We start from the raw sequence: 56838 nt of genomic DNA on the forward strand, positions 1-56838 counted from the left end.
GCGGGGGACACCCTCCGGCCCGTTCCCTTCCCGCCGTTGTCGGCCGCGGGGGACACCCTCCGGTCCGTCCCCTTCCCGCCGTTGTCGGCCGCGGGGGACACCCTTCGGCCCGTGCCCATTCCGCCGTTGTCGGCTGCGGGGCGGGGGTTCGGCTGTTGCGGTCCCTTTGGCCTGCTGGTGGTGGGGCGGTGGTCAGGTGGTGCGGACCCTGGTGTCGAGCTGCTTCATGCGGTCCAGGACCGTGTCCGCGGTGGGGCTGAGCAGCTCGTCCACCACTCGGCCGTCGGCCAGGAAGACCACGCGGTCCGCGTACGCGGCGGCCACCGGGTCGTGGGTGACCATGACTACGGTCTGGCCCAGTTCGCGTACGGAGTTGCGCAGGAAGCCGAGCACTTCGGCGCCCGAGCGGGAGTCCAGGTTTCCGGTGGGCTCGTCGCCGAAGATGATGTCCGGGCGGGAGGCCAGGGCGCGGGCCACGGCGACGCGCTGCTGCTGGCCGCCGGAGAGCTGGGAGGGCCGGTGCTTGAGGCGGTCGGCCAGGCCCACCATCGCGATCACGGTGTCCAGCCACTCCTTGTCGGGCTTGCGGCCCGCGATGTCCATCGGGAGGGTGATGTTCTCCAGGGCCGTGAGCGTGGGCAGCAGGTTGAACGCCTGGAAGATGAAGCCGATCTTGTCCCGGCGCAGCTTGGTGAGCTGCTTGTCCTTGAGGGAGCCGAGTTCGGTCTCGCCGATGCGGACCGAGCCGGAGGAGAAGGTGTCCAGGCCCGCTACGCAGTGCATCAGGGTGGACTTGCCGGAGCCTGAGGGGCCCATGATCGCGGTGAACTCGGCCTGCCGGAAGTCGACGGAGACCCGGTCCAGGGCGACCACCTGGGTCTCGCCCTGCCCGTAGACCTTCGACAGTTCCGTGGCGCGTGCGGCCACCGTGGTGGTCCGGTCGGCGAGGGGAGTGGTGGTCACGGGAGGGTGCTCCTTGTCGGTGCGGCGGCGCTCGGGGATCGTTGTTCCATCCTCGGCGCCCGCCGGCCGCCTGTAGTCACCCGCTGTTCCGGTTCCGGGGGCAGTCTCGGGTCGGACCGCGTGCGCTCGTGTCATACCTGGGGATGACGGTCGCCCCTGAGGGGGAATCGTCGACGGTTCGTCAGGTTCCGCTCGTTCGGGCGGTGAAATCACGTCATTCCCTGGGCGCCGCCCGGCTCCGCTCAAAGGGCATTTGGCAAGTGCGGATGGCGCGTACCGTGGGCTGATGCACCCTCAGACGTCAATAAAATAAGACAACATCGGTCCACCCTTCCGCTGTTCGGGGGATGTGTCCCGATAGGCTCGGAACACTCGATGCGGAGCCGATGGCCTGCCCGGATGGTGGAATGCAGACACGGCGAGCTTAAACCTCGCTGCCCCTCGCGGGCGTACCGGTTCAAGTCCGGTTCCGGGCACCTCCGACACTTCCGCTTTTCCGGGTCTTTCGCGATAAAGCGTGCCTCCTGCATTGAAGACTTCACCTCTCGACCGTTGACAGTGGCTCCGGCCCGTCGGAGACTCGCGGACGTGAGGGTGAATAAAACTTCACCCTGCGAACACAGTGCAGCGCGAAGGGGCGTGTCGATGCGTACCACCGTCGGGATCGTCGGGGCCGGGCCGGCCGGCCTGCTGCTGGCGCGGCTGCTGGACAACGAGGGCGTCGACTCCGTGGTGCTGGAGAGCCGCGACCGGGCGTACGTCGAGCAGCGGCAGCGGGCCGGAATCCTGGAGCAGGGCACGGTGGACGTGCTGCGGGACGCGGGCGCCGGCGACCGCATGGACCGCGAGGGGCTGCGGCACGACGGCATCGAGCTGCGCTTCGGGCGCAGGCGCCACAGGATCGACCTCCCCGCCCTGACCGGCGGGCGGTCCGTGACCGTCTACGCCCAGACCGAGGTGTGCAAGGACCTCATCGCGCTCAGGCTGGAGGGCGGCGGCCCGCTGCTCTTCGGGGCCCGGGCGCTGGCCGTGGAGGGCGCGGAGACCGACCGCCCGCGGGTGCGCTACCTGCACGAGGGGCGCGAGGAGCTCCTGGAGTGCGACTACGTCGTCGGCTGCGACGGCTTCCGGGGCGTCTCCCGCGAGGTGTTCCCGCCAGGTGCCGGGCGGGTCTTCGAGCGGACGTACCCCTTCGCCTGGCTGGGCATCCTCGCCGACGTGCCGCCCTCGCACGACGAACTCGTCTACGCCCGCCACGACCGCGGCTTCGCCCTGCTGTCCATGCGGTCCCCGACCGTCTCGCGGCTCTACCTCCAGGTGCCCGGGGGGACGGACGTGCGGGCCTGGAGCGACGGGCGGATCTGGGACGAGCTGGAGCGCCGCCTGGAGACGGACGACGACTGGAGGCTGCGCCGGGGCCCGGTCACCGCGAAGTCCGTCACACCGATGCGCAGCCATGTGCACGAGCCGATGCGGCACGGACGGCTCTTCCTGGCCGGGGACGCCGCCCACATCGTGCCGCCGACCGGGGCCAAGGGGCTGAACCTCGCCGTCGGCGACGTCGTCACCTTCGCCCGCGCGCTGGCGCACCTGCGCGGGACCGGGTCCGCCGAGCGGCTCGACGCGTACTCCGCGACCTGCCTGCGGCGGGTGTGGCAGGCCGAGCGGTTCTCGTACGAGATGACGGCGCTGCTCCACCGCGACCCCGGCGCGACGCCGTTCGAGGACCGGATCCAGCTGGCCCGGCTGGAGCGGATCACCGGTTCGCGCCCCGCCGAGCAGGATCTCGCCGAGGGTTACGCAGGGTTCCCCCTCGAATGACGCAGAGTCCCGGCGGGGCGTCGCACGGACGGGGGAACCGGAGCGGTGCGTACCGGCGTTGTAACGGTGCGGGGAATGCCGGGTCGAACGCTGGTGTTCCCGGGCACAAGGGGGGAAAGATCCTCCCCAGGCACTAGAGGCATTCTTTTGCCTACCCATTACTCTTGAGCCAAGGCCACGCAGGGTGGCCATGGAGGAGTGAAATGAGGAGCAGCAACCCGGTCTTCTCGCGACGGGGGTTCAGCCGCGACAACGGCTACGCGGGCTTCAACGCGGCGCCGCAGGCCGGGGGCCCCGCTGTCGGTACGCAGGGGAACCCGTACGCACAGGGCTCTCCGAACGCCCCGCAGGGCGGCAACCCGTACGCGCAGAATCCTTACGCTCAGAACCCGTACGCCCAGCAGGACCTGCAGAACGGCGCTCCGCCGCAGGCCCCGCCCACCACCGACCGCATGACGATGGACGACGTCGTCGCGCGTTCGGCCATGACGCTCGGCACCGTCGTCGTCGGCGCCGTCCTCGCGTGGGTGGCGCTGCCCGTCTCGTCGAGCAGCTTCGGCCTGGCCATCGGCGCGGCGATCATCGCGCTGGTCTTCGCGCTGATCCAGTCGTTCAAGCGCAAGGCCTCGCCCGCGCTGATCCTGTCGTACGCCGCCTTCGAGGGCGTCTTCCTCGGCGTGATCAGCGAGATGTACAACAGCCAGTGGTCGGGCGCGCCCTTCCAGGCGGTGCTCGGCACGATGGCGGTCTCGGGCGCCACACTGCTGATCTACCGCGCCGGCTGGATCCGCGTCACCGCCCGGTACGCGCGCATCGGTCTCGCCATCGCGATCGCCTTCGTGGTGGTCCTGGCGGTCAACCTGCTGCTCGTCGCCTTCGGTGTGGCCGAGGACGGCGGACTGCGCAGCATGGGCCCGCTCGGCGCGATCGTCGGCATCATCGCGATCATCCTGGGCGCGTTCTTCCTGACCCTCGACTTCAAGCAGATCGAGGACGGCATCGCCTACGGCGCGCCGCGGGAAGAGTCCTGGCTGGCCGCGTTCGGCCTGACCATGACCCTGGTGTGGATCTACATCGAGATGCTGCGCCTGGTGGCCATCTTCAGCGGCGACGACTAGTCGCGCCGCCGGTGACCACCGGCGCGTGAGCAGGAGTCCGAAGGGCCCGCGAACCCCAGGTTCGCGGGCCCTTCGCCGTCCGGTGCGACATGCCGCACCGGTCGGGCGGGGTCGTGCTCAGCGCAGTTTGCGCGCGGCCCTCCTGAGGTCGTACTCATGGATGATCGCCTTGGCGTGGCCGTACGCGAGGTCGTGCTCGGAGCGGAGCCAGCTGACCTTCTCTTCGAACCGGAAGAGAGCGGGGCCGTCGTCGACGGTGCGCAGCCAGTCGGAGATCTCACGACCGGTGCAATGGGGGATGCGGGCGAGCAGATTGCGATGGGTCTCCTCGGAGAAGACTTGGGACATCGGCGCCTCCGGACGCAAAGGGGATGTAAGCCGGTCCTTAAGGCCACCGTGCCTGAGCGTTCGGCCGTTGGCAACAGTCCCTGTGCGGCGCGTAGTCTCGCCGCGTGCTTGATACGACGCCGTTGACCCGTGCCGTGGACCATTTCGCCGACCGGCTGCGGGCCGCTCCGCAGAGCAGGCTCCAGCGGGGCGCCGCCGCCGAGGCACTGGGGCTGGCCAGGGAGTTGGCGCTGCGCGCCCAGCGGCTGGAGGACCCGTCCGGCGAGCCGCGCGAGATGCCGGACGCGGGGATGTTCGCGGCCGCCGACCAGATCACGGTCGCCGTGCACGACCTCGCCGTCGTACTGACGACCGAGGAGGAGGTCGTGGACGCGGTACGACTGGTGGAGGAGGCGCAGCAGCGGGCGGGGGTCTGACCGGCGGGCGGCGGGAAAGGGGCGTGGGGCGCCGCGGGGAGGCCGCCGGAGGCCCGGGGCGGCCGGGTGCCGGGCGTGGACCGGGAGGGGCGCTCAGGAGGGGGAGCGGGGCGTCGGCCGCGCTCCCGCGGCGGCGCGGCCGTCAGAGGGACGCGATGACCCGGTCGGCCAGTACGTACACGTTGTCGTCGCCGCACTCGAAGGTCAGCGCGTAGGCGCCGGAGACGCCCGAGCCGCCCAGCAGTACGGGGGGCCGGCCGGCGCTCAGCGCCGTCGCCAGCCGTTCCGCGGTCTCGCGGTGGCCCGGCGTCATGCAGAGGGTGGTGCCGTCGGTGAAGACGTAGACGTCGAGCGTGCCGAGCGGGCCGGGGCGGACGTCGGCGAGTTCCGTACGGGAATCGGCGAGGTCCTCAAGACACGCCACCGTGCGCTCGTGGTCGTTCGCGACCGGTGACTGGACCGGCACGAAGTCGGGGTGCGAGGGGTGCCGGCGGCGGGCCGCGGCCAGTTCGGGGGACTCCCCGGAGAACTCGTCGGCGTCGGCGGCGGGCTCGGTCACCGGCTCCAGGTGCTCCAGGCCCGCGAAGTCGGACTGGCGCGGCAGGTACAGCTCACTGTCCGGCAGCCCGAGCAGGGTGGGCGCGTCCGAGGAGTCACGCAGCTCCTGGGCGGCCCAGAACGCCCGGGCCTCGGCGAGCTCCCGCTCCCGCTCCTCGGCGAGCGCCTCGGCCACCGCGGCGCGTATCTCGTCGGTGTCCGCCGCCGAGCGGGCGGCCGGCACCAGGCCGAGGGCCGACGGTGTGCGGCTCTCGGCGAGTTCGGTGTGCAGGTCCGCGACCTGTCGTCGCAGTGCCTGCAGGGTGCGCAGAACGGCGACGCCCACGGCCGTGGTGCTGGCTGTGGCGAGCAGCAGAGCAAGAGAAGTGGTGCTCACTGACGTACTCCCGGTTCAAAGTCGACCCCCGACTTCCTACATCAGCTTGATGGGCGGACTAAACATCTGTCAGTGCGTAACGTCACGAAAGGGACGGGACTTTAGACCCGGTGTCGAGCGGCGGAAGGGTGCTGACCTGCATGAATCTCCCCAGCGAGCGAGCCAGGTCACATCCTGGGGCAGATTCGATCACAAAACGGCCCGGAGTCCCGGTGGTCGCCGGGCTCCGGGCCGCCTCGCTCACGCTGCGTTCAACTGCGGTGACGGGGACGGTGCTTCAGCTCAGGCGCTCGATGACCATCGCCATGCCCTGGCCGCCGCCGACGCACATCGTCTCCAGGCCGAACTGCTTGTCGTGGAACTGGAGGGAGTTGATGAGCGTGCCGGTGATGCGGGCGCCGGTCATGCCGAAGGGGTGGCCGACGGCGATGGCGCCGCCGTTGACGTTCAGCTTGTCCAGCGGGATGTCGAGGTCGCGGTAGGAGGGGATCACCTGGGCGGCGAACGCCTCGTTGATCTCGAACAGGTCGATGTCGCCGACGGTCAGACCGGCGCGGGAGAGGGCCTGCTTCGACGCCTCCACCGGGCCGAGGCCCATGATCTCGGGGGAGAGGCCGGTGACGCCGGTCGAGACGATCCGGGCCAGCGGGGTCAGGCCGAGCTCGCGGGCCTTGGTGTCGGACATGATCACGAGGGCGGCGGCACCGTCGTTCAGCGGGCAGCAGTTGGCGGCCGTGACCATGCCGTCGGGGCGGAAGACGGGCTTGAGGCCCTCGACGCCCTCCAGCGTGACGCCGGCGCGCGGGCCGTCGTCCTTGCTGACGACCGTGCCGTCCGGGGTGGTCACCGGGGTGATCTCGCGCTCCCAGAAGCCGTTCTTGACGGCTTCCTCGGCGAGGTTCTGCGAGCGGACGCCGAACTCGTCCATGTCCTTGCGGGTGACGCCCTTGATCCGGGCCAGGTTCTCGGCGGTCTGCCCCATCGCGATGTACGCGTCCGGGACGGCGCCGTCCTCGCGCGGGTCGTGCCACGAGGCGCCCTCGCTCGCGGCGACCTCGGCGGTGCGGGCCTCGGCCTCGGCGAAGAGCGGGTTGTGGGTGTCCGGCAGGCTGTCGGAGTTGCCCTTGGTGAAGCGGGAGACCAGCTCGACACCGGCCGAGATGAAGACGTCGCCCTCTCCGGCCTTGATGGCGTGCAGGGCCATGCGGCTCGTCTGGAGCGACGAGGAGCAGTAGCGGGTGATCGTGCAGCCGGGGAGGTGGTCCATCCCCATCTGGACGGCGACGATGCGGCCGAGGTTGTTGCCCTGCTCGCCGCCGGGGAGACCGCAGCCGAGCATGAGGTCGTCGATGTCCCTGGGGTCGAGCTCCGGGACCTTGGCCAGTGCCGCCTGGATGATCGTGGCGGTGAGGTCGTCGGGCCGCAGGTCCTTGAGGGAGCCCTTGAAAGCGCGGCCGATGGGGGAGCGGGCAGTCGAGACGATCACGGCTTCGGGCATCTACGGCTCCATTGGCGTACGGGGGTGGGCGGACCTGATGGGGAAGCTACCCGTAGGTATGGGCGAGGTCACGGGTGTGGGCGTGTGACACGGGCCGCACTTTCCAAGCGCTTGCTTTTCTCCTGGACGGTCCCGGGGCCGTGGGCGGGTCGGGCGACCGGAGCCCTTGGTGCGCCGGACGGCCCGCTTCCGGAAGCGTCGGTCCGCGTGCTTGGGGGTGGGTGGCTAGGGCTTTCGTGGGGGGCGGAGGCCGGGGCCGGGCGGTGCCGGTCCGCCGGCGGGGGCGGGGGCGGGGCGGGGACGTGCGGGTGGCCTTCGGGCCGTCGCGCGCGGCGTGCGGGGGCGGTTCGTCCCGTGCGGGGGACAGCGGTGACCCCGGGCCGCCGAGGCCCGCGTGTGCGAGTGGGGGCGGGCGTGCCCGCGGGCCCGATCCCGTGGGGAGCGGGAGGGTCCGGGGGCTCGGGCGGCCCCCGGACCTGTGCTCACGCCGACGGTTCCGGCGCGGGGGCCGGAGTCGGGTCCGTGGCCGGGACGCGCCGGCGCCGCCGGCGCTTGAGGAGTGCCCAGGGGCCCCGCGGACCCGTCGGCATGGCGGCCGTGACCTCCGTACCCGCCTCCGACGCGGCCTCCGCGGCGGCCCGGGCCACGGGCAGGAAGCCCTCGCGGCGGAACACGTCGGGCTGCTCCTCCTCGGCGGGCCACAGGCCCAGCGCGGCGCAGACCGTGGGGAGCATGGCCATCGCCGCGGTCGCGTACCCCTCCGCCGAGGGGTGGTAGTTGTCCGGGCCGAACAGCTCGCGCGGATTCGCCTCGAACTCGGGCCCCAGCAGATCGCCCAGGGACACCGTCCGGCCGCCCTGCTCGACCGTGCCGATCGTCTGGGCGGCCGCGAGCTGGCGCGAGGCCCGGCGGGCCAGCCAGCGCAGCGGCTGCTGGACGGGCTCGATGGTCCCCAGGTCGGGACAGGTGCCGACGATCACCTCGGCGCCCGCGGTCCGCAGCCTGCGCACCGCGGCCGAGAGATGGCGAACCGAGCGGGTCGCGGGCATCCGGTGCGTCACGTCGTTCGCGCCGACCATGATCACGCACACGTCCGGGACTCCGGCGGGGTCCCCGACGGCCAGCAGGACCTGGCGGTCCAGGTCGTCCGACTGGGCGCCCGGCAGCGCCACGTTCCGCAGCCGCACCGGCCGCTCGGCCACCGCGGCGAGCCCCGACGCGAGCAGGGCCCCCGGCGTCTGGCGGACCCGGTGGACGCCCTGCCCGGCGGCCGTGGAGTCACCGAGCATCGTCAGGCGCAGCGGTTCCTCCGCGCCGGCGTACACATATCCGTACAGTCCGTCGGCGCTCGGCGGATGAGGGCTGTGCCCGTTGCCCACCTGCCGCTTCGCCAGCTGCACCTCGGCCAGCACCACTCCGACGGTCGCCGCGCCCAGCAGCCCGATCCCACCGCCGCCGTACGCCGCGCCCGCGGCGATCCGCCGGGCCACCCTCGCCCTCGACATGCTCGACATGCGAAGCCGCCACCTCCTTCAATCCGTACAACCACTCCTTGCCCCGTACAGGCCGTCGGCCAATCTCAACGGCCGTGAACGCCCATCCCGGGGCTTAGGCTGACGGAACCACCCCGACCACTTCTTTCTCAGCTCCGGAGACAACGGTGCAATTCCACGACTCGATGATCAGTCTCGTCGGCAACACCCCGCTGGTGAGGCTCAACAGCGTGACCGCCGGCATCCAGGCGACCGTCCTCGCGAAGGTCGAGTACTTCAACCCCGGCGGCTCCGTGAAGGACCGCATCGCCCTGCGCATGATCGAGGCCGCCGAGGAGAGCGGCGCGCTCCTGCCGGGCGGCACGATCGTCGAGCCGACCAGCGGCAACACGGGTGTGGGCCTGGCCATCGTGGCCCAGCAAAAGGGCTACAAGTGCATCTTCGTGTGCCCCGACAAGGTGAGCACCGACAAGATCAACGTGCTGCGGGCCTACGGTGCCGAGGTCGTCGTCTGCCCGACGGCCGTCGACCCCGAGCACCCCGACTCGTACTACAACGTCTCGGACCGGCTGGTGCGGGAGACCCCGGGCGCCTGGAAGCCGGACCAGTACTCCAACGCGAACAACCCGCTCTCGCACTATCACTCCACCGGCCCCGAGCTGTGGGAGCAGACCGAGGGGCGGATCACGCACTTCGTCGCGGGTGTGGGCACGGGCGGCACCATCTCCGGTACGGGCCGCTACCTGAAGGACGCGAGCGACGGGCGCGTGCAGGTGGTCGGCGCGGACCCCGAGGGCTCCGTGTACTCGGGCGGTTCCGGGCGCCCGTACCTCGTCGAGGGCGTCGGCGAGGACTTCTGGCCCAGCGCCTACGACCGCACGGTCGCCGACGAGATCGTCCCGGTGTCGGACAAGGACTCGTTCCAGATGACCCGCCGGCTCGCCAAGGAGGAGGGGCTGCTGGTCGGCGGCTCCTGCGGCATGGCCGTGGTCGCGGCGCTCCGGGTCGCCGAGCGGCTCGGTCCCGACGACGTCGTCGTGGTGCTGCTCCCGGACAGCGGGCGCGGATACCTCAGCAAGATCTTCAACGACGAGTGGATGGCCGACTACGGCTTCCTGGAGGACACGGGCCCGAGCGCGCGTGTCGCCGACGTGCTCAGCGACAAGGCGGGCGGCACCATCCCCTCGCTGGTCCACATGCACCCCGACGAGACGGTCGGCGAGGCGATCGAGGTGCTGCGCGAGTACGGCGTCTCCCAGATGCCGATCGTGAAGCCTGGCGCCGGGCACCCGGACGTGATGGCCGCCGAGGTCGTCGGGTCCGTGGTCGAGCGGGAGCTGCTGGACGCGCTGTTCACCCAGCGCGCCTCCCTGGCCGACCCGCTGGAGAAGCACATGTCGGCGCCGCTGCCGCAGGTCGGCTCCGGTGAGCCGGTGGGCGACCTGATGAGTGTGCTGGGCAGGGCCGACGCCGCGATCGTGCTGGTCGAGGGCAAGCCCACCGGTGTCGTCAGCCGGCAGGACCTGCTGTCCTTCCTGGCCAAGGGCGGACTGCAGTAGGACGTGCGGTGAACGCCCGGTGCGGCGGGGAGACCCGCGCCCGGGTGATCGCCGGGGAACTTCGTGGAAGTGGTACGAGCGCGTCACGTCAGCGCAGCACACGCTTAACACGGGTCCGGCAGATTGTTGGATGTCGGCAAGGGCGGGAGCGGCTCCCCTCCCGGGCCGGCACCACATCGGCGCCAAGGACCTCCGGAGCGGCTCCCGGACCTCCATGGACGCCAGGACGCGAACGCCAGGCCCTGACCCGGCTCGCGTCCCTCGCGGGGACCGCCGTCGTCCCGCCCCCCGGTGACGGGGGTGCGGCGGTCCCCGCGCAACACGTACGAAGGGCCCGGCACCTTCCCGGTGCCGGGCCCTTCGCCGTCGTTCCCGCCCGCTGTCCTCGCGGCCGCCCTTCCCGGTCGCGCCGCGCCGCGGCGCCTCGGAGGGCGCGGACACCTCTTCGAGCCGCAGGGCGCGCGACCGCCGCCCGGCCGAACCACCGGGCGGGCGCCGGCCCGTCATTCCTCCCAGTCGGAGCCCGATCCGGACCTGTCCTTGCGCCTGCCGAACAGGGGCGAGGAGTGGCGGGCCGCCTGGACCACGTTGACTCCCACGATGCCCGCCCAGGCGACCAGCAGTCCGGGCAGCTCGGCGACGCCGCCGCCGATCGCGGACAGGGGAATGGCGAGGACCAGCGAGACGATCCCGAAGCCGAAGCGCTCGCCCCAGGAGTCGGAGGACCCCTGCGGGGAGCGGGCGTCCCGGGCCACCGCCATCTGCTGTTCCGCGAGCTGGCGCCGCACCCGGCGGTCGACCGAGCCGTCCAGGCGCTGCTCGACCTTCTCCAGGAACGACTCGACCAGGGCGGAGTCGTACTCTTCGCCCAGCTCCCTGCGCGCGTGCAAGGTGGCGTCGAGTTCCTTCTTGAGTTCGGGGTCACGCGCATCCATAGCGGTCATGGAGTCCACGGTAGAAAACGGCCGCGCGGTTGACACGGGGGTTAGCCCCCCTCTCCGTACTGCGTCCCGCCCCCGCCAGGCCTCCCTTGCCCGGCTGCATAACATCATGCAGAGTTCGCAGTATCTGAATAACCGGTCGGCGGCCCGGTGTCGGTGGCCCCGTGCCGCCGGGCGGGACGCGGGCCGGCACCGAGGGGAGCACGCACTCATATGGCGTCGTGGGACGTGGACGTGCCGCGCGCGGCGGCGACCGGCCCCGTCGTGCTCGACGGGCACGGCATGCGGGTCGCCGACGTCGTTCGCCTGGCCGACGGGGACGCCCGGCCCCTCGCCGGCGCCGGGGCGATGAAACGCGTCGAGGAGTCCTGGGACGTCGCCCGGCGGATCGCCGCCACGGGCCGTGTGTACGGCCGCTCCACCGGCGTCGGCGCCAACCGGAACGAGGACGTGCCGACCGGGGCCGCCGCCGAGCACGGACTGCGCCTGCTGCGCAGCCACGCCGGCGCGATCGGCGACGAACTGCCCGCCCGGCAGGTCAGGGCCATGCTCGCGGTGCGCGCGAACCAGCTCCTGGCCGGCGGGGCAGGACTGCGGCCCACGGTCGTCACCGCGCTGTGCGAGGCGCTGGAGACCGGGGCGCACCCCGTCGTGAACGAGTTCGGATCGGTCGGCACCGGCGACATCGCCGCGCTGGCCCAGGTCGGACTGGCGCTGGCGGGGGAACACCCGTGGCGTGGTCCGGGCGCGCCCGGGGCGCAGCCGCTCGACAACAACGACGCCCTCGCGCTGATCAGCAGCAACGCCCTCACCCTCGGGCAGGCGGCACTCGCGCTGCACGAGCTGAGGGGCCTGGTCGGCGCCACCCAGGTGGTGGCCGCGCTGTCACTGGTCGCGGTGGACGGCTCGCACGAGGCGTACGCGGCTCCCGTGCACGCCGCGCGACCGCACCGCGGCTCGGTGGAGGTCGCCCGCCGGATGCGCGGGCTGATCGGCGCGGCCGACCGTCCGACACCGCCGCTCGGACGCATCCAGGACCCGTACGGCTTCCGGTGCCTGCCGCAGATCCACGGGCCCGCGCACGACGCCGCCGACGCCCTGGAGGAGGTCCTCGACGTCGAGCTGAACGCGGCCGCCGAGAACCCGCTGATCTGCGCCGAGGACAGCGCGGCGTATCACCACGGAGGCTTCTACCAGGCGCAACTGGCGCTCGCGCTGGACCACTTCAGGCTCTCGCTCACCCAGGTCGCGAGGCTGTCGACCTCGCGTCTGTCCACCCTCAACGAGCCCGCCTACACCCGGCTGCGGCCGTTCCTCGCCGACCTCGAACCCGCCTCGTCCGGGGTGATGATCCTGGAGTACGCGGCCGGAGCGGCACTCGGTGACCTGCGGGCCTTCTCCGCCCCCGCCTCGCTCGGCCACGCTGTACTCTCCCGGGGCGTCGAGGAACAGGCCAGCTTCGCCTCGCTCGCCGCGCGCCAGACACTGCGCGCGTGTGCCGCGTACCGTCTCGTCGTCGGCTGCGAACTCGTGGCCGCCGTAAGGGCGTTGCGGCAACGGGAGCTGCGGCCGGACCCCGACCTGCCGGTGGGCCGGGCGCTGGAGCTCGCCGAGTCGGCGCTCGACGCGGACGCGGCCGACCGGCCGCTGACGGACGACGTGGCGGCGGCGGCCGCACTGCTCGACCGGTTCACGGACATCTGGAGGGGGAGCACGGCATGAGCGCGGACGGGACCATGGGCGCCGACGGCGCGGCCGGCACGGCCGGCGGCGCGGAGCGGGGCGCGGGCGTGGCGGACAGCTCCGCGGCCCGGCTCCAGGCGCTGTTCGAGGGACACCGGCTGACCCCCACCCAGCGGCGCATCGCGCACAGCATGGTGCGGCGGGCCGCGGACGTGCCGTTCCTGTCGAGCGTGGAGCTGGCGGAACTCGCGGGGGTCAGCCAGCCCTCCGTCACCCGGTTCGCGGTGGCGCTGGGCTTCGACGGCTACCCGGCGCTGCGCAGGCATCTGCGCGAGGTCGCGCCGGCCGAACCCGCGGCGGACCCCGGCGCGTACAACGAGTACCAGCAGGCCGTCGAGGCGGAGATCGAGAACCTGCGCCACCTCGCCTCCGTACTCGCCGACCCGCGGCCCGTGGAACGGGCCGGCCGGCTCCTCGCCGCCTCGCGGCCGCTGCCGGTCCTCGGGCTGCGGGCCGCAGCCGCCCAGGCGTACGGCTTCGCGTACTTCGCCGCGAAGGTCCATCCGGACGTCCGGCTGCTGGACGAGGGCGGCACCATGGCGCAGGACCGGATCGACGCCGCCGTACGGGCCGGCGCCTCCACGCTGCTGTGCTTCGCCCTGCCCCGGCACCCGCGCGAGGTCGTGGACACGCTGGCCCACGCGAAGGAGGCCGGACTGACGGTCGTCACGGTCGCGGACTCGGCGTTCGCTCCCGTCGCCAAGGTGTCGGACCTGCTGCTGCCCGCCGCCGTCGGCACCGGCCTGGCCTTCGACACGGCCTGCGCGCCCATGCTGCTCGGACGGGTGCTCCTGGAGGCCATGTGCGACGGGCTGCCCGACGCGCAGGCACGCCTGGAGGAGTTCGACGTACGGGCCGCCGCCCGGGGGCTGTTCGTCGAATAACGGTGTGGGATCGGTCGGCCCGCGTTCTCAGACTCGTCTCACCTTCGCTCGCTAGTCTCCGTGCCCACGGAATGCGTCGGCGAGTCGGGAGGCGGAACGTGGTGCGCGGAGGACAGGGGCTGGCCAGGGTGGCCGTCGTCGTACGGGCCGGAGCGGCACCGCTGTGGTGGCTCGGAGTGCTCACCGCGGGTGCGGGCGCGCTGGTGCCCGGATTCACCGGCCGGCGGATCGGGGTGACGGCGGGCGCCGCGCTCTTCCTGCTCTCGGCCCTGGCGGTCCTCCTCGTACGGCGCAAGCGGTACGAGGCTCTCGTGCGCGGCGCGTCCCGGGCCGCCAAGCAGGACATCCTCCAGGACCGTGCCGTGACGGTACGGAACTGGCGGCGGGGCCACCGGTGGTGGCTGCTGCTCGCGTTCGCGGCGGCGCTGGGCAGTGCCTTCGCGGTGCCCGCGGCCGGCGGCATGGTGCTCGCCGGGGCGGGAGCCGGTCTGCGGCTGAAGGCGGCCTGGATCGGGCGGCTCGAACGGGAGGCCGAGGCGCTCGTGTGGGTCCGCGTGGACTGGCTCGGCCGCGGTGCCGGTGCTCCCGCGGGCGCACGGGTCAAGGGGCTCAGGAGCACGGGGATCGCCGCGGGCGACGCCGCGCCCGGTGGGGCGCGGCGCCGGGGTGGCGCCGGCGTGCTGGTGTAGCGGACCGGTCGGTCCTGCTCCTGGCGGGACCGGGCCGACCGGGTGGATCGGACCGGATCGCATCGGATTGGACCGGACCGGACCGGATCGGGGGCGGGGCGTCGGTGGGCGGGGTCGGGCCGCACGGGGCGACTGCCTGTCGGGGCATCACGGACCGCCTGGATTCCCGTACTGGGTCTCCCGCCGTCGGCGGTCGTGGTGCGCCGGCCGTCACCGGGCCCGGTCGGCCCCCGTCGGCCTCCGAAGGGAGGCGCGTGCCGGTCGGGCGGGGGGAACCGGCGACGCCGGTGGGCCGCCGGTTCCCCCGGATCAGACTTCCAGGTCGGCTTCGATCCGCTTCAACTGGTGGCGCGCCATCGCGAGGTTCGCCCGCTTGGCGTCGAGCACCAGGTAGAGGAACAGACCGTTGCCCCCGCGGCCCTTCATCAGCCGGATCAGGTGGTACTGGTCGGAGAGGGTGATCAGGATGTCCTCGATCTCGCCCTTCAGCCCGAGGTGCTCCATGGTGCGGATCTTGGCGCGCACCACGTCGGTGTTCCCCGCCGCCGCGACGTTGAGGTCGAAGCCCTTGCTGCCGCCGATCGTGCCGAGCGCCATCCCGCTGGTGTAGTCGACGAGAGCGGCTCCGGTCGCGCCCTCGATGGAAGCGAGTGCCTCTTTGAGCGCGGTTTCGGTGTTGGTCATGGTGGTGTTCGTCCTTTCGGTGGAATCCGGGCTCAACGGCTCTCGCCCGTCGGCTCGGTGGTGGTGCGCGCGGTGCGCGCGGTTCTGGTGCGTGGCACGGCCGGCTTCGCGGGGAGCCGCGCGGCCGTGGTGGGTTGGGCCTCGACGGCGGCGGCCTCGACGAGTGCCCCGATCCGGGTGCCGGAACGGCGTCCTTCCAGGTGCAGCCGGCCCACGTTGGCCCGGTCGCCGGCCAGCAGCGTCAGCACGACGGAGGGTCCCGCCGCGTACGTGGCCACATAGCCGTACTCGCCGCGTACCAGCAGTTCGCGGAAGTCGCCCTGCCGGGTCGCGTCCGCCATCCGCACGGCGACGCCCAGCGCGGCCGCGGTGAGCGCCGCCAGTCCCTCCGGCTCGACACCGGGGGTGTCCTGGGCCAGCACGAGGCCGTCGACGCTGGCCGCGAGCGCACCCGTCAGCTGGGGCACCCGGGCCCGCAGGCGGTGCAGTTCGTCGAGGACTTCGGCCTCGGCCGCCATCAGTTGTCTCCTCTCGGCACGCTGCCTGAGCGCGCGGATCACAAGGCCTCCAAGGCGTCTCTGAGCCGGCGCAGCAGGGCGACGTCGGGATCGGCCGACGCCTGTGCGGCCACGGCCGCCGCGGAGACGGGGGACACGGGGTGTGCTGGTGACTGCGGCGCGGCGGCGGACGCCACCGGCGCCGGGTGTTCGATCGTCAGCGGACGCGCCGTCACGATCCCGGCGGCCGCGAGCCGGCGGAGGTCGACCAGGGTGTGGAACCCCGGACGGCCGAGGACGGTCGAGATGTCCGCCGCCGTCCGCTCCCCGTCCACCTGGTCGAGGACCGTGCGCTGACGGGGGCTGAGCCCCGCGTCGACTGCCCGCCCGGCCCTGACGAGCGGCTCGGTGTCCGTGGCCGGCTGCGGCCAGATGCGGTGCAGGAGCTCGCGCCGCCGCAGCGTCTCGCGCTCCACCGCGTCCACGGACACCGGCCGTACGGGCCCGATCCAGTGCGCGACCCCGTACCGGAACCTCGCCGGACCGCTGCTCGGGCCCAGGGCGAAGAACGCGGCGTCGTACAGCGCTCCCAGGTGGCACAGCTCCAGGGCGCCCGCCGTCAGCCGCCCGCTGTCCACCAGGAACCGTCCGACCCGGCGTTCCGCGCCCGCCTGTGAGACGGCCTCCCACCAGCCCTCGGACCGCAGGGCGCCACGCGTGGTGAGCAGCACGTCGAGCCCGGGCGTCTCCGGGCTCTCGGCGTGCACCACCTGGCCCTCGACCAGGTAGAGCACCCCGCGCTCCCGGGTCAGGACGCCGGTGGCGCGCTCCTCGGCGAGACGGCTCAGCATGGGACTGAGCGCGGCCGGGGCGCCGGACCGCGCGTCCCCCGGTTCCGCCCGCTCCCGTCTGGGCAGGGGTCTCGCCTCCACCGTGGTCACCCCACCACCAGCCGCTCGGCCATCTCGCCCAGGCGGATGCGGGCGAGGGCGAGGTTGCCGTCCGAACGGCCCAGCCACAGATGCAGGAAGACACTGCTGTCGAACGTCGTCCGGACGAAACGCAGGACGTGGTAGCTGTCCTTGTTGCTGATGATCAGGTCCTCGACGGGCGGTTCCCCGTCGGTCCAGTCGGCTCCTTCCTCGGGGGCGAAGGCCTTGTGCTCGGCGGCCAGGCGGGCGAGTTCCGCCGCCTCGGCGGCGGTTGCCTCGTGGTCCCCGTTGGGTGAGTCCCCGACCGTGCCCAGTGCCAGTCCGCTGGTCCAGTCGACCACCGCTGCTCCCCGGGCACCGGGCAGCCTCATGGCCTCCAGCAGGCACTCGTCGATTCCGGGCACGGTGCGTCCCTCCCGCCCGTTAGATTCGGCTGAGTGACGCCGAAGCTACGCAACGTGTGCGTCGCGGGTGAGGGAAATGGCATTTTCCTGAGGAACATGCCAGCAACTGGCTACAGTTGGTCGATTGCCGTCGTGATCCATGGTTTCGGGTTCAACCCGTTCGATCCCGGACGGCGCTCTGCCCCGCGCCGGCACCGGCCGCCCCGCGGGCCCCGCCGGCGGGCTTCGCCGTGGTCGGAGACGGCGGGCGGGATTCACGGCGGGCGCGCGGTCAGCGGGGCGGGCGGGGTGCGTTCAGGTGCGGCGGCCGACTGCGGCGGCTGGGTGCGGGGCCCGGACGCGGTCCGGGCCCCGGCGGACTCAGAGGGAGTCGGTCAGCGCGTCCGGGTGCGCCCCGCCCGACTCGGCGACGATCTCGTCCAGCGTCTGCGGTGTGCGGACCACGGCGAACCGGACGCCGTCGGCGCCGTCCGGCCCGAAGCCGAGAATCCCCGGCCGGGCGAGCGAGTTGTACGTGTAGTGGTGGGCGAAGTAGTACGCGCCGGTGTCCAGCGCCGCCGCGTAGTCGCCCTGTTCGAGCAGGGGCATGGACCGGCCCTCCGCGAGCAGGTCGCCCGCGAAGCACGCCGGGCCCGCCACGTCCTGCACGACGTCCGGCCCCGTCTTCGGCCGCCCCTTCGCGTCGTACGCCGTCACGCGCAGGGGCCAGGATTCCGGCGCGTACACCGTGCGGGCCGCCACCTGGACGCCCGCGTGCGTCACCGCGATCGCCCGTCCGCCCGCCGACTTCGCGTACTCGACCCGGGCGAGCACGACCCCGTGCTTGGCGAGCAGGGACCGGCCGAACTCCGTGACCAGGCCGTACCGCCCGTCGAACAGCCCCGGAACCGTCGCCGCCAGCAGTCGCGCGTACTGCGCGTACGTGGGGGTGTGGGTGTCGGAGCCGAAGTTCACCGGCAGTCCGCCGCCGATGTCGAGCGTGTCGATCTGCCGGCGTCCGGCCCGCTCGTTGATCTCCTCGGCCAGCTCGTACGTGTGTGCGATCCCCTGTGTCATCAGCTCCAGGGGCACCCCCTGGGACCCGGAGTGGGCGTGCAGCCGGGTGAGCCACGGCCGGTCGAGGTACGCCCGCACGACCCACTCGCGCGCGCCCTCGTCCCGGAGCGCCACCCCGAACTTGGAGGTCGCCGTCGCGGTCGACAGCGCGCCGATCGAACCCCCGCCGATCTGCGCGTTCACCCGCAGGCCCAGCGGCGAGCGGGTGGGCGCGGACCGGACGAGCGCGTCGACGCGGTCCAGTTCCTGCGGGTTGTCCGCGTTCACCGCGATGCCCAGCGCGAGGGCCTCCCGCAGTTCGGCCGGGGTCTTGGCGGGCGAGTCGAGGACCGTGTGGGACGGGGGTACGCCCGCCGCCCGCGCGAGGGCCAGCTCGCCCGGGCTGGCGACCTCGGCGCCGATGCCCTCGGCGTGCAGCAGCCGCAGCACCGGCACCAGCGGGGTCGCCTTCACCGCGAAGGCGTGCAGTACGGGTGTGCCCGGCGCGGTCACGGCGTCGAAGGCGTCGCGCAGGGCCGCCGCCGAGGCCCGGATGCCGGTGATGTCGAGGAGTCCGACGATGGGGGAGGCGGGGCCGAGCAGGCCCTGCTCCACGGCCGCGCGCACGGCCCGGTCCCGCCGTGCGGCGGCCCCCGTCCCGTCCGAGGTCACGCCCCCGGTCCCGGCCTGCTCCTCGTCCGCCGGGCCCGCGTCCCCTGTACCTGTGTATGAAGCCATACATCAAGCCAAACACCCGTGCGGAACCCGTGCGGGGGCGCCCCCTGTATTGACTAGTTCTATTCAGGCGGCGAGGATGTGAATACCGACTGCATCATCGGAGTACCCACCCCGCCAGGAGGCAGACCATGTCAGGACCCCGCCCCGTCCGAGCACCGCGCGGCACGGAACTGAGCGCCCTGGGATGGCAGCAGGAGGCCGCCCTGCGGATGCTGCAGAACAACCTCGACCCCGAGGTCGCCGAGCACCCGGACAAGCTCGTCGTCTACGGCGGCACCGGCAAGGCCGCCCGCGACTGGCGCTCCTACGACGCCATGGTCCGTACGCTGCGGACGCTCAAGCAGGACGAGACGATGCTCGTGCAGTCCGGTCGGCCCGTCGGCGTCATGCAGACCCACGAGTGGGCGCCGCGCGTGCTCATCGCCAACTCGAACCTGGTCGGGGACTGGGCGAACTGGGAGGAGTTCCGGCGCCTGGAGGCCCTCGGCCTCACCATGTACGGCCAGATGACCGCCGGCTCCTGGATCTACATCGGCACCCAGGGCATCCTCCAGGGCACCTACGAGACCTTCTCCGCCGTCGCCGCGAAGAAGTTCGGCGGCACCCTCGCCGGAACCATCACCCTCACGGCCGGTCTCGGCGGCATGGGCGGCGCCCAGCCGCTCGCCGTCACGATGAACGACGGCGTCGCGATCTGCATAGACGTCGACCCGCGCGCCATCGAGCGCCGCATCGAGCACCGGTACCTGGACGTGCGCGCCGACTCCCTGGAGCACGCGCTCCAGCTCGCCGTCGAGGCCCGCGACCGGCGCAATCCGCTCTCCATCGGCCTCCTGGGCAACGCCGCCGAGCTGCTGCCCCGCATGCTCGCCGAGGGCGCCCCGATCGACATCGTGACCGACCAGACCTCGGCCCACGACCCGCTCGCCTACCTGCCCGTCGGCGTCGACTTCGACGACATGGCCGACGCGGCCGCCAAGGACCCGACGGGCTTCACCACCCGCGCCCGTGAGTCCATGGCCCGGCACGTCGAGGCCATGGTCGGCTTCATGGACGCCGGCGCCGAGGTCTTCGACTACGGCAACTCCATCCGGGGGGAGGCCCGACTCGCCGGGTACGAGCGGGCCTTCGCCTTCCCCGGCTTCGTCCCCGCCTACATCCGCCCGCTGTTCTCCGAGGGCAAGGGCCCCTTCCGCTGGGCCGCCCTGTCCGGCGAGGCCTCCGACATCCACAAGACGGACAGGGCGATCCTCGACCTCTTCCCCGAGAACGAGTCCCTGCACAGGTGGATCAAGCTGGCCGGTGAGCGCGTCCACTTCCAGGGCCTGCCCGCCCGCATCTGCTGGCTCGGCTACGGCGAGCGCGACAAGGCCGGCGAGCGCTTCAACGACATGGTCGCGAGCGGTGAGCTGGCCGCCCCGCTGGCCATCGGCCGCGACCACCTCGACTGCGGCTCCGTCGCCTCCCCCTACCGCGAGACCGAGGCCATGCTCGACGGCTCCGACGCCATCGCCGACTGGCCGCTGCTGAACGCCATGGTGAACGTCGCCTCCGGTGCCTCCTGGGTGTCCATCCACCACGGCGGCGGCGTCGGCATGGGCCGCTCCATCCACGCGGGCCAGGTGACCGTGGCCGACGGCACCAGGCTCGCCGGCGAGAAGATCCGCCGCGTGCTCACGAACGACCCCGGCATGGGCGTCATCCGGCACGTGGACGCCGGGTACGACATCGCCGAGTCCGTCGCCGACGAGCGCGGCGTACGCGTCCCGATGCGGGAAGGCGACTCCGCGTGACCCACGAAGGCACCGCTCCCTCCTTCCACACCATGTGGAGGGAGCTGGAGCCCATCGGGCGCCACTCCGCGTCCGGCGGCTACCGGCGCTACGCCTGGTCCGGCGCCGACGCCGACTGCCGTGCCTGGTTCCGGGCGCAGGCGGAGGCGCGCGGGCTGGACTACGAACTGGACCGCAACGGGAACCAGTGGGCCTGGCTCGGCGACCCCTGCGCGGGAGACGCCGTCGTCACCGGCTCGCACCTCGACTCCGTCCCCGACGGCGGTGCCTTCGACGGCCCCCTCGGCGTGGTGTCCTCCTTCGCCGCGCTGGACGAACTGCGCGGCAGGAGCGCCCGGTTCACCCGGCCGCTGGCGATCGTGAACTTCGGCGACGAGGAGGGCGCCCGGTTCGGACTGGCCTGCGTCGGCTCGCGCCTGGCAGCCGGGGAACTCACCGCCGAGCAGGCCCGGCGCCTCACCGACGCCGACGGGATCACCCTCCCGCAGGCGATGGAGGCCGCCGGACACGACCCGGACACCATCGGCGCGGACCCGGAGCGGCTGGCCCGTATCGGCGCCTTCGTCGAACTGCACGTCGAGCAGGGCCGCGCCCTGGACCTGTCCGGTGACCGGGTCGGCATCGCCAGCGCCATCTGGCCGCACGGCCGCTGGCGCTTCGACTTCCGGGGCGAGGCCAACCACGCCGGGACCACCCGGCTCGTGGACCGCCGCGACCCGATGCTGTCCTACGCGGAGACCGTGCTCGCGGCCCGGCGCGAGGCACAGCTCGCGGGAGCCGTGGCCACCTTCGGCAAGATCGCGGTGGAGCCGAACGGGGTCAACGCCGTCCCCTCACTGGTCAGGGGCTGGCTCGACTCCCGCGCCGCCGACCAGTCGACCCTCGACACCGTCGTCACGGGCATCGAGACGGCCGCCCGCGAGTACGCCGACGCGCACGGCATCCGGCTCGACGTCGTGCGGGAGTCGTTCACCCCCGTCGTCGAGTTCGAGCACACCCTGCGGGACGAGATCGTCCGCATCCTCGGCAAGCGCGACGACACGGCCGCGTCGCTGAAGGTGCCCGTTCTGGGGACCGGCGCGGGACACGACGCGGGAATCCTCTCCGGGACGATCCCCACCGCCATGCTGTTCGTACGCAACCCCACCGGCGTCTCGCACTCGCCGGCCGAGTACGCCGCCGAGGACGACTGCGTGGCCGGGGTGACCGCACTCGCCGACGTACTGGAAGGGCTGGCCTGCTCGTGAACGCGCGCGGCACGACCTACTGGCTGGAGCACGCCTGGCTCGACTCCTTCGTCGAGCCGGGCGTGGCGCTCGACGTCGACGCGGACGGGCGGATCGCGGCCGTGCGCACGGGCGCCGGCACCCCGCCCCCCGGCGCCGAGATCCTGCGCGGCCTGACCCTCCCCGGCCTCGCCAACACCCACAGCCACGCCTTCCACCGGGCCCTGCGCGGCACGGTCCAGGTCGGCTCCGGCACCTTCTGGACCTGGCGCGAGATCATGTACTCGTTCGCCGACCGGCTGACCCCGGAGACCTACCACGCGCTCGCCCGCGCGGTGTACGCCGAGATGGCCCTCGCCGGGGTGACCGCGGTGGGCGAGTTCCACTACGTCCACCACGCGCCGGGCGGCACCCCGTACGGCGACCCGAACGCCATGGGCGAGGCACTCGTCCAGGCCGCCGCCGACGCCGGCATCCGCATCACCCTCCTCGACACCGCCTACCTGGCCGGCGGTCTCCTGAACGCGCGGGCGGGACAGCCGCCGAACCGGCACCAGCTCCGCTTCTCCGACGGCACGGCCGAGGCCTGGGCCGAACGCTGTTCACTTCTCAAGGACCGGGACCACGCGAGGATCGGTGCCGCCGTCCACTCCGTACGGGCCGTGCCCGCCGGGCAGTTGGCGACGGTGGCCGAATGGGCCGAGGCGCGGCGGGCCCCGCTGCACGTGCACCTGTCCGAGCAGACGGCGGAGAACGACGCCTGCCTGGCGGTGCACGGCCGCACCCCCACCCGGCTGCTCGCCGACCACGGAGTGCTCGGCCCGCGCACCACGGGCGTGCACAACACCCACCTCACCGGTGAGGACATCGCTCTGCTCGGCGGCTCGTCGACGGGCACGTGCATGTGCCCCACCACCGAGCGCGACCTGGCCGACGGCATCGGCCCGGCCGTCGCCCTCCAGCAGGCGGGCTCGCCGCTCTCCCTCGGCTCCGACAGCCATGCCGTCGTCGACCTGCTCGAAGAGGCGCGCGCGATGGAGCTGAACGAGCGCCTGCGCACCCGCACCCGGGGCCACTGGACGGCGGCGGCGCTCCTGCGCGCCGCCTCCGCCGACGGCCACGCGGCCCTCGGCTGGCACGACGCGGGCACACTCGAACCCGGTGCGCTCGCCGACTTCACGACGATCGCCCTCGACTCGGTCAGGACGGCCGGACCGGTGCCCCGGCTCGGCGCCGAGACCGCCGTATTCGCCGCGACGGCGGCCGATGTGCGGCACACGGTCGTGGGCGGCCGGCACGTCGTGCGCGACGGGGCGCACGCTCTCGTGCCCGACGTGCCGCGAGCCCTCGCGGACGCCGTCGAGGCCCTGCGCGCCTGACCGCAGCCCCCGCACCCCCGGCCGCCCCGCCGGCAGAGGCCCCCGCCCCCGCCGCCCCGACCGCCCACGAGGACGCCATGAGCAGCACGACCGCAGACGCGAGCACGACCGGCACGACCGTCATCACCAACATCGCGAGCCTGGTCACCAACGATCCCTCCCTCGGCGACGGATCCCCCCTCGGACTGATCCGGGACGCGGCCGTCGTCATCGACGGCGACCGCATCGCGTGGACCGGTGAATCCAGAGAAGCACCCGCCACTGACAATCGGATCGACGCGGCCGGGCGCGCGGTGATCCCGGGCTTCGTGGACTCCCACTCGCACCTCGTCTTCGCCGGCGACCGCACCCAGGAGTTCAACGCCCGCATGTCGGGCCGCGCCTACAGCGCCGGCGGCATCCGTACGACCGTGGCCGCCACCCGGGCCGCGAGCGACGAGGAGCTGGAGCGCAACCTCACCCGCTACCTCGACGAGGCCCTGCGCCAGGGCACGACCACCCTGGAGACGAAGTCCGGCTACGGGCTGACGGTCGAGGACGAGGCCCGGGCGCTGCGCATCGCGTCCGCGCACACCGACGAGGTCACCTACCTCGGCGCGCACATCGTGTCCCCCGACCACGCGGACGACCCCGCCGGATACGTGGCCCTCGTGACCGGCGAGATGCTGGACGCCTGCGCCCCGTACGCCCGTTGGATCGACGTCTTCTGCGAGAAGGGGGCGTTCGACGGGGACCAGGCCCGCGCGATCCTCACGGCGGGCCGGGCGAAGGGCCTGCATCCGCGGGTGCACGCCAACCAGCTCACGTACGGTCCCGGCGTCCGGCTCGCGGTCGAGCTGGACGCGGCGAGCGCCGACCACTGCACGCACCTGACCGACGCGGACGTGGACGCGCTCGCGAGCGGTGCGACCGTCGCGACCCTGCTGCCCGGCGCCGAGTTCTCCACCCGTGCCCAGTGGCCCGACGCCCGGCGGCTGCTCGACGCGGGCGTCACGGTCGCCCTGTCCACCGACTGCAACCCGGGCTCGTCGTTCACGTCCTCGGTGCCGTTCTGCATCGCCCTGGCCGTGCGGGACATGGGGATGACGCCCGACGAGGCCGTGTGGTCGGCGACCGCGGGCGGCGCGCGGGCGCTGCGCCGCACCGACGTCGGCCGCCTGACCCCCGGCGCCTACGCCGACCTGGCCCTGCTGGACGCCCCGAGCCATGTGCACCTGGCGTACCGTCCGGGCGTCCCGCTGGTCCGCCGGGTGTGGCGGCGGGGCGTACGCGTCGTCTGAGGCGGACCGCGGCGCGCCGCCGCGCGGTCCCGCCCTCGGCGCGGGCGCGGCTCAGACGGGGCCCGCGCCCGCCCGCCACCGCTGTTCCGCACGGCCCGTGTCCGGGGACAGCACCAGTTCCCCGCCGTCGCCGGGAGTCACCGCGCGGCCGGAGTCGATGTCCGGCAGGATCACGCCCCGCGAGGTCACCTCGAACCGCAGGTTGCGCCCGTTGCGGCCGTCGAGCGAGTCGCACTCCCAGATGCCCACGCCCCGGTCGGTGTCCCCGCGGCTGTCCAGGCAGAAGTCGGGATCGGCGTAGGACTGCACGGCCTGCCGGTCGGTGTCCACCCGCCAGCGCTGCGTGTCGTCCGAGGAACAGGGCGCCGACACGACGTCCGTCCCCTTCTCGATCTCGCCGTGCGCGATGTCCAGGCAGAGGCCGGAGGAGAGGTTCACCACCTGGGCGTAGTCGCCGTCCGGCGGGGACGGCGGCGGAGGGGCGGGCACCGCCGAGGACGGGCTCGGCGAGACCCGGCGGGGCGGCGAACTCCTCGTCGGGGAAGGCGTCGGGACGGTCTCCGTGACGGAGGGGGCGGGCGTCGTGGGGACCGTGGCGGTCACCGTGACCGGCGGGGGAACCGGGGGGACGGCGCCGCCGGTCCGCTCGGCCGCGGTGTCGGCGGGCGCCGAGCCGAGCAGTAGCACCAGGGGCACCAGGGCCACACCGAGGGCCGCCGACACCAGGGCGGCCCGCCGGGACGGCGGCCACGTCAGCACGGTGTCCCGCAAACGCCGCGGCCCGGGCGCGTCCGTGCGCGAGCGGGCCGCGGCGGCCGTCCCGTAGGCGGTGCCGCCCCAGGGCAGCAGGCCCTCGGCCAGGGCGGCGCCGGGGTCGTCCCGCAGCGCCGAGAGCTCCTCGTAGGCGGTGGTGCAGTGCGCGCAGCCGGCCATGTGGGCGCGCAGGTCCTCGCTGCGGCGGGGGCCGTCGGCGCGCACCGCCTCCTCGATCAGCCGGCGGAAGTCCTGGCAGTGCGGATCGCCGGAGGCCGCCAGATGGCGCTTCAGGAAGGCCGACCGCAGTGCCTGGAGCGCGGGCTCCGTCCCGTACGTCACGTCCTCGCGGGTGAGTCCGAGGAGACCGGCCGTGCCGTCCTCGGGCTCCCGCTCCACGATCGCGTACCAGACGAGCCCCTGGACGCGGGAGGGCAGCGACTGGAAGGCGTCCAGCATCGGCGGGACCGGGCCCTCGGGTCCGGCCGCCCGCAGCCGGGCCGACAGCCCGGGGTCGAGTTCGCGCGCCCGCTCGTCGGAGGCCGCGTCGACGGCCGCCCGTACGGTCAGGAGCAGGAGGCGGTGGCGCCACGGACCGTGCGGGTCGGTGCCCCGTACCGTCTCCTGCGCGGCGAGGGAGAACGCCTGGGCCGCCAGCCGGCGCGCGGCGGAGTCCGAGGTGGCGCACAGCCGGGCGTAGGCGAGGACCGGGAGCCAGTGGCGTGCCCGGAGTTCGCGCAGTGCCTCGTGGGCCGCCGGGGCGTCCGCGCGCAGCAGTTCGGTGAGCCGGGCGTCGGACGCGCCCGTGTACGCCCCGCCGCCCCTGCCGTCGTCGCCGCTCTCCTCGCCCCGAGCCATGAGCCCGCCTCTCCGTTCGTGCCTGCCCCGCCCCGCTCCTGACGTACCAGCCAGTTTGGCGGGCCCCCATAGTGGTGGAACGGGGCCGGTGGGGAAAGAGGTTTCCGCGGGTAACCCTCGTGGTTCCGGGAGAGGTCCGGCGGGCTCCGGAAGGGGGTTCCGCGGTCGGCGCGGCCCGGAGAACGGCCCGCGGCGGGGGCAGGGGCGTGAGCGGGGACGGGCGGTCGCGCGGCCGGGGGCCGGGAGCGCCGGGGCCGTACGCACCCGGGGCCGGGCCGGAAGATCCGGCCCGGCCCCGGGCGCACACCCCCGTGCGGCGGGAAGGGTTCGCCTCCCGGCCGCGACGGCGTCACTCCTCGACGGTCAGCCCCCTGCGCAGCCGCACCAGCGTCCGCGACAGCAGCCGGGACACGTGCATCTGAGAGATGCCGAGTTCGTCCCCGATCTCCGACTGGGTCATGTTGGCGACGAAGCGCAACGACAGGATCCGGCGGTCGCGCGGCGGCAGTTCGGCGATGAGCGGCTTCAGGGACTCGACGTACTCGATGCCTTCGAGTCCGTGGTCCTCGTAGCCGATCCGGTCCGCGAGCGCGCCCTCGGAGTCGTCCTCCTCGGGCTGGGCGTCCAGCGAGCTGGCCGTGTAGGCGTTGGACGCCGCCATGCCCTCGACGACCTCTTCGTTGGACAGGCCCAGGCGCCCGGCCAGTTCGCCCACCGTCGGAGCGCGGTCGAGCTGCTGCGCCAGCTCGTCGCCCGCCTTGGCCAGGTCGAGGCGGAGTTCCTGCAGCCGGCGCGGGACCCGCACGGACCACGACGTGTCGCGGAAGAAGCGCTTGATCTCGCCGACGATGGTCGGCATCGCGAAGGTGGGGAACTCGACGCCGCGGCTGAGCTCGAAGCGGTCGATGGCTTTGATCAGGCCGATGGTGCCGACCTGGATGATGTCCTCCATCGGCTCGCTGCGGGAGCGGAACCGGGAGGCGGCGAACTTCACCAGCGCGAGGTTGAGTTCGACCAGGGTGTTGCGCACGTACGAGTACTCGTACGTCCCCTCCTCCAGGGACTCCAGTCGCTCGAAGAGGGTCTTGGACAGGGCCCGCGCGTCCACCGGCCCCACCTCGTCGTAGGGGGGGATCTCCGGGAGTCCGGCGAGGCCCGTGTTCGTGTCGGCCGTCTCGGCTTCCAGGCGTTCCGCGGGGAGTGCCGACGTCGCCCTCTGGGTATGCGATGCGTCGAGCCGGGGTGACATGATGCCTCCATCGTTCTCGGCATATGGCTGCCGATGCCAGTACGTGCACTGCGGTGTGCGGCGCCTCCAAAGCCGGCCGTGTCGAAAACTGTCCCTACTAGCCCTACCCGCTTTCGTGACCCGCTCGCAAGTAAGATTTGTTGCTAAATGTCCGTTTCTTGGCGGTTGTTCGGGTGTCAGGGAGTGCAGGGAAGGCGTAGGGTTCGTGGGCGTCAACCATCAACCACACCGGTCGGAAGAGAGAGACGGCATGGACCGCGGGACGGTCGGCAGCGCACAGTCGGGCCGGCTTCTGGTCGAGGTGCGGGAAGAGGGCACTAGTGCCGTCGTCACCCCGGCAGGTGAGTTGGATCACCATACGGCGGATCTTCTGCGTGAACCGATCGAGGCATGCCTCGACCGGGGGTTCACGCGTCTCGTCGTGGACTGTTCGCGTCTTGAGTTCTGCGACTCCACCGGGCTGAACGTCCTGCTCGGCGCCCGGCTGAAGGCCGAGGCCGCGGGCGGCGGAGTCCATCTCGCCGGAATGCTGCCTGTGGTGTCCCGGGTCTTCGAGATCACCGGGGCGGACGCCGTGTTCACGGTCCACGACACGCTGGAGGCCGCCCTGGCGGGCAAGCCCGGCGACGAGGGGTCCGGGAGCGGCACGCAGGGAGCCGGCCGGGATGACTAGTCACCCCGGCGCACCGTCGTGCGGCACAGTTGTGCCAAGGGCGTTCCCGTGGTGACCGGCGCGTTGCCGGTGTCACAGGATCCGCACCGGACGAGTGGGTGTTCCGGCGGTCCGGTCGGGCAGGAGACACCCTGAATATGTCAACAGACCGCATCGCGGGCGCGCGGAAGCCCTGGACGGCTCCCCGGTCCCGGGCGTCCCGAGCTTTCCGAATGTGCTGAGTCTTGAATCGTGAACTGGTGAATCGGTGAGGTGAAGCGCTGATGAGCACCACCCGGCCTTACTCGCCGGGCGACCGCGGCCCGGAATCGGGCGACGGCGGCGCTTCCGGGGCCTCTCCGGGGGGCGCGCCCACCGGGCGCAGGGCCCGCCGGCTGGACTTCGAAGGCGAGAGCGGCGTCGTCCCGCTCGCCCGCGACTTCGCCCGCCAGGCCCTGTACGAGTGGGGCTGGATGCCAGCCGACACCGCCGACCGGCGGGCCGCGGCGGAGGACGTCCTGCTGGTCGTCTCCGAACTCGTGACCAACGCCTGCCTGCACGCGGAGGGTCCCGACGAGCTCCTGATCTCCCTCGACAACAAGGTGCTCCGCGTCGAGGTCTCCGACGGGGGCGCCGGGCAGCCCGCCCCGCGCACCCCGCACAGAGCCGGCCGCCCCGGCGGCCACGGCATGTTCATCGTGCAGCGGTTGTGCCTGGACTGGGGCGTCATCCGCAGGTCCGGGGTCGCGGGCAAGACCGTCTGGGCGGAGCTCGGCGCGCCCGCCTGAGCCCCGTCCGACGCCCACCTCGGGTTACCCAAGGTTCGAATGCGTCTTCGTACGACACCCGGTGCGCGCCGGATCCCCACGGATCCGGCGCGCACTTTGTCTTCCCTCGGCAAGGCCCCGGGCGTACCTTGACGGCCGATCTGATGTTCCGTCAGGTCCGGTGTCGAGGACGCCAACAGCGCCTTCAGGAATGAGGGGACCGTGTCATACCGGACGTACCAGAAACGAACCGCAGCGCTCGCGTCCGCCGCGGCCCTGGCCGGCTCGGCGGTGCTGATGGCCGCCCCCGCAGCCCGGGCCGACGTGGTGGACGTCGAGTACAACTGCAAGACGCCGATCGGTGACAAGTCCGCCGTCTCGCCCATCGACATCAAGGGCGTGCAGAGCGGCGGCGGCTACAAGATCACCATGTCCTGGCAGAAGGGCGTCTCGTCCAGCCCCGTGGAGCTGGGCAAGGGGGCGATGAACCCGAGTGCCACCATCAGGCTCGGCGGCGCCGACAGCGGCACGCTCGCCGTGACCGGCCCGGCCAACCAGGCCGCGATTCCCGCCAACACCCCCATAAAGATCAATGACTTGACGGGCACGTACACCCCGAGGAAGACCGGCAAGGTCACCTTCACGCCGGGCGTGCTGACCATCAAGGCGCTGGGGACCACCACCACCTGCACTCCGGGCAACAGCCCCGGGCCCGCGCTCACCCTGGACGTCAAGGCCTCCGGGGGCGGCACCCCGGGCTCCTCGCAGGACGCCCCGGCGGGCGGCGAGGAACTGCCGCGGACCGGACCCGAGGACTCGGCGATCGCACTCGGCACGCTCGGCGGCACCGTGCTGCTGGCCGGTGCGGCCGGGGTGCTGTGGCTGACCCGCCGGCATCGCACGTCCAGCTAGCCGGACCAGCCGGCCGACCCGGAGGGCCGCCGATGCCGTCAGCAGCACCCGCCCTGGCCATCGCCGCCGCCGTCCTGCTGGCCGCCGCCCCCACCGCGGCGGCCGGGGACGGCTGGTCCGTCGCGCCCTCGGCGGCAGACCCGCAGGGGCGGCCGTACTTCTACGCCGAGGGACTGCCCGGCGCGGTGCTGGAGGACACGGTGTCGGTGCGCAACCCGGGCCGCGCACCACTCACCGTCCGGCTGCGCGGCGCGGGCCCCGAGGGCGGGAGCGGGCCGCCGGGGGGCGCGGAGGCGGCCGGCGCGGGAGCGTGGATCACCTTCGCCGAGCGGACGGTCCGCGTCCCGGCACGTACACGCGCGGACGTGCCGTTCACCGTGAGCGTCCCGGCGGACGCCACACCCGGCGACCACTCGGGCTCGATCACCGCGGACGCCGCGGGGCGGTCGACGGCCCTGCGCGTCCACGTCCGCGTCGGCGGACCGGCCCTCGCCGCGCTGACCGTCGAGCGCGTCAGGGTCCGTGCCGGACGCATCTCCTACGACCTGGTCAACCGCGGCACCACCGCGCTGACTCCGCGGCTCGCGGTCCACGCCGATGGCCTGTTCGGCGAGGTGCTGGACCGGGCCCCGCGCACGCTGCCCGTCGAACTCCTCCCGGGCCGTCGCGTCACGCTCGGCGAACCCTGGGCCGACCAGCCGGCGCTCGACTCGGTCGACGTGCGCCTCACGGTCACGGCGGCCGGCGGAGCACGCGCGCAGGCGGGCGCCTCCGCACGGTTCGTGCCCTGGACGGCGGCGGGCGCGGCGGGCGCGCTCGCCGTGTGCGCGGGGGGCGGCTCCCTCCTCGTACGCCGTCGCAGGCGGCCGAGGGACGCGGCGGCCGCCGAACAGCCGCGTACGGAAGTCGAGTCGACGGGAGCGGTGACGTGAGCGGGAAGATGCGCATTCCGGCGGTCGTGGCGGTGCTCGCCCTCCTCCTGTCGCCGCTGGCCGGGACGACCGCCGCCGCGGCCGGGAAACCGGCCGTCGAGCTCTCCGACTCCCAGGCGGGGACCGGTGGTTCGATCACGGTGACCGGGACCGGATGGCGGCCGGGTGCCCTGCTGATGGTGCTGATCTGCGGGCAGTCCTCCACCGACCGGGGCGTGATCGGCGGCACCAACTCCTGCGCCAACGCGGACGGCAGGGCCGTCACGACGGACTCGAAGGGCGCGTTCCGCAAGAAGCTACCGGTCGCCGAGCCGCCCCGGCCCTGCCCCTGCGTGGTGCACGTCGCGACGGCCACCGGGCGCAAGGCCGCGGCCGACGCCCCGTTCCTGGTCGCGGGGCACGACGTCGAGCCGCTCCCGAAGGAGGACGAGGACGGCCGTCTGACCGTGCTCACCGACACCGGCCTCGACGGGTCGAGCGGACTGCTCACCTGGTTCGGCGCGCCGCCGTCCCGGACCCTGGTCCTCACGGTCGGCAACATCGGCGCCACCGAGGTCGAGAACCCGGTCTTCCAGGTCGGCACCTCCCACGGCGTGTTCGCCCCGCAGTGGGAGGAGCAGCAGTGGCGCGGCACGGTCCGGCCCGGCGCGAAGGCGCGGATCAGCCTGCCGGTCGAGCTCCCGGCCGGTGCGCACGGCGACTACACGGTCTCGTTGAAGTTCGGCGGCAAGGTGCTCGCCGAACAGCCCTGGGGCGTGGGCCGCCCCTGGGGCGTGACGCTCTTCTGGCTGCTGGTCGCCGTCGTCGTGCCCGGCGCGCTCTTCCGGATCGGGATGGCCGTCGTGGACCGGGTGCGCCCGGCCGGGTCGCCCGCGCGCGCCGGCCGGAACCGGGGCGGCCGCCCCGGACGCGGAGCCCACGGCGGACCGCGCCGGGGTCCGTGGCTGCCCGGCATCGCCGCACGGCTGCCGGGCCGCGACCCCGGGCCGGCGGCGGCCGGGCCGGGCCCCGACGGCGGTCCGCCTCCCCGCTCCCGTCCCCGTACGGCCCCCTCCCTGCCCTGGTTCGCCCCGGACAGTGATCCCGGCTCGGCCGGGGACGGCCTGCTCTCCGCACCGCAGAACAGCAGTCCCACGAACCCGACCAGGAAGGGAAACACGTGAGTACGCAAGGAGTCCGGCCGAGAGCCGGCCGGAGAACCGGCGCGGCGGGAGTCGCGATGATGCTCGGCGGTGCGGGTGTCCTGCTGGGCGTGGCCGCGGCGCCGGCCCAGGCCGCCGAGGTGTCGTACGCGACCAGGTGCGTCCCGCCCGCGGTCTCCGGCCTCGACCCGGTGGACGGCACCACGAAGGTGGAGGTCACCGCGCCGGCGACGGCGAAGGTCGGCGACGAGGTCGAGGTGGTGTGGACGTTCGCGCAGGCGGCGTCGAAGAACCCCGATCTGATCGACCTGCCCGCCGATTCGGTGCAGCCGTCCGGCACCCTCAAGGCGGCCGGCGCGCAGAGCGCCTCGGTCGCCATGAGCGGGCCGCGCGAGAACCCGGCCATCCCCAAGGGCGGGGCCATGGTGCTGTCCGCGATGAAGGGCACGCTGAAGCTGACGACGGCGGGCCGGGTCACGCTGACCCCGGACGCGTACGCGATCAACGTCATGTCGACGGAGACGAAGTGCGCGCCCACCGAGGCGGTGGGGGCCGCGGCGACCATCGACGTCACGGGCGGGGGCGGGAGTTCGCCCACGGCGACGCCCCCCGATCCGACGGAGACCGCGACCGAACCCCCGGAGAGCGGCTCCCCGAGCCCGTCCGGGACCGGGAGCGACAGCGGCGGCACGGGCGGCGGTGGCGGCCCGGACGAGGTGACCGGCAAGGAGGTCCAGGTGCCGTACGCGTGCAAGACGCCCATCGGCGACAAGAACGTGACCTCTCCCGTGCAGATCGACGCCCGGCGCGACGGCGGGGGCTTCGATCTCACCGTGCGGTTCAAGGGGTCCGTGATGGACAGCCCCGCCGACATCCCGGCGGACTCGGTCAAACCCTCCATGGAGGTCGTGCTCGGGGGCGCGGACCGGGGTGCCGTCCATGTCGAGGGGCCGACGAACGCAGAGCCCATCAAGTCGGGCGACCCGATGACGATCCCGGACCTGACGGGCACGTACAAACCGGGGGCCGACGGCGAGTCGACGCTCGCGCCGGGTGTGCTGACGGTGAAGGCACTCGGTACGACGACGACCTGCACACCGACGAAGTCGGAGGTCTCGCTGACGCTGGACACCTCGGCCCAGCCCGGTGGCGCGGCCGGCGGCTCAGGTTCGGCGTCCGGCACCTCGGGCGCGGCCGGTTCCGGTGGCGGGCTCGCGGAGACGGGTGCCGACGACAACGGCGGACTGCGCGCCCTGGGGCTCGTGGCCGGGACCGCGATCCTGCTCGGCGGGGCCGTGTTCACGTTCATGCCGCGGCGGCACGCCGCGCGCAGGGCGCGGTAGGCGGGACGCGACAGGCAGGGCGGGCACGCGACCCGCGTCCGTCCCGGAACGGCCGGTGGCCGCCGCACGTCAGGTGCGGCGGCCACCGGGGCCGTGGAGGGCGTCGTGTCAGCGCACGTCGCCCATCAGGGACTTGACCTTGTTGCGGTACATGAAGATCGCGACACCGGCGACGACGGCGAGCGTGGCCTCCAGGGTCACGACACCCATCTTGTTGAGGTCGACGCCCGCGATGGAGAGCAGACCGGTCGTGGCGTCACCAGCGGTGACGGCGAGGAACCAGACGCCCATCATCTGCGAGGCGTACTTCGCGGGAGCCATCTTCGTGGTGACGGAGAGGCCGACCGGGGAGAGCGTCAGCTCACCGACGGTCTGCACGAAGTAGATCGCCACCAGCCACATCGCGGCCGCCTTGTGACCGCCCTCGGCGATCGACAGCGGGGCCAGGAAGAGGAAGAAGGACGCGCCGACCAGGACCAGGCCCGACGAGAACTTCACGATCGTGCTCGGTTCCTTGCCGCGCTTGTTCAGCGCCAGCCAGAACCAGGCGAAGACCGGGGCCAGCGCCATGATGAGCACGGGGTTGACCGACTGGTACCAGGAGACCGGGAACTCCCAGCCGAGGACGGTGTTCTCGGCCGAGCCGTCCGCGAAGATCGACAGGGTCGAACCGCCCTGGTCGTAGATCATCCAGAACACGGCCGCGGCGACGAAGAACCAGATGTACGCGGACATCTTCGACTGCTCGGCGCGGTCCAGGTCCTTGTCGCGCTTTATCCGCGCCAGCACCATCACCGGGATGATCACGCCGAGCAGGGTCAGCGGCACCAGGATCCAGTTGAGCGTGTAGCTGCCGGAGAAGCCGACGATCGCGTAGAAGACGACCGCGACACCGGCCCAGATCGCGGCCTTGCGCAGCGTCGAGGCCTTCTCCTGGGCGGACAGCGGGGTCGGGACGACGCTGGAACGGGCGTCCAGGTGACGGCTGCCGATCAGGAACTGGCCGAGGCCGAGCGCCATGCCGAGCGCGGCGAGCGCGAAGCCCAGGTGCCAGTTGACGTTCTCACCGATGGTGCCGATCACCAGCGGCGCGGCGAACGCGCCGAGGTTGATGCCCATGTAGAAGACCGTGAAGCCGCCGTCGCGCCGCGGGTCGTCAGGCCCGTCGTACAGGTGGCCGACCATGGTCGAGATGTTGGCCTTCAGCAGGCCCGAGCCGATGGCGACGAGGCCGAGGCCGGCGTAGAAGGTGCCCGACGAGGGCAGCGCCAGCGTGAGGTGGCCGAGCATGATGACGCCGCCGGCGACGGCGACGGTCTTGCGGGGACCCCAGACCCGGTCGCCGAACCAGCCGCCGGGGAGGGCGAGCAGGTAGACGAGGGAGACGTAGACGGAGTAGATCGCCGTCGCGGTCGTCGCGCTGAGGTGCAGGCCGCCGGGCGCGACCAGGTAGAGCGGGAGCAGTGCCCTCATGCCGTAGTAGGAGAAGCGCTCCCACATCTCGGTCATGAAGAGAGTGGCCAGTCCGCGGGGGTGGCCGAAGAAGGTCTTCCGGGTCCCGGGGATGCCCGGGGAGACCGAATCCTTCGTCAGGCTGGACGCCATGGTCGTTCCTTGCTGCTCGGGACGCGCTGCAGAGCGTGGCGCGCCCGGTGGGGGAGGCGGCCGGCACCGGCGGGACGGCCGTCCGCCCCACGCCCATGGGGAGTCCGCTCCGGTTCGGGGAGCGGTGCGACGGCGACCACCGGGATCCACGCCCCCCGCGCGTCCTCGCGCTGGGGGCCCGGCCACAGGTCATTCCTATCGAGGCCGGTCGATGCCGACCCCCGCACACAAAAGAGACCCCCGGCGACAACGTCCCGCCAAAGGTCCCCGCGTGGTGCTGCAGGCGTCTGGTCACCATAAGGCCACACCGCACATCAATGCCGCATATGACATGACTTGAGAGATGGATCACAGGTGCGGATGGAACCATGCGTCTGATTCGAAGGCCGTTCACAGGTTTCCACCCCTGGCTTCCAGGGTCGCGCCGCCCCTGCGTCGACCCTGCCCTGCCTCCGTGCCGCCCCCGGGCGGTGGCCGGAGCGCGGATGTCGATCACGCCCACTGCGCCGGTGCGGGGCGGACTACCATCACTGCATGACCCGAGTACTGCTCGCCGAGGACGACGCGTCCATCTCGGAACCCCTGGCCCGCGCCCTGCGCAGGGAGGGGTACGAGGTCGAGGTGCGCGAGGACGGCCCCACGGCGCTCGACGCCGGCATCCAGGGCGGCATCGATCTGGTCGTGCTCGACCTCGGGCTGCCCGGCATGGACGGCCTGGAGGTGGCCCGGCGGCTGCGCGCCGAGGGGCACACCGTGCCGATCCTCATCCTCACCGCGCGCGCCGACGAGGTGGACACCGTCGTCGGCCTGGACGCGGGAGCCGACGACTACGTCACCAAGCCCTTCCGCCTCGCCGAACTCCTCGCCCGGGTACGGGCCCTGCTGCGGCGCGGCGCCGCCGAGCCGCAGCAGCCGCCCGCGACGCACGGCGTGCGCATCGACGTCGAGTCGCACCGCGCCTGGATGGGCGACGAGGAACTCCAGCTCACCGCCAAGGAGTTCGACCTCCTTCGGGTACTGGTCCGGGACGCGGGCCGGGTCGTCACCCGCGACCAGCTCATGCGCGAGGTCTGGGACACCACGTGGTGGTCGTCCACCAAGACCCTCGACATGCACATCTCGTGGCTGCGCAAGAAGCTGGGCGACGACGCGGCCAACCCGCGGTACATCGCGACGGTGCGCGGGGTGGGGTTCCGCTTCGAGAAGAGTTAGCCCGTCGCCGGCGGGCCCGCCCGTCCGCCGGAGCACCGACGGCGGACGCGCCGCGGCGGGCCGTACGCGGCCGGTCGCACGGTTTCGCCGCGTCCCCCGCGGGGCGTCCCGCCGGCCCTGATCGACCAGTTGCCCGGAGGGCTCTGTGCGCCGCCGTCTCATCAACTCCACGCTGGCCGTCGTGCTGGTCGTGATCGCCGTGTTCGGCGTGTCCCTCGTCATCGTCGAGACGCGCACGATCAGCAACAGCGCCCAGGAGCGCGTGGACTCCGAGGCCGTTCGGCTGGTGAGCATCGTCGACAGCCGCATCCTCGGCGACGAGCAGATCAACGCCCGGGTCCTGGAGGACCAGGTCACGGGCGACCGGTACGCGCGCATCGACATCCCGGGCAGGGAGCCCATCCGGATCGGCGCCAAGCCCACCGGCGACGTCATCACCTCCAGCCGCGAGGGCGAGGAGGGCGAGACGGTCACGGTCGAGGAGCCGCGCTCCGCCGTCACCCGTGAGGTCGGCCGCACGCTCATGATCATCGCGGCGGTGGCCCTGCTCGCGGTGATCGCGGCCGTGCTCCTCGCGGTGCGCCAGGCCAACCGGCTCACCTCCCCGCTCACCGACCTCGCGGAGACCGCGGAGCGGCTCGGCTCCGGGGACCCGCGCCCGCGCCACAAGCGGTACGGCGTCGCGGAGCTGGACCGGGTCGCGGACGTGCTGGACGGCTCCGCCGAGCGCATCGCCCGCATGCTGACCGCCGAGCGGCGTCTCGCGGCCGACGCCTCGCACCAGCTGCGCACCCCGCTGACCGCGCTGTCCATGCGGCTGGAGGAGATCACCCTCACCGACGACCCGGAGACGGTGAAGGAGGAGGCCGCCATCGCGCTGGGCCAGGTCGAGCGCCTCACCGACGTGGTCGAACGGCTGCTCACCAACTCCCGCGACCCGCGCACGGGCTCCGCCGTCACCTTCGACCTGGACGAGGTCATCACCCAGCAGCTCGCCGAGTGGCGGCCGGCCTACCGCAACGCGGGCCGGGCCATCGTCAGCTCGGGCAAGCGGCACCTCCAGGCCGTCGGCACGCCCGGCGCGGTCGCCCAGGTGCTGGCGGCGCTGATCGAGAACTCGCTCATGCACGGGGGCGGCACGGTCGCCCTGCGCACCCGGGTCACCGGCAACCAGGCGGTGATCGAGGTCACCGACGAGGGTCCCGGGGTGCCGGCCGACCTGGGCGCCCGGATCTTCGAGAGGGCCATCAGCGGCCGCAACTCCACGGGGATCGGCCTGGCCGTGGCCCGCGACCTGGCCGAGGCGGACGGGGGCCGCCTGGAGATGCTCCAGGCCCAGCCCCCCGTCTTCGGCCTCTTCCTGTCGCGCACGCCGCTGAGGCCGCAGGAACCGGGGACGGAGCAGACGGTCCGCTAGCGGGCCCTCGCGACCGCGGGCGGCCGCACGCGGCCAGGTGGGGTCGGGCGGGGGCGGGCACAGGTGCACGGGCCTGCGCGGCCGTAGGGGGTCATGAGGTCGTACGGCGTCATGAGGTCGTACGGGGTTCATCGGGCCGTGCGGGATTGTGCGGCCGTATGCGCGGGCCGGGGCGTGCCCGGACCGTGGGAGCCGTGGCCGGGAGGCCTCGGAAGGTGTCCGGGGGCAGGTCCGAGCGGCCGGGGCCCGGAAGCGCGGGAGGGCTCGTGGCGGGCTCAGCGCGCGCGCTGGAACTGCCGGGGCGCGCGGTCCTCCGGCAGATACCGCTGCGGCTGCTCCAGGAACGATTCCGCACTGGCCACGGCCTCACGGGCGGGCAGCGCGCGGAAGACCCAGGTGCGGTAGGACCAGAAGCGGAAGAGCGTCGCGATCCCGATGCCGACGAACTTGAAGACGTTGCTGGCCAGCGGGCTGTCGAAGCCGAGACCGTAGGTCGCCGCGAACAGGATGCCGTTCTCGATCACGAGCCCGACCGCGCTGAACAGCATGAACAGCGACATTTCCTTGGTGCGGCCGCTCTTGTCCCGGTCGCGGTAGGTGAAGTACCGGAAGCCGATGTAGTTCGAGACGATCGCGACGACCGTGGCGATCACACTGGCGCGCACGACCTGGAGGTCGGTGGTGCTGCGCACGAGGTTGAAGGTGACGAGGTTGACGAGCAGACCGGCTCCGCCGACCGCGCCGAACTTCGCGATCTCCCTGATCAGACGGTCGATGCGGACGCGTACGGCGCTCGGCGGCCTGGCGTGAGCCCGGCGTGTGCCACCTTTGCCCATGGTGTCGCTCAGCCCCCGTCTCGTCGTATACGCCATTTTCGTCAACCTTCGTCGACTCCGCCATGCTAACCAGCGGTTCCCTTTGGTGCCCGACCCGGCCCGCAATATGTGTCCACCGCGTGATGAACATGCACACATTCGGATGATCATGCGCGCGACGAGGGTGGCTCGAAACGGCCGATACCCTGGGGGTGTGACGTTCCCGGTAGTCGGCATGGTCGGCGGGGGGCAGCTCGCTCGTATGACACACGAGGCGGGCATCCCGCTCGGCATCAGGTTCAAGCTCCTCAGTGACACCCCCCAGGATTCGGCGGCGCAGGTGGTCGGTGATGTCGTCATCGGCGACTACCGCGACCTCGACACGCTGCGGGCCTTCGCGCGGGGTTGCGACGTGATCACCTTCGATCACGAACACGTACCCACAGAGCATCTGCGGGCCCTGGAGGCGGACGGCATTCCCGTGCGCCCGGGACCCGACGCGCTCGTGCACGCCCAGGACAAGGGCGTGATGCGCGCGAGGCTCCAGGAGATCGGCGTGCCCTGCCCGCGGCACCGGATCGTGAGCGATCCCGCCGACGTGGCGGCCTTCGCGGCGGAAGGGCTCCCCGAAGGGGCCGAGGGGGACGGCTTCCCGGTCGTCCTCAAGACCGTCCGGGGCGGCTACGACGGCAAGGGCGTGTGGGTCGTGCGGTCCGCGGCGGAGGCCGAGGACCCGTTCCGCGCCGGAGTCCCGGTCCTCGCCGAGGAGAAGGTCGACTTCGTGCGGGAGCTGGCGGCGAACGTCGTCCGCTCACCGCACGGCCAGGCGGTCGCCTACCCGGTGGTCGAGTCCCGGCAGGTCGACGGGGTCTGCGACACGGTGATCGCGCCCGCGCCCGGCATCTCCGACGAACTCGCGCTGCGGGCGGAGGAGCTGGCCCTGAGCATCGCCAAGGAACTCGGTGTCGTCGGCCACCTCGCCGTCGAGCTCTTCGAGACCCGCGGACCCGACGGGCGCCCCGGCATCCTCGTGAACGAGCTGGCGATGCGGCCCCACAACTCGGGCCACTGGACCCAGGACGGCGCGATCACCTCGCAGTTCGCCAACCACGTCCGCGCGGTCCTGGACCTGCCGCTGGGCGACCCGCGCCCGCGCGCCCCCTGGACGGTCATGGTGAACGTGCTCGGGGGCGACTACCCCGACATGTACTCCGCGTACCTGCACTGCATGGCCCGCGACCCCCGGCTCAAGATCCACATGTACGGAAAGGACGTGAAGCCCGGCCGCAAGGTGGGCCACGTCAACACCTACGGCGACGATCTGGACGACGTCCTGGACCGCGCCCGCCACGCAGCCGCCTACCTGAGAGGCACGATCACCGAATGAGCACGTCCGCACAGTCGCCGGCCGTCGGCATCGTCATGGGGTCCGACTCCGACTGGCCCGTCATGGAAGCGGCCGCCCAGGCCCTCGACGAGTTCGAGATCGCGTACGAGGTCGACGTGGTCTCCGCGCACCGGATGCCGCGCGAGATGATCGCGTACGGCGAGGAGGCGGCCGGACGCGGCCTCAAGGTGATCATCGCGGGTGCCGGCGGTGCGGCGCATCTGCCGGGCATGCTCGCCTCGGTGAGCCCGCTGCCGGTGATCGGTGTCCCGGTCCCGCTGAAGTACCTCGACGGCATGGACTCGCTGCTGTCGATCGTCCAGATGCCCGCGGGCGTCCCGGTCGCCACGGTCTCGGTCGGCGGTGCCCGCAACGCGGGTCTGCTGGCCGCCCGCATCCTGGCCGCGCACGACGAGGAACTCCTCGGCCGGATGCGCGAATTCCAGCAGGAGCTGAACGACCAGGCCACCGAGAAGGGCAAGCGGCTGCGCTCCAAGGTCGAGAGCGGCTCCGGCAGCGGCTTCGGCTTCGGGAAGTGAGCGCCGTGACGGACTCCCTGGACCGCGCCCGCGCGCTGCTCGCCGACTTCCCCGTCGTCGACGGCCACAACGACCTGCCGTGGGCGCTGCGCGAGCAGGTCCGCTACGACCTCGACGCCCGTGACATCGCCACGGACCAGAGCGCCCACCTGCACACGGACCTGGCGCGGCTGCGCGCGGGCGGGGTGGGTGCCCAGTACTGGTCGGTGTACGTGCGCTCGGACCTGCCCGGCGCGCTGACGGCGACGATCGAGCAGATCGACTGCGTACGCCGGCTCATCGAGCGCCACCCCGGCGACCTGCGGGCCGCGCTGACCGCCGCCGACATGGAGGCGGCCCGGGCCGAGGGCCGTATCGCCTCGCTCATGGGCGCCGAGGGCGGCCACTCGATCGACAACTCGCTCGCCGCGCTGCGAGGGCTGTTCGAGCTGGGCGTCCGCTACATGACGCTCACCCACAACGACAACAACGCGTGGGCGGACTCGGCGACGGACGAGCCGGCCGCCGGCGGCCTGTCCGCGTTCGGCCGCGAGGTCGTACGGGAGATGAACCGCCTCGGCATGCTCGTGGACCTCTCCCACGTGGCCGCCACGACGATGCGGGACGCGCTGGACACGTCCGTCGCGCCGGTGATCTTCTCGCACTCCTCGGCGCGCGCGGTGTGCGACCACCCGCGCAACGTCCCTGACGACGTGCTGGAGAGGCTGCCCGCCAACGGCGGTGTGGCGATGGTGACGTTCGTGCCGAAGTTCGTCCTCCAGGCCGCCGTCGACTGGACGGTGGCCGCCGACGAGAACATGCGCGAGCACGGCTTCCACCACCTCGACACGACGGCGGAGGCCATGAAGGTCCACCGCGCCTTCGAGGAGGCCACCCCGCGTCCCGTCGCCACCGTCGCGACGGTCGCCGACCACCTCGACCACGTGCGCGAGGTCGCGGGTGTGGACCACATCGGCATCGGCGGCGACTACGACGGCACGGCGTTCACGCCCGACGGCCTCGGTGACGTGTCCTGCTACCCGAACCTCGTCGCGGAGCTCCTGGACCGCGGCTGGTCGCGCACCGACCTCGCCAAGCTGACCTGGCAGAACGCGGTGCGGGTGCTCGGCGCCGCGGAGGACGTGGCACGCGACGAGCAGTCCCGCAGGGGCCCGTCGAACGCCACGCTGGAGCAACTGGACGGCTAGGGGACGCCGTTCGTGCCGGCGCCGGGCCCGGTGGTGCCCGGCGCCCCCGGCGCGGCGTCCGGAGGGCTCGCGGGGTGCCCCAGCAGCATGGTCGGGGCGCCCTGCACCCGCGTCAGGAACACGGTCGCCGAATTGGGGCCCTGGAGCTTCATCCTGCGCCGCAGGTCCTCCGGTTCGACGGCCGAGCCGCGCTTCTTGACGGTCAGCACGCCGACCCCGCGGTCGCGCAGCAGCGCCTTCAGCCTCTTCAGGCCGAACGGCAGCAGGTCGGTGATCTCGTACGCGGTGGCGTAGGGCGTCGCCCGGAGCACGTCCGAGGTGATGTACGCGATGGTCTCGTCGATCAGGCCGCCGTCGAGTTCCTCGGCCGCCTCCGCGACCAGATGGGCCCGCACCACGGCGCCGTCGGGCTCGTACAGGTAGCGCCCCGGCGTGCGTACCGCCGGATCGGGCAGCCCCCGCCCCAGCAGGGTGCGCGGCCCGGGGAGCAGGGTCGAGCGGATTCGTCCCCGCTCGCCCGTGCCGAACCACAGCACGGCCTCCTTGACGTCCCCCGCGTCCGAGATCCACTCGGCGCCCGCCTCGGCCGGGATGGCCTCGTGGGGGATTCCGGGGGCGATCTTCAGTGCGGCGAGGGGCGCGGCCAGCGCGGCCCGCACGGCCCACGACAGGGGCGGCGAGTACGCCTCGGGGTCGAAGACGCGGCCCCGCCCGCCGCGCCGAGCCGGGTCCACGAAGACGGCGTCGTAGCCGGCCGTGTCGACCTCCGTGACGTCCGCCTCGCGCACCTCGATCAGCCCGGCCAGCCCGAGCGCGTCGGCGTTGGCGCGTGCCACGGCCACCGTCAGCGGGTCCCGGTCGACGGCGAGGACCCGGATGCCGGCGCGGGCGAACGCGATCGCGTCGCCGCCGATGCCGCCGCACAGGTCGGCGACGGAGCGCACGCCGAGGTCCGCGAAGCGCCGAGCGCGGTACGAGGCGACGCTCGCGCGGGTCGACTGCTCCACGCCGTCCGGCGTGAAGAACATCCGTTCCGCGTCCGCCCCGCCGAACTTCGCGACGGCCCGCTGCCGCAGCCGGGCCTGCCCGATCGCCGCGGAGACCAGGTCGGCGGGGTGGTCGCGGCGCAGCCGGGTGGCCACCGCGAGTTCCTGGGCGGGACCGGTGCCGCGCACCTCGTCGAGCAGGGCGCGGCCGTGGTCGGTGAGCAGGGCGGCGAGGGAGGCCGACGGATCGAGGTCGTTCACCGACCCATTGTGGGCCAGTCGGTGGACGGCGTGCGCCCAGTGGCGGTGTCGGGGGCCGGCACCCGCTCCGAGCTGTGAGGATCCGGATTCATGCGACTTGTCCTACAAAATGACTGGAGTGGGGCGCGAGGAGCGGCGGCGGCACCGCGCGGCCGGCCCCGGCGCCCGGCCCGCACCGCCCTGACCCTGCTGGCCGTCACCGCACTGGCCTCCGGCTGCGCGGAGGGCAGGTCCGGCGGCACCCGGGTCGAGCCCGCCGCGGGCCAGCAGCGCCTGAAGGCCCCGCCCGCCCGGGCCCTGGACGCCTACGCCGCCGGCCTGGAGCGGCGGCAGCGGGCGCTCGCCGCGGCGGCCCGGCGCTGGGGTCTCGCGAAGCCGCCGCTCGCCGCGCCGCCGGCGCCCGCGAGGAAGCCGCGCATCGTCACCCGCAAGGGCTTCGAGGTCGACGGGCACGGGGACCTGCCGCCGGTCTTCACGACCGTCCCCACCAAGGAGAAGGTCGTCTTCCTCACCATCGACGACGGCGCCGAGAAGGACCCCCGCTTCCTGCGGATGATGGGCGAACTGCGCATCCCGTACACCGCCTTCCTCAGCGACTACCTGGTCAAGGAGGACTACGGCTACTTCGAGCGGATGCGGGACGCGGGCGTGGTCCTGAACAACCACACGCTCCACCACCGCTACCTGCCCGCCCTGTCGTACGCGCGGCAGAGGTCGGAGATCTGCGGCATGCAGGACGTGATCGAGAAGCGGTACGGCACCCGCCCCGCCCTCTTCCGCCCGCCGTACGGGAACTACGACAGGAACACCCTGCGCGCGGCCCGGTCCTGCGGCATCGAGGCGGTCCCGCTGTGGAACGAGGAGGTCTTCGCCGACCGCTGGGACTACCGCGAACCGGACCGCGACCTGCACCCCGGCGACATCGTCCTCAGCCACTTCCGCGGCAGGGGGGAGGGCAGGGGCACGATGCCCGACATGGTCCGCCGCTTCATGGAACTGGTCACCGACAAGGGGTACGCGGTCGCCCGCCTGGAGGACTACCTGTGAGGCCGCGCACGCCGGCCGTGCTCACCTGGGTGCTCGCCGCGGCCGTCCTCACCGGCTGCGCCCAGTCCGTCGACCCCATCGAGCGGCTGGGCAGGAAGGCCGCGCAGCAGGTCCGCACGCACCCGCCCGCGCCGGACGCCCACCGCCGCTGGGGCCTCGCCGCCCCGCTGGCCCCGGCACCGCGTCCGCCCGGCCGTCCCACCGCCGCGCACGCCGCCGGTCCCGGCCTGCCGCCCGTCGTCGACCGCGTCCCCACCCGGGACAGGGTCGTGTTCCTGACCTTCGACGACGGCGCGGCCAAGGACCCGCGGTTCGTCGACATGGTCCGCGAACTGAGGCTGCCGGTCAGCGTGTTCCTCACGGACACCGTCGTGGGACCCGGGTACGCCCACCTCGCCCGGCTCCGGGCGGTCGGCGCGAGCGTGCAGAACCACACCCTCGGCCACCCGTACCTGCCCGGCCTGCCGTACGCGGGCCAGCGTGCCGAGATCTGCGGCCAGCAGCGCAAGCTCAAGGAGCGCTTCGGCATCCGCCCCACGCTCCTGCGCCCGCCGCACGGCGGCTACGACGGCGACACGCTGCGCGCGGCCGCCGACTGCGGGGTCGCCGCGGTCGTGCTGTGGCGCGAGCCGCACCGCCTCCACGCGGGCGACATCCTCCACTGCCCGCAGGACGGCGACGGCGCCTCCCTCACCGGGGCGACGGCACGGACGCTGGCCCGCGTCCAGGAGCAGGGCTTCACGGTGGGGCGGCTGGAGGACTACCTGTAGGCCGTGCCGGCAATTCCCGCCGCGGGACCACTTCCGGGCCGCGCCGGTGAGTCCCGCCGCCCGGCCGGACGACGGGACCGCGCGGACCCGCCACGGAGCCCGGCGGGGACAGGCCCCGGGGCCCGGCGCGGACCCGCCGAGGAGTCGTCGGACCGGTGTTCGGGGCGGTCTTCGGGGAGCCCGGATTTCGCCGCCGCGCCGCGGTGGATTGGCACTCCGCTTGACCGAGTGCTAATCGCAGTCATAGTCTCGGCTCTGGCACTCACCACAGGAGAGTGCCAATAGCGACAGGGCAGGTCCGGCACCCGCGACGACGGATCGACCTGGTCGCCACCTCAGACAGTTAACCCCGTGAGATCTCCGAAGGGGGAGGTCGGATCGTGACGACCGCCAGCTCCAAGGTTGCCATCAAGCCGCTCGAGGACCGCATTGTGGTCCAGCCGCTGGACGCCGAGCAGACCACGGCCTCTGGCCTGGTCATCCCGGACACCGCGAAGGAGAAGCCCCAGGAGGGCGTCGTCCTTGCCGTGGGCCCGGGTCGGTTCGAGAACGGCGAGCGCCTGCCGCTCGACGTGAAGACCGGCGACATCGTGCTGTACAGCAAGTACGGCGGCACCGAGGTCAAGTACAACGGCGAGGAGTACCTCGTCCTCTCGGCTCGCGACGTGCTCGCGATCATCGAGAAGTAGTCCACCGCACCACCGCACCACCGCTGTATCGAGCTGCGCCCCTGGCCCCCGCGACCATTGAGAAGCCGGGCGTCAGGGGCGTAGTTCGTCAGCCAGTCACCTCTGGATCTGGACGCATCCCCCAGATCCGTCTCGAGATTCACCTCTAGATTTCCGAGAGGGCCAACGCTCCCATGGCGAAGATTCTGAAGTTCGACGAGGACGCCCGTCGCGCCCTCGAGCGCGGCGTCAACAAGCTTGCCGACACGGTCAAGGTGACGATCGGCCCCAAGGGCCGCAACGTCGTCATCGACAAGAAGTTCGGCGCCCCCACCATCACCAACGACGGTGTCACGATCGCCCGTGAGGTCGAGCTCGACGACCCGTACGAGAACCTCGGCGCCCAGCTCGTGAAGGAGGTGGCGACCAAGACCAACGACATCGCGGGTGACGGTACGACCACCGCCACCGTGCTGGCCCAGGCGCTCGTCCGCGAGGGCCTGAAGAACGTCGCCGCCGGTGCGTCCCCCGCCCTCCTGAAGAAGGGCATCGACGCCGCCGTCGCCGCGGTCTCCGAGGAGCTGCTCGCGACCGCGCGCCCGATCGACGAGAAGTCCGACATCGCGGCCGTCGCCGGTCTGTCCGCGCAGGACAGCCAGGTCGGCGAGCTCATCGCCGAGGCGATGGACAAGGTCGGCAAGGACGGTGTCATCACCGTCGAGGAGTCCAACACCTTCGGTCTGGAGCTGGACTTCACCGAGGGCATGGCCTTCGACAAGGGCTACCTGTCGCCGTACTTCGTTACGGACCAGGAGCGCATGGAGGCGGTCCTCGAGGACCCGTACATCCTCATCCACCAGGGCAAGATCTCCTCCATCCAGGACATGCTGCCGCTGCTGGAGAAGGTCATCCAGACCAACGCCTCCAAGCCGCTGCTGATCATCGCCGAGGACGTCGAGGGCGAAGCCCTGTCGACCCTGGTCGTGAACAAGATCCGCGGCACGTTCAACGCCGTAGCCGTGAAGGCCCCCGGCTTCGGTGACCGCCGCAAGGCGATGCTCGGCGACATGGCCACCCTCACCGGTGCGACCGTCATCGCCGAGGAGGTCGGCCTCAAGCTCGACCAGGTCGGCCTGGACGTGCTGGGCACCGCCCGCCGCGTCACCGTCACCAAGGACGACACGACCCTCGTCGACGGCGGCGGCAACAGCGCCGACGTGGCCGGCCGTGTCAACCAGATCAAGGCCGAGATCGAGTCCACGGACTCCGACTGGGACCGCGAGAAGCTCCAGGAGCGCCTCGCGAAGCTGGCCGGCGGCGTGTGCGTGATCAAGGTCGGCGCCGCCACCGAGGTGGAGCTGAAGGAGAAGAAGCACCGTCTCGAGGACGCCATCTCCGCGACCCGCGCCGCGGTCGAGGAGGGCATCGTCTCCGGTGGCGGCTCCGCGCTCGTCCACGCCGTGAAGGTCCTCGAGGGCAACCTCGGCAAGACCGGCGACGAGGCCACCGGTGTCGCCGTGGTCCGCAAGGCCGCCGTCGAGCCGCTGCGCTGGATCGCCGAGAACGCCGGCCTGGAGGGTTACGTCATCACCTCCAAGGTCGCCGACCTCGACAAGGGCCAGGGCTTCAACGCCGCGACCGGCGAGTACGGCGACCTGGTCAAGGCCGGCGTCATCGACCCGGTCAAGGTCACCCGCTCCGCCCTGGAGAACGCGGCCTCCATCGCCTCCCTGCTCCTCACGACCGAGACCCTGGTCGTCGAGAAGCCGGCCGAGGAGGAGGCCGACGCCGGTCACGGCGGCCACGGTCACTCCCACTAGGCGATGACCGCCGCGCGGGCGGCCGCCGGGGGCGTGCGTCCCTGAAGTCGTCCGTGCCAGGTCATGTCGAAGGCCCGGTCCCCGTCCGGGGGGCCGGGCCTTCGCGCTGCGCCCGGACGGCCGGACCCGTCAGAGCCCGAGCGGGTCCAGGGCCCCGAGCTGGGCCATCAGCCCCAGCCGGTCGTACTGCCACCAGCCCTCGGCCACCTTGCCGTCGTCGCGGCAGCGGTGGATGGTCATGCCGGTCATGGTGACCTGCCGGCCCGTGGCCGGTATCCCCATGAAGTCGCCCGTGTGGGTGCCGTTCCAGGTCCAGCGCGTGCAGATCCGGTCGACGTCGGCGATCTGGTCCTCGATGGTGAACACGAAGTCGAACCCGGACCGCCACATCTCCACCTCGCGGCGCATCGCGTCCATGCCGATCACGTCCTGCTCGTTGGCCGGGTCGTGGTCGTGGTAGTTCTCCGCGACGACCTCGTCCCACGACGGCAGCTCGCCCTTGCCCGCGAGGAGACCGAAGAGATTGCGGACGCTGGACTTGTAGAGCCGTTCGTCCCGCACCACGTCCAGGTCCGTGAACGTCGGCATCTCGTCGCAGAGCGCCACCATCTCCCGGAAGATCTTGTCCGTCTCCGGAAGGCTCGAATTGCGCAGGGCCTCCTCGTACGAGGGGAACTCCACGATCTCGATGAAGTGCGAGTCGTCGGCGCGGTCCTTGCCGAGCACGCTGTGCGTGGCGGTGCGATGCCCCTTGGCCTGCTCGACCCAGGTGTCCATGAGCCGGTTCATCTCGTCGAACCGCCTGGTCTTGCAATCGATCAGCTGTACGAATGTCATGGCGTCGCCTTCCGGGGCCCCTGGATCGGCTGTAACACCCCCATTTTAGTGAAAATCCCCTTCGACCGTTTCGGTCGAAGGGGATTCGTCCGCGCCGCCCCACGGGGGTCGGCGGCCTCACTGCGGTCCGTACTTCCGCCCCGTCCTCGTGCTGATCCCGCCGAGCAGCCCCCGGGGCGTCACCTTCACCAGGCCCATGAGCACCTTGTAGCGGGGGTCGGGGACGGACAGCGACTTGCCCCGCGCGAGGTCCGAGAGCGCGGCCGCCACCAGCTTGTCCGCGTCCAGCCACATCCAGTCCGGGATGTTGTCCGTGCCCATCCCGGCCCGCTCGTGGAACTCGGTCCGCACGAAACCGGGGCACAGCGCCATCAGCCGTACGCCGCTGCCGGCCAGGTCCTTCGCCGCGCCCTGGGTGAACTGCACGACCCACGCCTTCGACGCCCCGTAGGTGCCCCGAGGAAGGAACGCGGCCACCGACGCCACGTTGACGACGCCCCCGCGCCCGCGGTCCCGCATGGCCCCGGTCGCCGCCGAGGTCAGCCGGAGCACCGCCTCGCAGTGCACCTTGAGCATCGTCAGCTCGTCCGCCATCGGTACGTCCAGATAGCGGCCCTTGTTGCCGAAGCCCGCGTTGTTGATCAGCAGGTCGACCGCGTTCCTCCGGTCCGAGAGGCGCGCGGCGACCGCCTCGATGCCGTCGTCGGTCGCCAGATCGGCCGTCAGCACCTCCGCCTCGATGCCGTGCCGGTCGTGCAACTCGGTCGCCTGCTCGCCGAGTCGCTTCGTGTCACGCGCCACCAGCACGAGGTTGTGCCCGTCCGCGGCCAGCCGTCGTGCGAAGGCCGCACCGATGCCCGCGGTGGATCCCGTAATCAGAGCCGTTGTCATGGGCCAAGGTTAGTGACCCGGTCCATGGGTCCCGTGCCCCGTGTGCTCCGAAGGAGTGCCTGCCCGCTGCCCTTTCTCCACGACCGCGAACTGCCCCATCATCCCCTCGTCCTCGTGGTACAGCAGATGGCAGTGGTACATGTACGGGGTCGTCGGATCGGCCGGGCCGTCGAAGCGGAGGGCCAGCTTCATCGTCGTGCCGCTCGCCAGGAACACCGTGTCCTTCGGACCGCGCAGGGCGGCCGGCGGCGGCGCCCCGTTCACCTCCAGGACGCGGAACTGGACGTCGTGCACATGGAAGTTGTGCGGCATGCCGTCGGCGTTGCGCACGGTCCAGGTCTCCGTGGCGCCCCGGGTGACCGTCTCGTCGATCCGGTCCATCGCCATCGGGCGGCCGTTGATGCCCGACCTCCTCAGGTCGAAGTGGCGCGCCCGCACCGCCCCGCCGCCGTCGGGCGTCTCCTGCTCCGCGAGCCGTGCGGGCAGCGCGGGGGAGGGCCGGAGCCGCTCGGCCGCCCGCAGTTCCAGTACGTCGAAGGAGTCGTCGCCACCGCCGAACCGCCGCTGCCAGGCGTCGCCGTAGTCGTCCTGAGGGAAGCTGCGCAGCACCGCGCGCTCACCGGGCCGCACCCGCACGACGATCTCGGCCCGTTCGCCCGGCGAGAGCCGCAGCCGCTCCATCGGCGCGGGCCGCTCCAGCAGGCCGCCGTCCGTGCCGATCAGCGAGAAGTCGCGGCCGTCGGGAAAGCCGAAGGAGTACGTCCGCGCCGTCGACGCGTTGAGCAGCCGGAGCCGGACCAGCTCGTCGGCGACCTCCCGGTAGGGGCTCAGGGTGCCGTTGACCATCGTCCGGTCGCCGAGGAAGCCCACGTTCTGCATGATCCGGCGCCCGTGGTCGAACCGGTCCCCGTCGAAGCGCACGTCCTGCACGACGACCGGCAGATCGTCCACGCCGTACCGCTTCGGCAGGGCGAGAGCGGCCGTCCGCCCGTCGTCCAGGATGAACATCCCCGCCAGTCCCCGCTGAACGTGCCGCTCGGTCGCGCCGTGCGGATGGGGGTGGTACCAGAGCGTCGCCGCGGGCTGGGCCACGGTCCAGTGCGGGCTCCGGGCGGCCCCGGGCCGGATCGTCGTGTGCGGTCCGCCGTCCATGCGGGCGGGCAGGTGCATGCCGTGCCAGTGCACGGTCGATGCCTCGTCCAGTCCGTTCCGTATCCGCACACGGACCTTCTCGCCGCGCTCGGCGCGCAGCGTGGGGCCGAGGTAAGTGCCGTCGAAGCCCCATGTCGGTGTCCACCGGCCGTCCCTGAACTCCGTCCTGCCCGCCCGCATCCGCAGGTCGAAGACACGGGTGCCGTCCTTCTCCACACGGGACGGAGCGAGCGGCGGTACGGCCATCTCGTTCACGAACGGCTCCTTGCCGACCGTGCTGACGTCGGCGCCGGTCCACAGCCAGGTGACCAGGGCGCCGACGGAGGCCACCACGACGGCGGCCGCACAGCCGAGAACGATGAGGACGCGCTTCCAACGGGACATGGACACGAGCCTCGCGGACCGGCCCGCCGCGGACATCGGGGACGGTCCCGGACCCGCCCCCGATCCAACCCCCGGTCACTCTCGGGGTCCCCCCCGCCGCCCCCGCGCCGAGCCCGGTGAAGACGTCTCAGCCGGTGTCGGTGCCGTACTTCTCCACGTACGTCCGTGCCGTCTCCCGTGCCTCCGGGTGCAGGGCGTCGCCCGCCGCCAGGACCCGCGGGAGCAGCTGCCGCTCGGTCGTCATCGCGCGGAACTCGAAGGCGACGGTGACCTCGTGCGCGGGCCGGTGCACTATCTCGATCGGGTCGCCCGGGCGGATCTCCCCCGGCTCGATAACCCGCAGGTAGGCCCCGGGGGCCCCCTTCCGGGTGAACCGCCTGACCCATCCCTTCTCGCCCATGTGGCCCTGGAAGGTGAGGCACGGGATACGCCCGGAGGTGACCTCCAGCACCAGCTCGGAGCCGACGCGCCAGCGCTCGCCGATCCGGGCGCCGGAGACGTCGACGCCCTCCGTGGTGAGGTTCTCCCCGAACGTCCCGGCGGCCAGCGGGCGCCCCAGCTCGCGCTCCCAGTCGTCGAGGTCCTCGCGCGCGAAGGCGTACACGGCCTGGTCGTCGCCGCCGTGGTGCCGCAGCTCGCACACGGAGTCCCCGGCGACGCCGCTCGCGCCGACGCCCTTGGGCCCCGGGGCCGACACCCTGACCGGCCCGTCCACCGGGCGTTTGTCGATGCCCGTGACGCCCTCCGCCTGGTCCGTGCAGTCCACGGCCTTGGGCCGCCCCAGATTCAGAGACAGAAGCTTCATGACGGCACGGTAGGCGATCCTGGCCAAAGCGTCGACGCAATTTTCTCCGACTTGTCCAAGACTCGCTTATGCTCGAAGGGTGATCGAAGCCCGTCATCTCCGTGTGCTGCGCGCCGTCGCCGGCACCGGCTCCTTCTCCGCCGCGGGGCGTGAGCTGGGCTGCACCCAGCCCGCCGTCAGCCAGCAGATGAAGGCCCTGGAGGCCTCCGTGGGCACGCCGCTGCTGGTCCGCACGGGCCGGGAGATGCGGCTGACCCAGGCCGGCGAGGCTCTCGTCCGGCACGCGGCGGGCATCATCGCCGGCCTCGCGGCCGCGGAGGAGGAGGTCGCCGCGATCGCGGGCCTGCGGGCCGGCCGGGTGCGGCTGGTCTCCTTCCCCAGCGGCAGTTCCACGCTCGTGCCGACCGCGCTCGCCGCGCTGCGCGCCGAGCATCCCGGCACCCGTGTCTCGCTGGAGGAGGCCGAGCCGCCGCGCTCGGTCGACATGCTCCGCGAGGGCGACTGCGACGTGACGCTCGCCTTCCGGTACGAGGGTGCGGCGGGCGCGGAGGAGTGGGACGACCTGGTGGTCCGGCCGCTGCTCAGGGACCGGCTCGTGGGGCTCGTCCCCGAGGGGCACCGGCTGGCCGGGGCGCGGGCGGTCTCCATCGGCGAACTGGCCGAAGAACCGTGGATCGCCGGCTGTCCCCGCTGCCGCGGCCAGCTGGTGGAGGTGTGCGAGAGCGCGGGCTTCACGCCCCGCATCGATTTCGCGACCGACGACTACCCGGCCGTCGTCGGTCTGGTCGGCGCGGGCCTGGGAGTCGCGGTGCTGCCGGAACTCGCCATCGAGTCCGTACGCCCCAAGGGTGCCCGCACGGTCGCGGTGGAACCCGCGCTGCGGCGGGAGATCGTCGCGCTCACGCTGCCCGACCTGGCCCAGGTGCCGGCGGTCGCGGCCACCCTCGACCGGCTGGCCGCCGCGGCGGCGCGCTGAGCCGGACTCGGAGGCGTCGGGAGCGGTCGGGAGTCGTCAGGAGCGGTCGGGAGTCGGCGGGCTTCCCGTCACACCGGAGGACCGGCCCGCGGAGCGGGCGTCGTGCCCTGCGGAGCGACGGACGGGGGCACGCGCGCGTGCCCTGATGGAGAAACGTTCCTTCAGTTCGTCGGCGGCGTGCCGCCGCTCGTCGCGGAGACCAGGCGGTTGCGGGCCCGGCCCATGAGTTCCTCACGTTCGTCCTCGGTCAGGCCGCCCCACACGCCGTACGGCTCGCGCACCGCCAGGGCGTGCGCGGCGCACTCGGCGCGCACCGGGCACCTCATGCAGACCTCCTTGGCCGAGTTCTCACGAGCGCTCCGGGCCGCTCCGCGCTCCCCCTCGGGGTGGAAGAAGAGCGAACTGTCGACCCCACGGCAGGCAGCGAGGAGCTGCCAGTCCCACAGATCCGCGTTGGGTCCGGGAAGGCGGGAGAAATCTGCCATTGCGTGTCCCCTTGTTGCCGTTCTGGGCGGATACGTGCCCACGACCGTACATCTACGATCTAAGGAGATGAAAATATGACTCATTGCGAATCTAGCCTCAGACACCGTGAAAAGGGAAGAAAAGCGGCTAAATGGGGCACGGCTTGTGGTGAAACCTTGAGAGTCCGCGCCGGTACCTGCTCCGTGTCGGCGCCCTCACGTAGAGTGCCGAACGTGGCTCGCAGCCCCGTAACTCTTTCGAGTGACCATCGTTGAGAGTGCGGAGGCGGTTGAAGGAACAAGCGCTCGGGCAAGCGTCCGGGACGGTCGACCGCACAGGTGACGATTTCGTACCAGCCTGGAGGCTCAAGGTGACGCGCATCAGCTGCGGAGGACGGCCATGACATCCGTCCTCGTCTGCGACGACTCCCCGCTCGCCCGAGAGGCGCTCCGCCGTGCGGTGGCGACCGTGCCCGGTGTAGAGCGCGTGACCACGGCGGCCAACGGCGAGGAAGTCCTCCGCCGCTGGGGTGCCGACCGTTCGGATCTGATTCTGATGGACGTACGCATGCCCGGTCTGGGCGGCGTGGAGACGGTCCGGCGGCTGCTGTCCGCCGACCCCGGTGCGCGCATCATCATGCTCACCGTCGCCGAGGACCTGGACGGTGTCGCGCTCGCGGTCGCCGCCGGCGCCCGCGGCTATCTCCACAAGGACGCCTCCCGCGCGGAGCTGCGTGCGACCGTCACGCAGGCCCTCGCCGACCCGACCTGGCGGCTCGCCCCGCGCAGACTGCGGTCGGCCGAGATGGGGGCCGCGCCGACGCTCACCGCGCGCGAGATCCAGGTCCTGGAGGGCATGAGCCACGGCCGCTCGAACGCGGAGATCGGCCGTGAGCTGTTCCTCTCCGAGGACACCGTCAAGACGCACGCCCGGCGGCTCTTCAAGAAGCTCGGCGCCTCGGACCGCGCGCACGCGGTGGCGCTCGGCTTCCGATGGGGCCTGGTCCGCTAGGTGAACCGTCGCGGGGGTACGGATGTCCCCGCCCGCCGGACGGCGGGTGGGGCCGGGCCCGACGGGAGACCGAGTGCGGCCGTTCGGCCGCCCGGGCCCCGTTTCGCGGCGGATGCCGCATGCTTGATGTGTGGAGTTCCTCGGGAACAAGTCGGTCGAGCGGGAGGGGAGGGCGCAGGAGATGAGTTCCGGCGCACCTGCTCATAACGCTTCGGTGCACAACAACGGACGCGGTGCCACGGACAGGACGACGCCAAGGCACCATGGACCGATGCGCGACGACGATGCGGCTTACGCCCAAGGGGCGATCGGTGCGCTCGTACATCGCGCGGTCGACGGCGACGAGCAGGCCACGCACGACCTGCTCGCCCATGTCCACCCCCTCGCGCTGCGCTACTGCCGCACCCGGCTGTCCCGGCTTCCCGGGGACGCGCGGCACTTCGTGGAGGACCTGGCGCAGGAGGTCTGCGTGGCGGTGCTGCTCGCGCTGCCCCGCTACAAGGACACCGGGCGCCCCTTCGAGGCCTTCGTCTTCGCCATCGCGGCCCACAAGGTCGCCGACCTCCAGCGCGCCGCGATGCGGCACCCCGGCTCGACGGCCGTGCCGTCGGACGAGATGCCCGAGAGGCCGGACGACTCGCTGGGGCCGGAGGAGCGCGCGCTGCTCAGCAGTGACGCCGAGTGGGCCAAGAACCTCCTGGCCAACCTTCCCGAGAACCAGCGGGAGCTGCTCCTGCTGCGGATCGCGGTGGGGCTCACGGCCGAGGAGACGGGCCAGATGCTGGGCATGTCCCCGGGCGCGGTCCGGGTGGCCCAGCACCGGGCCCTGAGCCGGCTGCGCGCACTCGCCGAGCAGTGACCCGGGGCCGACCGGCCCGGGGTCCCACCGCACCTCGATTCCCGCACCTCGCGGAGTCGTGGCCCGGCTACCCGCCGTGCCCCGATCCGTGTGCAGGCCCCACAGTGACGCGGTGCTCCGCGGTGCCTCGACCCCTGCGCTCCACGGCCGCGCCCCGCTGAGCCTCCGTGCCCCACCCCGTGGTCACGGCCTCCTTGGGGGTCGCCCGCCTCGTTCCGCGAGGCGTGGACCTCGGTGCGGGTGGCCTGCCGGACGCGGGGCACGGGGGTGCCCCGGGCCGGTGTGCGACTCCGTGCGGAACGTGGCCTTTCTCATGAAGACGGCACTTTTCTCCGGCGCGTCGGCGAGGCTGGGGTGCGGCGGCCGGATCCGGGACCGGCCCGCGGCCCGTGTGCCGGGAGGGGCGACGCCGGATGAACGCGGCGACCGTCCCCACCGTACGAACCTACGAAGCCGAGGGGTGCCCGGAACCGTGGAATGAGAGAGCCATGCTTCCCGTTAGCATGGACATCCGCACCGATCAAGGCCATTTGGGGAAGGTGTCATGACTGCCAACGTCGACGGAGTGCCCGAGAAGTTCGCGACACTAGGGCTGACCTACGACGACGTGCTGCTGCTGCCGGGCGCATCCGAGGTGCTCCCCAACGCGGTCGACACCTCGTCCCGCATCTCCCGCAACGTACGCGTGAACATCCCGCTGCTGTCCGCGGCCATGGACAAGGTCACCGAGTCGCGCATGGCGATCGCCATGGCGCGGCAGGGCGGCGTGGGCGTGCTGCACCGGAACCTGTCCATCGAGGACCAGGTCAACCAGGTCGACCTCGTGAAGCGTTCCGAGTCCGGCATGGTCACCGACCCGATCACGGTTCACCCGGACGCGACGCTCGCCGAGGCCGACGCCCTGTGCGCCAAGTTCCGCATCAGCGGCGTCCCCGTCACCGACGGGAACGGCAAGCTCCTGGGCATCGTCACCAACCGCGACATGGCCTTCGAGACCGACCGCTCCCGTCAGGTGCGCGAGGTCATGACCCCCATGCCGCTGGTCACCGGCAAGGTCGGCATCTCGGGCAACGACGCGATGGAGCTCCTCCGCCGCCACAAGATCGAGAAGCTGCCGCTGGTCGACGACGCGGGCCTGCTCAAGGGCCTGATCACGGTCAAGGACTTCGTGAAGGCCGAGAAGTACCCGAACGCCGCGAAGGACGGCGAGGGCCGGCTCCTCGTCGGTGCCGCCGTCGGAGCCAGCCCCGAGGCACTGGAGCGGTCCCAGGCGCTCGCCGAGGCCGGCGTGGACTTCCTGATCGTCGACACCTCGCACGGGCACAACAGCAACGCCCTCAACTGGATGGCGAAGATCAAGTCGAGCGTCGGCGTCGACGTGATCGGCGGCAACGTGGCCACCCGTGACGGTGCCCAGGCCCTCATCGACGCCGGTGTCGACGGCGTCAAGGTGGGCGTGGGCCCCGGCTCCATCTGCACCACCCGCGTGGTCGCCGGCATCGGCGTCCCACAGGTCACCGCGATCTACGAGGCCGCCCTCGCGGCCCGTGCCGCGGGTGTGCCGGTGATCGGCGACGGCGGCCTGCAGTACTCCGGGGACATCGGCAAGGCGCTGGCCGCCGGTGCCGACACGGTGATGCTGGGCAGCCTGCTCGCGGGCTGCGAGGAGTCGCCCGGCGAGCTCCAGTTCATCAACGGCAAGCAGTTCAAGTCGTACCGCGGCATGGGCTCGCTCGGCGCGATGCAGTCCCGCGGCCAGGGCCGGTCCTACTCCAAGGACCGCTACTTCCAGGCCGAGGTGGCGTCCGACGACAAGCTCGTACCCGAGGGCATCGAGGGCCAGGTGCCCTACCGCGGCCCCCTGGCCAACGTCCTGCACCAGCTCGTCGGCGGACTGCGCCAGACCATGGGCTACGTGGGCGCCGCCTCCATCGACGAGATGGAGACCAAGGGCCGTTTCGTCCGCATCACGTCCGCGGGCCTCAAGGAGAGCCACCCGCACGACATCCAGATGACGGTCGAGGCCCCGAACTACAGTCGCGGCGTCTAGCCGCAGCCAGGCGCCACGCGCGCGTGAAGCATGTGCGAGGGCGGTTCCGGAGCCTCCGGGACCGCCCTCGCCGTGTGCGTCGGGGATACTGGAACGCGCAGAAACGAAGAGGGAAAGGCCACACACGTGACTGAGATCGAGATCGGGCGCGGCAAGCGCGGCCGCCGGGCGTATGCCTTCGACGACATCGCCGTCGTCCCGAGCCGCCGTACGCGAGACCCGAAGGAGGTCTCGATCGCCTGGCAGATCGACGCCTACCGCTTCGAGCTGCCCTTCCTGGCCGCCCCGATGGACTCGGTCGTCTCCCCGGCCACCGCGATCCGCATCGGCGAGCTGGGCGGCCTGGGCGTCCTGAACCTGGAAGGCCTCTGGACGCGGTACGACGACCCGCAGCCGCTGCTCGACGAGATCGCCGAGCTGGACGCGGACACCGCGACCCGCCGCCTCCAGGAGATCTACGCGGCTCCCATCAAGGAGGAGCTGATCGGGCAGCGCATCAAGGAGGTGCGCGACTCCGGAGTCGTCACCGCCGCCGCGCTCTCGCCGCAGCGCACCGCCCAGTTCTCCAAGGCCGTCGTGGACGCGGGCGTCGACATCTTCGTCATCCGGGGCACCACGGTGTCGGCCGAGCACGTCTCGGGCGCCGCCGAACCGCTGAACCTGAAGCAGTTCATCTACGAGCTGGACGTCCCGGTCATCGTCGGCGGCTGC

52 protein-coding genes and 1 tRNA gene (1 of these 53 only partly in view) are annotated in these 56838 nt (G+C 72.5%); 32 read left to right on the plus strand and 21 right to left on the minus strand.

The annotated features are described in order from the left end of the window. Positions 1-192: 192 nt before the first annotated feature. Positions 193-963, minus strand: coding sequence for an ABC transporter ATP-binding protein (locus IE265_RS00005; RefSeq protein ID WP_190033155.1), 771 nt, complete (start codon positions 961-963; stop codon positions 193-195). A gap of 393 nt (positions 964-1356) precedes the next feature. On the opposite strand from IE265_RS00005, the gene IE265_RS00010 reads away from it, so the two are divergent. The 3 genes from IE265_RS00010 (at position 1357) to IE265_RS00020 (ending at position 3902) form a co-directional block, all read left to right on the plus strand. After that, positions 1357-1439: transfer RNA gene (locus tag IE265_RS00010), tRNA-Leu, on the plus strand. Positions 1440-1608: 169 nt separating this feature from the next. Further along, on the plus strand, positions 1609-2784 hold the full coding sequence (locus IE265_RS00015; protein ID WP_190033156.1) for a 4-hydroxybenzoate 3-monooxygenase: 1176 nt from the start codon (positions 1609-1611) through the stop codon (positions 2782-2784). A gap of 203 nt (positions 2785-2987) precedes the next feature. Continuing rightward, on the plus strand, positions 2988-3902 hold the full coding sequence (locus tag IE265_RS00020) for a Bax inhibitor-1/YccA family protein (RefSeq protein WP_190033157.1): 915 nt from the start codon (positions 2988-2990) through the stop codon (positions 3900-3902). Positions 3903-4019: 117 nt separating this feature from the next. On the opposite strand, the gene IE265_RS00025 is transcribed toward IE265_RS00020, so the two are convergent. Beyond that, positions 4020-4250 (minus strand): DUF4287 domain-containing protein, encoded by a 231-nt coding sequence (locus IE265_RS00025; protein ID WP_190033158.1) that lies wholly within the window; start codon positions 4248-4250, stop codon positions 4020-4022. A gap of 104 nt (positions 4251-4354) precedes the next feature. Here IE265_RS00025 and IE265_RS00030 point away from each other — a divergent pair, with 104 nt between their 5' ends. After that, positions 4355-4666 carry a hypothetical protein gene (locus tag IE265_RS00030; RefSeq protein ID WP_190033159.1) on the plus strand — a complete coding sequence of 104 codons (312 nt, stop codon included), beginning with the start codon at positions 4355-4357 and terminating at the stop codon, positions 4664-4666. Positions 4667-4808: 142 nt separating this feature from the next. On the opposite strand, the gene IE265_RS00035 is transcribed toward IE265_RS00030, so the two are convergent. From IE265_RS00035 to IE265_RS00045, 3 genes are all read right to left on the minus strand, one after another. After that, positions 4809-5600 (minus strand): hypothetical protein, encoded by a 792-nt coding sequence (locus IE265_RS00035; protein WP_190033160.1) that lies wholly within the window; start codon positions 5598-5600, stop codon positions 4809-4811. A 277-nt stretch (positions 5601-5877) separates the two neighbouring features. Then, positions 5878-7098: an acetyl-CoA C-acetyltransferase gene (locus tag IE265_RS00040; RefSeq protein WP_190033161.1), complete on the minus strand. Its 1221-nt coding sequence runs from the start codon at positions 7096-7098 to the stop codon at positions 5878-5880. 482 nt (positions 7099-7580) lie between these two features. Then, a complete protein-coding gene (locus IE265_RS00045) occupies positions 7581-8612 on the minus strand; it encodes an SGNH/GDSL hydrolase family protein (protein WP_190033162.1) in 1032 nt (343 codons plus the stop codon). Positions 8613-8758: 146 nt separating this feature from the next. On the opposite strand from IE265_RS00045, the gene IE265_RS00050 reads away from it, so the two are divergent. Then, complete coding sequence (locus tag IE265_RS00050; protein ID WP_190033163.1) at positions 8759-10150, plus strand: cystathionine beta-synthase; 1392 nt, start codon at positions 8759-8761, stop codon at positions 10148-10150. Between the two features lie 503 nt (positions 10151-10653). On the opposite strand, the gene IE265_RS00055 is transcribed toward IE265_RS00050, so the two are convergent. Beyond that, positions 10654-11094: a hypothetical protein gene (locus tag IE265_RS00055; protein WP_190033164.1), complete on the minus strand. Its 441-nt coding sequence runs from the start codon at positions 11092-11094 to the stop codon at positions 10654-10656. Between the two features lie 210 nt (positions 11095-11304). Between IE265_RS00055 and IE265_RS00060 the strand changes: the two genes are divergently transcribed. The 3 genes from IE265_RS00060 (at position 11305) to IE265_RS00070 (ending at position 14407) form a co-directional block, all read left to right on the plus strand. Then, positions 11305-12813, plus strand: a complete 1509-nt coding sequence (locus tag IE265_RS00060) for an aromatic amino acid ammonia-lyase (protein WP_190033165.1) — start codon at positions 11305-11307, stop codon at positions 12811-12813. Positions 12814-12827: 14 nt separating this feature from the next. Further along, on the plus strand, positions 12828-13718 hold the full coding sequence (locus IE265_RS00065; RefSeq protein WP_190033710.1) for a MurR/RpiR family transcriptional regulator: 891 nt from the start codon (positions 12828-12830) through the stop codon (positions 13716-13718). Between the two features lie 98 nt (positions 13719-13816). Beyond that, entirely contained in the window at positions 13817-14407 is a 591-nt protein-coding gene (locus IE265_RS00070; protein ID WP_190033166.1) for a hypothetical protein, read from the plus strand. A gap of 309 nt (positions 14408-14716) precedes the next feature. On the opposite strand, the gene IE265_RS00075 is transcribed toward IE265_RS00070, so the two are convergent. The 5 genes from IE265_RS00075 to IE265_RS00095 form a co-directional block, all read right to left on the minus strand. Beyond that, positions 14717-15091, minus strand: coding sequence for a roadblock/LC7 domain-containing protein (locus tag IE265_RS00075; RefSeq protein WP_190033167.1), 375 nt, complete (start codon positions 15089-15091; stop codon positions 14717-14719). Between the two features lie 32 nt (positions 15092-15123). Beyond that, a complete protein-coding gene (locus tag IE265_RS00080) occupies positions 15124-15609 on the minus strand; it encodes a roadblock/LC7 domain-containing protein (protein ID WP_190033168.1) in 486 nt (161 codons plus the stop codon). 38 nt (positions 15610-15647) lie between these two features. Next, a complete protein-coding gene (locus tag IE265_RS00085) occupies positions 15648-16439 on the minus strand; it encodes a transcriptional regulator (protein WP_229915943.1) in 792 nt (263 codons plus the stop codon). 86 nt (positions 16440-16525) lie between these two features. Continuing rightward, complete coding sequence (locus IE265_RS00090; protein ID WP_190033169.1) at positions 16526-16924, minus strand: hypothetical protein; 399 nt, start codon at positions 16922-16924, stop codon at positions 16526-16528. Positions 16925-17284: 360 nt separating this feature from the next. Next, positions 17285-18697, minus strand: coding sequence for a type III PLP-dependent enzyme domain-containing protein (locus IE265_RS00095; RefSeq protein WP_190033170.1), 1413 nt, complete (start codon positions 18695-18697; stop codon positions 17285-17287). Positions 18698-18825: 128 nt separating this feature from the next. Between IE265_RS00095 and hutU the strand changes: the two genes are divergently transcribed. The 4 genes from hutU to hutI all read left to right on the plus strand — a co-directional run bounded on the left by hutU (position 18826) and on the right by hutI (position 24375). Then, entirely contained in the window at positions 18826-20490 is a 1665-nt protein-coding gene (hutU, locus tag IE265_RS00100) for a urocanate hydratase (RefSeq protein ID WP_190033171.1), read from the plus strand. Positions 20491-20522: 32 nt separating this feature from the next. Continuing rightward, the gene (locus IE265_RS00105) at positions 20523-21737 is read left to right on the plus strand and encodes an allantoate amidohydrolase (protein ID WP_190033712.1); all 1215 of its coding nucleotides are present in this window, start codon (positions 20523-20525) and stop codon (positions 21735-21737) included. After that, positions 21734-23095, plus strand: a complete 1362-nt coding sequence (locus IE265_RS00110; RefSeq protein ID WP_190033172.1) for a formimidoylglutamate deiminase — start codon at positions 21734-21736, stop codon at positions 23093-23095. The genes IE265_RS00105 and IE265_RS00110 overlap by 4 nt, the downstream gene beginning before the upstream one ends. A 77-nt stretch (positions 23096-23172) precedes the next feature. After that, on the plus strand, positions 23173-24375 hold the full coding sequence (gene hutI, locus IE265_RS00115; protein WP_229915944.1) for an imidazolonepropionase: 1203 nt from the start codon (positions 23173-23175) through the stop codon (positions 24373-24375). A gap of 51 nt (positions 24376-24426) precedes the next feature. On the opposite strand, the gene IE265_RS00120 is transcribed toward hutI, so the two are convergent. Both IE265_RS00120 and IE265_RS00125 read right to left on the minus strand, forming a co-directional pair. Continuing rightward, positions 24427-25986 (minus strand): RICIN domain-containing protein, encoded by a 1560-nt coding sequence (locus tag IE265_RS00120; RefSeq protein ID WP_190033173.1) that lies wholly within the window; start codon positions 25984-25986, stop codon positions 24427-24429. 349 nt (positions 25987-26335) lie between these two features. Continuing rightward, positions 26336-27235, minus strand: coding sequence for an RNA polymerase sigma factor SigF (locus IE265_RS00125; RefSeq protein ID WP_190033174.1), 900 nt, complete (start codon positions 27233-27235; stop codon positions 26336-26338). 250 nt (positions 27236-27485) lie between these two features. Here IE265_RS00125 and IE265_RS00130 point away from each other — a divergent pair, with 250 nt between their 5' ends. The 6 genes from IE265_RS00130 to IE265_RS00155 all read left to right on the plus strand — a co-directional run bounded on the left by IE265_RS00130 (position 27486) and on the right by IE265_RS00155 (position 32983). Further along, the gene (locus IE265_RS00130) at positions 27486-27908 is read left to right on the plus strand and encodes an STAS domain-containing protein (RefSeq protein WP_190033175.1); all 423 of its coding nucleotides are present in this window, start codon (positions 27486-27488) and stop codon (positions 27906-27908) included. 263 nt (positions 27909-28171) lie between these two features. Then, the gene (locus tag IE265_RS00135) at positions 28172-28675 is read left to right on the plus strand and encodes an ATP-binding protein (RefSeq protein ID WP_190033176.1); all 504 of its coding nucleotides are present in this window, start codon (positions 28172-28174) and stop codon (positions 28673-28675) included. A gap of 201 nt (positions 28676-28876) precedes the next feature. After that, positions 28877-29566: an LPXTG cell wall anchor domain-containing protein gene (locus IE265_RS00140; protein ID WP_190033177.1), complete on the plus strand. Its 690-nt coding sequence runs from the start codon at positions 28877-28879 to the stop codon at positions 29564-29566. A gap of 32 nt (positions 29567-29598) precedes the next feature. Beyond that, on the plus strand, positions 29599-30498 hold the full coding sequence (locus IE265_RS00145) for a COG1470 family protein (RefSeq protein ID WP_190033178.1): 900 nt from the start codon (positions 29599-29601) through the stop codon (positions 30496-30498). Beyond that, positions 30495-31661, plus strand: coding sequence for a hypothetical protein (locus IE265_RS00150; protein WP_229915945.1), 1167 nt, complete (start codon positions 30495-30497; stop codon positions 31659-31661). Before IE265_RS00145 ends, IE265_RS00150 begins: the two co-directional genes overlap by 4 nt. A 59-nt stretch (positions 31662-31720) precedes the next feature. Then, positions 31721-32983 carry a hypothetical protein gene (locus IE265_RS00155; RefSeq protein WP_190033715.1) on the plus strand — a complete coding sequence of 421 codons (1263 nt, stop codon included), beginning with the start codon at positions 31721-31723 and terminating at the stop codon, positions 32981-32983. Between the two features lie 108 nt (positions 32984-33091). On the opposite strand, the gene IE265_RS00160 is transcribed toward IE265_RS00155, so the two are convergent. Further along, positions 33092-34588: an oligopeptide:H+ symporter gene (locus IE265_RS00160; protein ID WP_190033179.1), complete on the minus strand. Its 1497-nt coding sequence runs from the start codon at positions 34586-34588 to the stop codon at positions 33092-33094. 534 nt (positions 34589-35122) lie between these two features. Here IE265_RS00160 and IE265_RS00165 point away from each other — a divergent pair. Next, positions 35123-35800 carry a response regulator transcription factor gene (locus IE265_RS00165; protein ID WP_190033180.1) on the plus strand — a complete coding sequence of 226 codons (678 nt, stop codon included), beginning with the start codon at positions 35123-35125 and terminating at the stop codon, positions 35798-35800. A 145-nt stretch (positions 35801-35945) separates the two neighbouring features. After that, positions 35946-37217 (plus strand): sensor histidine kinase, encoded by a 1272-nt coding sequence (locus tag IE265_RS00170; protein ID WP_190033181.1) that lies wholly within the window; start codon positions 35946-35948, stop codon positions 37215-37217. Between the two features lie 275 nt (positions 37218-37492). Here the strand turns inward: IE265_RS00170 and IE265_RS00175 are convergent, their stop codons facing one another. Further along, on the minus strand, positions 37493-38053 hold the full coding sequence (locus IE265_RS00175) for a GtrA family protein (protein ID WP_190033716.1): 561 nt from the start codon (positions 38051-38053) through the stop codon (positions 37493-37495). A gap of 142 nt (positions 38054-38195) precedes the next feature. Between IE265_RS00175 and IE265_RS00180 the strand changes: the two genes are divergently transcribed. From IE265_RS00180 to IE265_RS00190, 3 genes are read left to right on the plus strand one after another with little or no spacing between them, the layout of a single operon-like run. Further along, complete coding sequence (locus IE265_RS00180; RefSeq protein WP_229915946.1) at positions 38196-39419, plus strand: 5-(carboxyamino)imidazole ribonucleotide synthase; 1224 nt, start codon at positions 38196-38198, stop codon at positions 39417-39419. After that, positions 39416-39958 (plus strand): 5-(carboxyamino)imidazole ribonucleotide mutase, encoded by a 543-nt coding sequence (purE, locus tag IE265_RS00185; RefSeq protein WP_190033183.1) that lies wholly within the window; start codon positions 39416-39418, stop codon positions 39956-39958. Before IE265_RS00180 ends, purE begins: the two co-directional genes overlap by 4 nt. Next, positions 39955-41145, plus strand: coding sequence for a dipeptidase (locus IE265_RS00190; protein WP_190033184.1), 1191 nt, complete (start codon positions 39955-39957; stop codon positions 41143-41145). The genes purE and IE265_RS00190 overlap by 4 nt, the downstream gene beginning before the upstream one ends. Here the strand turns inward: IE265_RS00190 and IE265_RS00195 are convergent. Next, positions 41142-42392 carry a THUMP-like domain-containing protein gene (locus IE265_RS00195; protein ID WP_190033185.1) on the minus strand — a complete coding sequence of 417 codons (1251 nt, stop codon included), beginning with the start codon at positions 42390-42392 and terminating at the stop codon, positions 41142-41144. The two genes, IE265_RS00190 and IE265_RS00195, sit on opposite strands and share 4 nt — an antisense overlap. 90 nt (positions 42393-42482) lie before the next feature. On the opposite strand from IE265_RS00195, the gene IE265_RS00200 reads away from it, so the two are divergent. The 4 genes from IE265_RS00200 to groL all read left to right on the plus strand — a co-directional run bounded on the left by IE265_RS00200 (position 42483) and on the right by groL (position 46697). Continuing rightward, the gene (locus IE265_RS00200) at positions 42483-43439 is read left to right on the plus strand and encodes a polysaccharide deacetylase family protein (protein WP_190033186.1); all 957 of its coding nucleotides are present in this window, start codon (positions 42483-42485) and stop codon (positions 43437-43439) included. Then, entirely contained in the window at positions 43436-44209 is a 774-nt protein-coding gene (locus IE265_RS00205; RefSeq protein WP_190033187.1) for a polysaccharide deacetylase family protein, read from the plus strand. Before IE265_RS00200 ends, IE265_RS00205 begins: the two co-directional genes overlap by 4 nt. Before the next feature lie 380 nt (positions 44210-44589). Next, on the plus strand, positions 44590-44898 hold the full coding sequence (gene groES, locus IE265_RS00210) for a co-chaperone GroES (RefSeq protein WP_055493212.1): 309 nt from the start codon (positions 44590-44592) through the stop codon (positions 44896-44898). Between the two features lie 173 nt (positions 44899-45071). Continuing rightward, positions 45072-46697, plus strand: coding sequence for a chaperonin GroEL (gene groL / locus IE265_RS00215; protein WP_190033188.1), 1626 nt, complete (start codon positions 45072-45074; stop codon positions 46695-46697). A gap of 129 nt (positions 46698-46826) precedes the next feature. Here groL and IE265_RS00220 read toward each other — a convergent pair whose 3' ends face one another. From IE265_RS00220 to IE265_RS00235, 4 genes are all read right to left on the minus strand, one after another. Further along, complete coding sequence (locus IE265_RS00220) at positions 46827-47534, minus strand: ester cyclase (RefSeq protein ID WP_190033189.1); 708 nt, start codon at positions 47532-47534, stop codon at positions 46827-46829. A gap of 117 nt (positions 47535-47651) precedes the next feature. Beyond that, positions 47652-48425, minus strand: a complete 774-nt coding sequence (locus IE265_RS00225) for an SDR family NAD(P)-dependent oxidoreductase (protein WP_190033190.1) — start codon at positions 48423-48425, stop codon at positions 47652-47654. Between the two features lie 9 nt (positions 48426-48434). Next, positions 48435-49961, minus strand: a complete 1527-nt coding sequence (locus IE265_RS00230; protein WP_190033191.1) for a multicopper oxidase family protein — start codon at positions 49959-49961, stop codon at positions 48435-48437. A 127-nt stretch (positions 49962-50088) separates the two neighbouring features. Beyond that, positions 50089-50766 carry an MOSC domain-containing protein gene (locus IE265_RS00235; RefSeq protein WP_190033192.1) on the minus strand — a complete coding sequence of 226 codons (678 nt, stop codon included), beginning with the start codon at positions 50764-50766 and terminating at the stop codon, positions 50089-50091. Between the two features lie 79 nt (positions 50767-50845). Between IE265_RS00235 and IE265_RS00240 the strand changes: the two genes are divergently transcribed. Then, positions 50846-51742, plus strand: a complete 897-nt coding sequence (locus tag IE265_RS00240) for a LysR family transcriptional regulator (RefSeq protein WP_190033193.1) — start codon at positions 50846-50848, stop codon at positions 51740-51742. Between the two features lie 161 nt (positions 51743-51903). Here the strand turns inward: IE265_RS00240 and IE265_RS00245 are convergent, their stop codons facing one another. Further along, positions 51904-52227, minus strand: coding sequence for a WhiB family transcriptional regulator (locus IE265_RS00245; RefSeq protein ID WP_190033194.1), 324 nt, complete (start codon positions 52225-52227; stop codon positions 51904-51906). Positions 52228-52606: 379 nt separating this feature from the next. Between IE265_RS00245 and IE265_RS00250 the strand changes: the two genes are divergently transcribed. From IE265_RS00250 to IE265_RS00265, 4 genes are all read left to right on the plus strand, one after another. Further along, complete coding sequence (locus tag IE265_RS00250) at positions 52607-53218, plus strand: response regulator transcription factor (protein WP_003948568.1); 612 nt, start codon at positions 52607-52609, stop codon at positions 53216-53218. Positions 53219-53489: 271 nt separating this feature from the next. Beyond that, positions 53490-54077 (plus strand): sigma-70 family RNA polymerase sigma factor, encoded by a 588-nt coding sequence (locus tag IE265_RS00255; protein ID WP_190033195.1) that lies wholly within the window; start codon positions 53490-53492, stop codon positions 54075-54077. Positions 54078-54621: 544 nt separating this feature from the next. After that, positions 54622-56127, plus strand: a complete 1506-nt coding sequence (gene guaB / locus IE265_RS00260; RefSeq protein ID WP_190033196.1) for an IMP dehydrogenase — start codon at positions 54622-54624, stop codon at positions 56125-56127. A gap of 126 nt (positions 56128-56253) precedes the next feature. Continuing rightward, positions 56254-56838, plus strand: partial view of a GuaB3 family IMP dehydrogenase-related protein gene (locus IE265_RS00265; RefSeq protein ID WP_190033197.1) — the 5' portion only. Its footprint extends 540 nt past the window's final position; 585 of the gene's 1125 nt are visible here — the first part of the coding sequence; the start codon lies at positions 56254-56256; its stop codon lies beyond the right edge, outside the window.

Source organism: Streptomyces fructofermentans (assembly GCF_014651055.1).
GTDB classification, from domain to species: domain Bacteria; phylum Actinomycetota; class Actinomycetes; order Streptomycetales; family Streptomycetaceae; genus Streptomyces; species Streptomyces fructofermentans.

Excerpts from the sequence above, each read along its gene's own strand:
- IE265_RS00015 (WP_190033156.1), top strand. The coding sequence starts at position 1,609 with ATGCGTACCACCGTCGGGATCGTCGGGGCCGGGCCGGCCGGCCTGCTG.
- IE265_RS00020 (WP_190033157.1), top strand. The coding sequence starts at position 2,988 with ATGAGGAGCAGCAACCCGGTCTTCTCGCGACGGGGGTTCAGCCGCGAC.
- IE265_RS00025 (WP_190033158.1), bottom strand. The coding sequence starts at position 4,250 with ATGTCCCAAGTCTTCTCCGAGGAGACCCATCGCAATCTGCTCGCCCGC.
- IE265_RS00040 (WP_190033161.1), bottom strand. The coding sequence starts at position 7,098 with ATGCCCGAAGCCGTGATCGTCTCGACTGCCCGCTCCCCCATCGGCCGC.
- IE265_RS00045 (WP_190033162.1), bottom strand. The coding sequence starts at position 8,612 with ATGTCGAGCATGTCGAGGGCGAGGGTGGCCCGGCGGATCGCCGCGGGC.
- IE265_RS00055 (WP_190033164.1), bottom strand. The coding sequence starts at position 11,094 with ATGACCGCTATGGATGCGCGTGACCCCGAACTCAAGAAGGAACTCGAC.
- IE265_RS00060 (WP_190033165.1), top strand. The coding sequence starts at position 11,305 with ATGGCGTCGTGGGACGTGGACGTGCCGCGCGCGGCGGCGACCGGCCCC.
- IE265_RS00065 (WP_190033710.1), top strand. The coding sequence starts at position 12,828 with ATGGGCGCCGACGGCGCGGCCGGCACGGCCGGCGGCGCGGAGCGGGGC.
- IE265_RS00075 (WP_190033167.1), bottom strand. The coding sequence starts at position 15,091 with ATGACCAACACCGAAACCGCGCTCAAAGAGGCACTCGCTTCCATCGAG.
- IE265_RS00080 (WP_190033168.1), bottom strand. The coding sequence starts at position 15,609 with ATGGCGGCCGAGGCCGAAGTCCTCGACGAACTGCACCGCCTGCGGGCC.
- IE265_RS00085 (WP_229915943.1), bottom strand. The coding sequence starts at position 16,439 with ATGCTGAGCCGTCTCGCCGAGGAGCGCGCCACCGGCGTCCTGACCCGG.
- IE265_RS00095 (WP_190033170.1), bottom strand. The coding sequence starts at position 18,697 with ATGGCTTCATACACAGGTACAGGGGACGCGGGCCCGGCGGACGAGGAG.
- hutU (WP_190033171.1), top strand. The coding sequence starts at position 18,826 with ATGTCAGGACCCCGCCCCGTCCGAGCACCGCGCGGCACGGAACTGAGC.
- IE265_RS00105 (WP_190033712.1), top strand. The coding sequence starts at position 20,523 with ATGTGGAGGGAGCTGGAGCCCATCGGGCGCCACTCCGCGTCCGGCGGC.
- hutI (WP_229915944.1), top strand. The coding sequence starts at position 23,173 with ATGAGCAGCACGACCGCAGACGCGAGCACGACCGGCACGACCGTCATC.
- IE265_RS00120 (WP_190033173.1), bottom strand. The coding sequence starts at position 25,986 with ATGGCTCGGGGCGAGGAGAGCGGCGACGACGGCAGGGGCGGCGGGGCG.
- IE265_RS00125 (WP_190033174.1), bottom strand. The coding sequence starts at position 27,235 with ATGTCACCCCGGCTCGACGCATCGCATACCCAGAGGGCGACGTCGGCA.
- IE265_RS00130 (WP_190033175.1), top strand. The coding sequence starts at position 27,486 with ATGGACCGCGGGACGGTCGGCAGCGCACAGTCGGGCCGGCTTCTGGTC.
- IE265_RS00135 (WP_190033176.1), top strand. The coding sequence starts at position 28,172 with ATGAGCACCACCCGGCCTTACTCGCCGGGCGACCGCGGCCCGGAATCG.
- IE265_RS00145 (WP_190033178.1), top strand. The coding sequence starts at position 29,599 with ATGCCGTCAGCAGCACCCGCCCTGGCCATCGCCGCCGCCGTCCTGCTG.
- IE265_RS00155 (WP_190033715.1), top strand. The coding sequence starts at position 31,721 with ATGCTCGGCGGTGCGGGTGTCCTGCTGGGCGTGGCCGCGGCGCCGGCC.
- IE265_RS00160 (WP_190033179.1), bottom strand. The coding sequence starts at position 34,588 with ATGGCGTCCAGCCTGACGAAGGATTCGGTCTCCCCGGGCATCCCCGGG.
- IE265_RS00165 (WP_190033180.1), top strand. The coding sequence starts at position 35,123 with ATGACCCGAGTACTGCTCGCCGAGGACGACGCGTCCATCTCGGAACCC.
- IE265_RS00175 (WP_190033716.1), bottom strand. The coding sequence starts at position 38,053 with ATGGGCAAAGGTGGCACACGCCGGGCTCACGCCAGGCCGCCGAGCGCC.
- IE265_RS00180 (WP_229915946.1), top strand. The coding sequence starts at position 38,196 with ATGATCATGCGCGCGACGAGGGTGGCTCGAAACGGCCGATACCCTGGG.
- purE (WP_190033183.1), top strand. The coding sequence starts at position 39,416 with ATGAGCACGTCCGCACAGTCGCCGGCCGTCGGCATCGTCATGGGGTCC.
- IE265_RS00200 (WP_190033186.1), top strand. The coding sequence starts at position 42,483 with ATGCGACTTGTCCTACAAAATGACTGGAGTGGGGCGCGAGGAGCGGCG.
- groL (WP_190033188.1), top strand. The coding sequence starts at position 45,072 with ATGGCGAAGATTCTGAAGTTCGACGAGGACGCCCGTCGCGCCCTCGAG.
- IE265_RS00220 (WP_190033189.1), bottom strand. The coding sequence starts at position 47,534 with ATGACATTCGTACAGCTGATCGATTGCAAGACCAGGCGGTTCGACGAG.
- IE265_RS00225 (WP_190033190.1), bottom strand. The coding sequence starts at position 48,425 with ATGACAACGGCTCTGATTACGGGATCCACCGCGGGCATCGGTGCGGCC.
- IE265_RS00230 (WP_190033191.1), bottom strand. The coding sequence starts at position 49,961 with ATGTCCCGTTGGAAGCGCGTCCTCATCGTTCTCGGCTGTGCGGCCGCC.
- IE265_RS00235 (WP_190033192.1), bottom strand. The coding sequence starts at position 50,766 with ATGAAGCTTCTGTCTCTGAATCTGGGGCGGCCCAAGGCCGTGGACTGC.
- IE265_RS00245 (WP_190033194.1), bottom strand. The coding sequence starts at position 52,227 with ATGGCAGATTTCTCCCGCCTTCCCGGACCCAACGCGGATCTGTGGGAC.
- IE265_RS00250 (WP_003948568.1), top strand. The coding sequence starts at position 52,607 with ATGACATCCGTCCTCGTCTGCGACGACTCCCCGCTCGCCCGAGAGGCG.
- IE265_RS00255 (WP_190033195.1), top strand. The coding sequence starts at position 53,490 with ATGCGCGACGACGATGCGGCTTACGCCCAAGGGGCGATCGGTGCGCTC.
- guaB (WP_190033196.1), top strand. The coding sequence starts at position 54,622 with ATGACTGCCAACGTCGACGGAGTGCCCGAGAAGTTCGCGACACTAGGG.